Raw genomic sequence first — 57,671 nt, 5'->3', positions numbered from 1 at the left:
ATTGAGCGGCTCGATAACGGTGTCGGCCGTTCGTTGTGTTTGCGTTATGAGCTGGGCCGCATCGTGGCGGTGGATTACCAGGTTCAGCGGGCCAAGGGGTATGAGCCTTACGAATGGGTGACGGAGCAGAGCGTTGTTTCCTACGCCTATGACGACGTGGGACGACTCGTTTGCGCGACCAATGCGGTAGGCGAAAGCGAGGTTTATCGGTACGACGAGCAGCACGTCATTCTGGAGCGTGGACTGGCCGGTGGCGCGAGTTTCTTTTGGGAATGGGAACGCTCCGGTAAGGCGGCGCGCTGTGTTCGGCACTGGACCAGTTTTTCGCAGATGGATACGCGGTATGTCTGGGGTGATGACGGCCGTGTTGTCGTGCATAACGCCGACGGCAGTCAGGAAGTGTATGTCCACGATGACCGCGCACGGTTGGTGCAGCGTGTTGATCCGGACGGCGCCCAGCATTTTAAATCCTACGACGCGAAAGGCCGGCTGACGGTCGAGCAGGATCCGCTGGGCGCGGTGACGGCGTATCAGTACGACGATGCCGGACGCTTGGTGGCGTTATTTCCGGGGGATGATGAACCGACGTCCTACGAGCATGACAATGGTTTCGTACGGGTTGTGCGGCGTGGGGAGGCCGTCTGGAAGTACGAGCGCAATGACCAAGGCGATGTCATTCGCAAGACCGACCCTGACGGTACTTCCACAGACTACAGCTACAACAAATACGGCCAACTGACGGGAGTTTGGTATCCGGATCACAGCTGTCATCGCCTGGTGTGGAATGAACGCGGTCAGCTCATTGAGGAGCAACTGCCCAATAGCGGCGTGCGTCGCTATCGCTACGACGATCTGGGCCGCCAGATTGCCCGCGAGGATGAACAGGACGCGCTGACCCAATACCAATGGGACAGCGTCGGCCGGTTGATTCGCATCGTGCTGCCAGGCGGTGCAACGCGAGAATACAGCTACAACCCCTACGGAAAAATCACCGCCGAACGCGACGAACTCGGCCACATCACCCGCTACGAATACGCCGATGGCCTGCACCTGATCAGCCGCCGCATCAATGCTGACGGTACTCAGGTCAAGTACCGCTACGACAACGCTCGACTGCTGCTGACCGACATCGAAAACGAAATCGGCGAAACCTACCGGCTGGATTACCACACCAACGGCCTGATCCAGCAGGAGATCGGCTTCGACGGTCAACGCACGTCATATACCTACGACCTCAACGGCAACCTGCAGGAAAAAACCGAACACGGTGATGACGGTCGTCAGCTAGTTACCGTTTACCAGCGCGACTATGCCGGACGCCTTGTAAGAAAAACCCTCCCCGACGGCAACAAGGTCGATTACGCCTACGACCGCCAAGGCAACCTCCTCAGCGTCGACGACGGCCACTGGGCGCTGGCCTACGAATACGACACTCAAAACCGCCTCACCGCCGAACATCAAGGCTGGGGCACCTTGCGCTATGGCTACGACGCCTGCGGTCAGTTGCAACACCTGCGCCTGCCAGACAACAACCGACTGGTGTTCAACCACGCCAAAGGTGGTCATTTGGCGACAGTTGAGTTGAATGGCGAAACGCTGACCTCGCACCTCTTCAAAGCCGGCCAGGAGCACCAACGCCAACAAGGCCAACTCCTCAGCCACTACCACTACGACGACCAGCACCGCCTGCACGCCCACACCGTCACGCAACAGGAAAATTACTTCTACCAACGCCACTACGACTACGACCCATCCGGCAACCTCACCCGCCTCAACGACACCCGCAAAGGCGAACACCACTACCGCTACGACCCGCTCAACCGCCTCACCCACGCCAACCACTCGCAAGACCTGCAGGAACGCTTCGCCCATACCCCCGCCGGCAACCTGCTGATGCAAGACCGCCCCGGACCCGACATCGTGGCCGGCAACCGCCTGATGATTCAGGGCGACCGACACTACGACTACGACGCCTTCGGCAACCTGATCCGCGAACGGCGTGGCAAAGGGCATCAACTCGTTACCGAGTACCGCTACGACTGCCAGCACCGGTTGATTGGCCTCACCCAGCCCAACGGCCAAACCGCCAGCTACCGTTATGACCCGTTTGGGCGGCGCATCAGCAAAACCGTGGACGGCATCACCACCGAGTTCTTTTGGCAGGGCGACAAACTCATCGCCGAACACCATGCGGATCGTCATCGCAGCTATCTCTACGAACCCAATAGTTTTAGGCCGTTGGTGCTGCTGGAAGGCTTTGGTCCACAGGAAACAAAACCCTACCACTACCAACTCGACCACCTCGGCACGCCCCAAGAACTCACCGCTCCAGACGGCGAAATCGTCTGGTCCGCCCACTACCGCGCCTACGGTCAAATCAATCGTCTAGATAAAAGCAAAATCGACAACCCGCTGCGCTTCCAGGGCCAATACTTCGACCAAGAAAGCGGACTGCACTACAACCGCCATCGCTACTACAATCCGGATATTGGTCGTTACCTGACGCCTGATCCCGTGAAGCTGGCAGGTGGGGTCAACGCCTACCAGTATGTGCCCAACCCTACGGGGTGGGTGGATCCTTTGGGGCTCAGCGCAGATTGCCCCGGGTCAAAAAGAAAAGATCCCGCTTGCGCCACGCCAACTCAACCGGATATTCCTAATGTTTCTCGCAAGGGGGCTTTCAGGCAAGCTAAAAGAGATGCCCATATACCGATGAATCAGAGCCCAGACGTGATGACCCACCCGAAAACCGGGCGGACGACACAGTACAAAAAAGAGAACATGACCGACCTGAATGATAAAAAAATACTGAGTACTACCGGTCACCCTATTGAGACGAGGGTATATCAATTTACAAGAGAAGATGGCTCACAAGTTCTTATTCAAGATCACTCTGCCGGGCATAAATACGGAAGACCGGACGGGCTTGGAGATCAAGTAACACATTTTAATTTACGACCTATTGAACAACCTCGCAACGGTAAAGTCATCGGTGCAGAAGCACACTACTTTTTCAGGAGGAAACATGAAACACTGGAATGAACTAGACAAAAATATATTCTTTGAAAAAATCTTTACCCAGCCTGTCAAGATAGGAGAAATTACGCTGTTTTCTTTGCAAATAGACAATGATCGGCCGAATTTGGGTATTGGGTTCGACATACCTGAATTCCCAGACGTCCTACCGGAAAAATGGAAAAACAAAGGTTACAACGTTTGCAGACTTGGCATTGACTGCTATGGCATTAGCGACCTAAAAATACTAAACATACCCATCCGAGACACTTTTATTTTAAGAATAACAAAGGAAAATGATCAGCTCTACTTCCAAGCCACCAACAAAAGCTCTTTAATCGAGTTCAAGGCTCAGAGCATCTCAATTTGCGACCCTAACCTTTACATCAGAGGCAAAGATGAAGACTTCTAAAACAACAGAACACAGTAACAAAAAATAGGGATACGCCAGGAATGAAAAAATGAAACACTGGAATGAATTGGACGGAAGTATATTTTTCAGCAAAATCTTCAGCACACCTATCGAAATTGGAAAAGTAGCTCTTTTTTCTTTAAGAATAGAAAATGATCAACCTTGTATTGGCATGGGTTTCGATATACTCGAATTTCCAGACAACCTACCAGAAAAATGGAAAAACAAAGGATTCAACACATGTAGAATAGGCATAACATGCAATGAAATCAAAGAGTTGCAAATTCGAAATATTCCTGCGCACGAAGTATTTATTGTAAAAACCAAAAAGACAGTAATTATTTTACATTTGAAGCCATAAGTAACAGCGCATCTATAAACTTTAAAGCTAATTTCATTTCACTTAGCGGCCCTAGTGTGTACATCAATGGACCTGACGACTACTACTTTAAGTAATCAACATATTCACAACTCAGTAAATACACACCGGAAAGGACACCAAACGAACGAGCCATCTTAAAACAGACGAAATATTCAAAATTTTAGACATCAACGCCAAAAATCCTTAATCAAACAAGATCCAAAGTAAGCACTTATGAATGATCAATTATAAACGTGTTACTTAGGGATAAAGGCGGTTTGCCATAAATTGCTGCCTATAGCCCCCATAGCCAACCCCAATTCGCCGCATCACCCTCTCCCACCTAAACTCCTTCCAAGTTGTTTCAACGGACAGAGGATTCACCATCATGGGCAAACGTCACCCCAATCTCCCCGCCTGGCAATGGCGTAACTACCCCCAGAACCACCAGCACCCGACCAACCTGGCGTTACACCTGATTGCCGTGCCGCTGTTCATCGTCGGTTTTCTGCTGATCGTGTCGGGCGTATTCAGCCTGAGTGTGGCCAGTTTTGCCGTAGGCATCGTCGGTATCCTGGCCGGCCTGGCGTTGCAGCGTCACGGTCATAGCCTGGAAGCCGAGGCCAGTGAGCCATTCAGTGATCGTAAGGATGCGGTGCAGCGTCTGGTGGTCGAGCAGTTCGTGACGTTCCCGCGCTTTGTGGCGAGCGGTGGCTGGTGGCGCGCCTGGCGGCAGCGCCATCGGCACTGAGGTTCAGGCGAAGACCACCACGGTCTGGCGACTGAGGGCGATCAACTCGCCGGTCGGGCTCCACAGCGCGGCGGCGGCATGGCCGTAGCCATCGCGGGCGTGTTCGATATTGACGTAGTACTGGCACCAATCGAGGGTGGTCAGATCTTGTAGCGGCTGGATGAATTCGATGGTCCAGGTCAGCGTGCTGCCTGGCGCGGGTTTCTTAAGGTGCGGGAGCAAGGCCGGAGGCCAGGCGTCGACCAGGGCGAGGATATGCGCTTCGGTCAGCGGTTCTTCCTTTACGTCCCCGCGCAGGCGAACCCAGCCGCCCATGTCGCGGGATTGGGTGCCCGTGAACGGTAGGCCGCCGACACTCCAGCGCATCGCCAAATGCCGCATGAATTCGGGGGTGACGCCCTTGATATAAGGCAGTTCCTGGCACTGGTCCCAGTGCTTGAACACCGGCGGCGCTTCGCTGACCACATCGATTTCCGATTCGCGAGACGCACCGAAACTGGCCTGTACCAGCGTCGCCGTTTCACCATCTTGCACCACGCGACCGAGCAATTGGCTGACGGCCTTGCCTTCGCGCAACACTTCCACGTGATAACTGGCCGGTACATCAGCCGCCACCGGCCCCACAAACGTGATGGCCAGCGAGCGCAGTGGGCGATCCGCCGGCACCTGGGCGCGCAGGGCTTCGTACTGTAACGCGGCGACCAAACCACCAAAAGTCGCGCGACCTTGGCCCCATTCAGCGGGAATGGTGACGTCCAACGGGTTACTACGGACGGCGTCGAGCAAATCACTGAAGCGCATGGCGACCTCACGTCAAAAATTACAGAGAGGGGATCTTAACGACCGAGCGGGAGAGGCACAGCGCTCATTCCGGCCAAAAGCCGGACCGACTTAGAAACAATCGGCGCTGAGTTTATCCAACACGCGATCCGCCTGCCCTTCCGCTTTGGCCATGGTTTTATGCCATACCGCCACACAGGGCTGCAGATCCGCTTGATGTTGAGCCTGGGCCAGCCACTGCCAGCAGTCGTGCCAATCGCCCAGGGCGGCCTGGGCTTTCTTCAGGTGCGACATGGCGTCGGCGGGCAACCTGTCCAACCCGGGATAGGCCTCGGCGGCGTAGCGCACGCGCTTGATCAGCAAGCGCAGGCGATGGCGATCATGCTCGGGGTCCTTGAGGGCCGCATCGAGTGCCTGCCATTGCTTGGCCAGACGTTTCTCGATGCGCGAACGCAGGCCCTTGAGGAGTTTTTGATGTTGGGATGCGCGGATGAAACGCGGGAAGGCATCCAGAATAAGCAGCAACTGCGCCACTTCAGCACTTTTCGCCACTTGGCGATAAGCATCGGGTTGCAAGCGCAAGCGCCGATCCGCCGCCGCGTAATGACCATGCTGGTGCAGATAGGCCGCCAACACTTCGCGATCGCGCAGCGGCGTGGTCAATTGGCCGACCGCGCGGGCGGCCATTTCAAGCTGTTCGACGCCCGGCAACCCACGCAAGGGCCGTAACAGGCTGCGCAGGCGCCGCACCGTGGTGCGCAGATCATGCAACGCTTCATCGTCGGTGACGGCAGCAAGGCGAGCCTGGCAGCTCAGTAACCCTACTTCCAGGCCAATGACCTGAGCGACTAACTGATCGACCAACGCTGACATTCTGCCCTCACTTTCCGATGAAAAATCCTACTCGCTGCTACGCTTCAACGTCCGGCGCGCGATTCACGGATATAGAACCGCGCCTTCTCAGCCTTGTTGGAGCAACCTTCAAAGGCTTCAAACTGCTGCTGGGTCTTGGCGCCCGTCAATAGAGATAAGGCCTTGGAGTAACTGACGGTGCCGGCAAACCCTTCAGCCTTGGCCAAGTCGAGTTCTTTCCAGGCAGCGTCCAATTGCGAGCCGCAGCTGTCGCGGTAGGCAGTTTTCCCGGCACAACCGGCCAAGGCCAGCATGATCACAGGCACACACATCCAGGCTTTCATCGATGACACCTCAAAAATAGAAAAACAGTCGTAGCGTGTAGACGTTACCTACAACAAAAAGTGCCTTGTCCTTAGCCTGAAATCGGTAGTACCTATTGCCAGAGCATACCCGAGCCTCGTCGTTTTTCTGGAAAAATATTGCACAGCTGGGCGAAGATTGAAGACGCCCCCTCAATAGGTGCATTGTGGGCGTCTGCCGATAAAGGACATGGACCATGAAGAAACGTGTTGCCTTGGTGCTGGGCTCCGGCGGGGCCCGGGGCTACGCCCATATCGGAGTGATCGAAGAGATCGAACGACGCGGCTACGACATCGCCTGTATCGCCGGCTGCTCCATGGGAGCCGTGGTCGGCGGGATCTACGCCGCCGGCAAGCTGGACGAGTACCGCAACTGGATTGAAAGCCTCGACTACCTCGATGTGCTGCGCCTGGTGGACGTGAGTTTTCGCCTGGGCGCGATTCGCGGCGAGAAAGTCTTCGGGCAAATCCGCAAGATCGTCGGCGAGATCAATATCGAAGAGCTGCGCATCCCCTACACCGCCGTGGCCACCGACCTCACCAACCAGCAGGAAATCTGGTTCCAGGAAGGCTGCCTGCATCAGGCCATGCGCGCTTCGGCGGCGATTCCCAGTCTGTTCACCCCGGTGATGCAAGGCAACCGCATGCTGGTGGATGGCGGCCTGCTCAACCCGTTGCCGATCGTGCCGGTGGTGTCGAGCCACTGCGACCTGATCATCGCGGTCAATCTCAACGCCACCAACCAGAAGCATTACCATTTGCCGGTGATCCAGCGCCCGCCCGCGTTCAAGAGCCGCTTCAACAGCCTGGCGAAGTCACTCGGCTCGCATCTGCCGTTTCGCCGCAAGCAGGCCGAGCAGTTGATGAAACTCGAACAGGAGGCCTTGCAGGCCCAGGCGGCGGAGATCAATCCGTGGCTGGAGTCGGCCGAACCCGAATCCCAGCAACCCGCCGCCGCGCCGGAAAAACCCGGCGCGCCGAAGTCGGCCACCGGGTCGTTCATCATCGATAACGTGGGGCCGGCGTCGCTGCTGGACCTGATCAACCAGAGTTTCGAGGTGATGCAAACGTCGTTGGCCCAGTACAAGATCGCCGGTTATCCGCCGGATGTGTTGATCAACGTACCGAAGCGGGTGTGCCGGTTCTTCGAGTTCTACAAGGCGCCGGAATTGATCGCCCTGGGACGCGAGATTGCCAGTGATACGTTGGATCGGTATGAGAGTGAGCAGCGTTGAAAGATGTGGCGAGGCTGATGGCGCCGGATAGTTTCAGGGCTGAACACTTAACAACCGATACCCCACCCCCGCCTCGGTCACGATAAACCGTGGCTGAGTCGGGTCATCCGCCAGCTTCTGCCGTAGGTGGCCCACCACGATGCGCAAATAGTGGCTGTCTTCGGTATGGGTCGGCCCCCAGATATCCTTGAGCAATTGCTGTTGGGTAATCACCCGCCCCGCATGCCGCGCCAGCTGCGCCAGCACCGCATATTCCTTGCGGGTCAGCGCCACCTCGGCGCCGTCCAGCAACACGCGGCGATAAGCCAGGTCCACGGTCAGCGGGCCGAAACTCAACGCGGCCTCCTGTGCCTCGCCCGCCGGCGCCTGACGCAGCAACGCGCGCACCCGAGCGAGGAACTCCTGGATGCCAAACGGTTTGGTCACATAATCGTTGGCGCCACCGTCGAGCGCTTCGACCTTTTGCCCTTCGCTGGCGCGGACCGACAGCACCAGCACCGGCACCGTCGACCATTCGCGAAACTCACGCAGCACCTGCTGGCCATCCATGTCCGGCAGGCCAAGGTCGAGCACCAGCAAGTCCGGCTTGTTCAATGCCGCCTGGGCCAGGCCTTCGTTACCGGTACCGGCCTCAATCACTTTGTAACCCTGGGAGGCCAGGCTGATGCGCAAGAATTTGCGGATCTGCGGCTCGTCATCGATGACCAAAATCGTCGCGGTCTGGCTCATGGTGTCCAATCAAAATCCGTGGAGGAAAGAGGGTAGCTCACGACTCGCGCTCCAGGCCAGGCTGTGTCGGCAATGGCAGGAACAAAGTGATACAAGTGCCGCGCCCTTCAATGCCGTCGGCCACGCTGATATGCCCACCGTGCGCGCCGACCATGCCCTGACAAATCGCCAGGCCCAGGCCGGTACCCTGCCCGCCTCGATCACCGCGCGCAGCGGTGTAGAACATATCGAATATCTTCGCGCGCTCCTCTTCGGGGATCCCTGGCCCCTCATCGGCCACGGCGAAAAACAGTTGGTTATCCAACACTCCCGCGCTCAATTGCAAACGGCCCAGAGGCGGCGAAAAGCGCGCGGCATTTTCCAGCACGTTGACCAGCGCCTGCTCGATCAACGCGGCATGTACGTACAGCAACGGCAATTCGGCCGGCACCTCGATGCTTACCTGCAGCGGCGCCAGCACCGCGCGCAAACGGCCGAGGGCGCTGCCGACGATATCGCCGGGCGACACCCAGTCCCGCGCCAGCTTCAGCGCGCCGTGCCCCAGGCGGGTCATGTCCAGCAGGTTCTGGATATAGCGGTCGAGGCGCTCGGCCTCATCGCGGGTGCCTTCGAGCAACTCACGGCGATCCTCCAGAGGGATGGCCTCCCCCAGCGCCAGCAGGCTGTCGATGCTGCCGCGCATGGAGGTCAACGGCGTGCGCAAATCATGGGACACCGAAGCGAGCAAGGCGCTGCGCAATTGTTCGGTTTCACCATGCAGGCGCGCGGATTCCAGTTCCTGAGCCAGTTGAGCGCGAGCCAGGGCCTGGGCCAGCGGCTGACTCAAGGCCGTGAGCAAGCGCCGACGTTGGCCGCTCAGTTCCAGGCCGGGTTTGGCACTGACACCGAGCAAACCCAGCGGCCCCTCTTCACCCGAAAGCGGCCACCACCACCAACGTCCGAACGGCAAAGTACCGGTGCCCTTGCCGGCGGGTTGGTCATGTTGCCACGCCCAATCGGCGGCGGCGCGTTCAGCTTCGGTGAGGGTCAGAGGGCCGCCGGTCTCGATCTTCCAGCTACCCTGGTCGTCGCGATTGACCAGGCACAGGTCCAGGTCGCTCCAGCCTTCCAGATGATGGGCCGCCGCACTGACCACCGCCTGGCGATCAGTGGCCGCCGTGAGTTTGCGCGACAGGTCGAGCAACTCACTGGTTTCTTCCTGAGTATCGCGCAACGCTTGCAACTGTCGGCGCTGGCGGGCAGCGAGGTTGCCGGTGAGCGCCGCCATCAGCAGGAAGAACAGCAGGGTCAGTACATCTTCTTCGCGCTGGATGGCGAAGGAAAAATTCGGCGGGATAAACAGAAAGTCATACGTCAGAAATGACAACGCCGCACATGCCAGGGATGGCCCCAGGCTGCTGCGTACCGCCACCAGCAGCACGGCGGCGAGAAACACCAGCGAGATATTCGGCAGCGGCAACACGCTGGACACCGCCCAAGCCACGGCGGCAGCCATGACGGTGGCGACCACCGCCAGGGCGTAATCGAACCACACCAGGCCACGCACCTGCGGCAAGCGCGGCGGTGCCGGCGTGTCATCGGTGTCGAGCACGTTGATTTCCAGGCTTCGAGCATTGCGCAGCAAGCGCGACGCCAGACCGCCACCCAACAGGCGGCGGTGCCAACGCATCCGCGACTGCCCCACCAATAACAGGCTGGCGCGACGTTCGTGGGCGTGCTGAATCAGCGTCTTGGCCACCTCCCCTGCGCGCAGTAACACCACTTCGCCACCCAGGCGCTCAGCCAGTTGCTGGGCGTTTTGCAGACGCAGCCGCGATTGCTCATCCCGCGCACGGCCGTTATCGATATGCACCAGGCTCCACGGCAAGTGCCGACGCTGCGCCACGCGACTGGCATGCCGCACAAGGCGTTCGGCCTGTGCATCGCCATCCACGCCCACCAGCAAACGGCCGCGCACCGCCGGCGCGGCCTGGCCGAGTTGGCGATAACCCTGGGCCAAGTCGTCGTCGACATGTGCCGCGGCGGTCTGCATCGCCAGCTCGCGCAGGGCCATCAGGTTGGTCTGAGTGAAAAATGCATCGATGGCGGCGCGCGCCTGTTCCGGTACATACACCTTGCCGTCGCGCAGACGCTCCAGCAGCTCGCGCGATGGCAGGTCGATCAGCAGCAGTTCGTCTGCCTCTTGCAGCACCCAGTCGGGCAGGGTTTCACGTACCTGCACGCCGGTAATGCCACGTACCTGGTCGTTCAGGCTTTCCAGGTGCTGGACGTTGACCGTGGTGAACACGTTGATACCGGCGGCGAGCAGCTCCTGGATGTCTTGCCAGCGTTTTTCATGGCGGCTGCCGGGGGCGTTGCTATGGGCCAGTTCGTCCACCAGCACCAGCTTGGGTTTGGCGGCGAGCAGGCCGTCGAGGTCCATCTCTTCGAGCATCACACCGCGGTACTCGCTGCGCAGCAACGGTTGCTGCGGCAGGCCGCTGAGCAGGGCTTCGGTCTCGGCGCGGCCGTGGGTCTCGACCACGCCAGCGATCAACTTCACGCCCTGGCGCAGCTGAGTGTGGGCTGCCTGGAGCATGGCGTAGGTCTTGCCCACCCCAGGCGCGGCGCCGAGGAAGACTTTGAGCCGGCCACGGCCGTTGCGGGGTAACTCGGCTAACAGTGCGTCGGCGCGGCCGGAGTCGCTCATGCGTGGGGTTCCTTCAATTGTTCAGGCCCAGAGAAATCCAATGTGGGAGGGGATCAGAGTTTTTCCAGGGCCATGTTCAGTGCCAAAACATTCACCACCGGCGGGCCCACCAACGGGCTTTCGATATGCTCATCCAACAGCCGCTGCAAGGTCGACACCGGCACATTCCGCGCCGCCGCCACCCGCGCCAGTTGATAGGCAATCGCCTCGGGTGGCAAGTGTGGATCAAGACCGCTGCCGGAGGTAGTCAGCGAAGCTAATGGCACCGGTCCCTGGCCGGGTACCTGCTGTTTATTCGCATCATCGAACACGCGAGTGGCCAGCGCCGGGTTGCTCGGGCCGAGGTTACTCGCGCTGCTGGAAACGGTCGCAAAGGCGCCGGCCGAAGGACGCGGGTGGAACCAGCTGTCACCGGTAAAATCCTGGGCGATCAGGCTGGAGCCGCGCACCTTGCCACTGGCATCGCGCACCAGGCTGCCATTGGCCTGATCAGGGAACGCGACCTGGGCAACGCCGGTCACCACCAACGGGTAGGCAACGCCGGTGATCAGGGTCATGAGCACCAGCAGGCTCAGGGCCGGACGGATGATATTGGACATTTCAGACTCCTCAATTCAGTGGGTTTACACCAGGTGCAACGCGGTCAGCAGCATGTCGATGGCCTTGATGCCCACGAACGGCACCAGCAGCCCACCCAAGCCGTAGATCAGCAGGTTGCGCCGCAGCAACGCCGCCGCACTGGCCGCCTGCACCCGCACACCGCGCAGCGCCAACGGAATCAACACCACAATGATCAGCGCGTTGAACACGATGGCCGAGAGGATCGCGCTCTGCGGGCTCTGCAGATGCATCACGTTGAGCACGCCCAGCTGCGGGTAGATCGAGGCAAACAGCGCCGGCAGGATCGCGAAGTATTTGGCCACGTCGTTGGCGATGGAAAAGGTGGTGAGCGCACCGCGGGTTACCAGCAATTCCTTGCCGATCTGCACCACGTCCAACAGCTTGGTCGGGTCGCTGTCGAGGTCGACCATGTTGGCGGCTTCGCGGGCGGCCTGGGTGCCGTCGTTCATGGCCATGCCGACGTCAGCCTGGGCCAGCGCCGGGGCGTCGTTGGCGCCGTCGCCGCACATCGCCACCAGTCGGCCGTCGTTCTGTTCATGGCGTATGCGTGCGAGTTTTTTCTCGGGAGTGGCTTCGGCCAGTACGTCGTCCACACCGGCTTCAGCGGCAATCGCGGCAGCGGTCAGTGGGTTATCGCCGGTGACCATCACCGTACGAATGCCCAGCTTGCGCAGCTCGGCGAAACGTTCACGAATACCGGGCTTGACCACATCCTTCAAATGAATCGCACCGAGCAATTTGCCATCGGCGCACACCAGCAACGGCGTGCCACCGCTTTGGGCGATCTTGTCGATTTCCCGCGACAGCGCAGGCAAGAGGTCACTGCGTTGCTGCCCAATGAACGCCAGCAGCGAATCCACCGCGCCTTTGCGGAATATGCGCCCTTGGTAGTCGACACCGGACAAGCGGGTTTCGGCGCTGAACGGCACGGCGGTCAGCTCATCCAGGGACGGTTCGGCCTGGGGGTGCAAGGCGCGCAGGTATTCGACAATGGATTTGCCTTCCGCAGTGTCGTCCGCCAGGGAGGCGAACAGTGCGCCTTCGGCCACCTCGCGACCGCTGACGCCAGGCGCCGCGACCACCGCCGCGCAACGACGGTTACCAAAAGTGATAGTGCCGGTCTTGTCCAGCAGCAACACATGCACGTCCCCCGCCGCTTCCACCGCGCGACCGGACTTGGCGATCACATTCAGGCGTACAAGGCGGTCCATGCCGGCAATGCCGATGGCCGAGAGCAAGCCGCCAATGGTCGTAGGAATCAGCGTCACCAGCAGTGCGACCAAAAACACTAACGGCAAACTGCCATTGGCGAAGTGGGCGAACGGCTGCAGGGTCACCACCACCAGCAGGAAGATCAGCGTCAGGCCGATCAGCAGGATATCCAGCGCAACCTCGTTGGGGGTTTTCTGGCGTTTGGCGCCTTCCACCAACGCAATCATGCGGTCCAGGGTCGACTCACCGGGGTTGGCGGTGATGCGGATCAGCAGCCAGTCCGAGACCAGGCGCGTGTTGCCGGTGACGGCCGAACGGTCGCCGCCGGACTCTCGGATTACCGGGGCGGACTCGCCGGTGATCGCCGCTTCGTTGACCGCCGCGATGCCTTCGATGACCTCACCGTCACCGGGGATCATCTCCCCAGCGGCGACGCGTACCACATCGCCTTTGCGCAGGCTGGTGGCCGGCACGACCTTGAAACTGCCATCGGCCTCCTTGCGCCGCGCGCTGAGGCCTTCGCTACCGGCCTTGAGGCTATCGGCACGGGCCTTGCCACGTCCTTCGGCCAAGGCTTCGGCGAAGTTGGCAAACAGCACGGTGAACCACAGCCACACGGCGATCTGCACGGCGACAAACGTAGGTACGCTGGTGTCGGGCACGAAGCAGAGCACGGTGGTGAGGATCGCGGTCAGCTCGACCACCAGCATCACCGGCGAGCGTTGCAGCTGGCGCGGGTCCAGCTTGACGAACGCCTGGACCAGCGCCGGGCGCCACAGGGCGGAGATCGCGGTTTTGGCAGGCGCCTGAGTGGTGATCGGGGCCGCGTTTTTTGCAGGCATATTCATGTTCATATCCCTTCCTAGAAGCCCATACTCAGGTGTTCAGCGATAGGACCCAGTGCCAGCGTCGGCAGGAACGTCAGGCCGCCCACCAGCAAAATGGTCACGGTCAACAGGGTCACGAACAGCGGTCCGTGGGTGGGGAAGCTGTTCTGGCCAATCGGCGCGCTCTTTTTCATCGCCAGGCTGCCGGCCAGGGCCAGTACCGGGAGGATGTAGCCAAAGCGGCCGATCAACATGCCCAGGCCGAGCATCAGGTTGTGGAACGGCGTATTGGCGCTGAAGCCGGCGAACGCCGAGCCGTTGTTGGCGCTGGCGGAGGTGTAGGCATACAGCAACTGACTGAAACCATGTGGGCCAGGGTTGCTGATGGCGCCAGCCGGGCCGGGCAGGCTGGCGGCAATGGCACCGAGCACAAGCACGCCTACCGGCATCACCAACAGGGTTACGACGAGCAATTGCACTTCCTTGGCCTGGAGTTTCTTGCCCAGGTATTCCGGGGTGCGACCGATCATCAGGCCGGCCAGGAACACCGCGATCAGCACGTTGAGCAGCATGCCGTACATACCGGCGCCGACGCCGCCGAAGATCACCTCGCCGACCATCATGTTGACCAGCGCCACCATGCCACTGAGCGGATTGAGGCTGTCTTGCATGCCGTTGACCGAACCGTTGGACGCCGCCGTGGTAGTCACCGACCACAGCACAGTGCCGGTGGTGCCGAAGCGCGCTTCCTTACCTTCCAGTGGCGCGGTTTGCTCCACGGCCGGGTTGTTCAGGGCAGGGTTAGGTTGGTACTCGGCCCACAGCGACGTCGCGCCGCCGATCAGGAACAGCGCCAGCATGCAGCCCAGAATGGCGCGGCTCTGGCGCAGGTCTTTGACGTAGTGGCCGAAGGTGAACACCAACGCCACCGGGATCAGGATGATCGACGCCAATTCAAACAGATTGGCCCAGGCGGTCGGGTCTTCAAAGGGGTGCGCCGAGTTGACGCCGAAGAAGCCACCGCCGTTAGTGCCGAGTTGCTTGATCGCAATCTGACTGGCCGCCGGGCCCAGCGGGATCACCTGATCCACGCCTTGCATCGTCACGGCATCGACGTAATGGGCGAAGGTTTGCGGTACACCCTGCCACACCAGGAACAGTGCCAGCACCAGGCACAACGGCAACAGCCCGTAGAGCGTGGCTCGGGTCATATCGACCCAGAAGTTACCCAGCGTCTGGGCGGATTTGCGACCGATCCCACGGCATAACGCGACCAGTACGGCAAGGCCGGTGGCCGCACTGACAAAGTTCTGTACGGTCAGGCCGGCCATCTGGCTGAGGTAACTCAGGGACGCTTCGCCGCTGTAGTTCTGCCAGTTGGTGTTGGTCATGAAACTGACTGCGGTGTTGAAGGCCAGTGTCCATTCCTGGCCCGGCAATTTCTGTGGGTTCAGTGGGAGAGATCCCTGGAATATCAGGATCGCGAACAACAGCAAAAAGCCCGCGAGGTTAAACGCGAGCAAGGCCAGCATGTATTTCTGCCAGCTTTGTTCCTGCTGCGCATCCACGCCGGACAGGCGATAACAGGCCCTTTCGACAGGCCCCAGCACCGGGCTCAGCCAGGTGCGCTGGCCTTCCATCACCTTGTAGTAGAACCGTCCCAGAAACGGCGCCGGCACCAGTACCACGGCAAAGAAGGCGATGATCAGCCAATAGTCATAACTGTGCATAGCCCGCTCCTAGTTCCGATCCGCGCGTAACAGCGCAACCAGCAGATAAATGAACAGCGCCACGGCCAATAGCAGTGACACCCCGTCCAGAACGCTCATGGAAGTCTCTCCGTTTAGCGGCGAGTGCCGCGTGTGGGGCAATTGTCCGCAGGAGTGGCGTAAAGGAACGAGAGCGAGGGGGTGGACGGGGCGTAAAGATGGCGTAAAGAGTGGGTTTATACGGGGTTTACACTGGGTATTCGGCGTCTGGACTTGCCCCCGATAGCGCCGGCTCAATCACCGCCGCACTTATCTGGTGCGACACCGGGAAATTTCAAACGCCAAACCATCCCCCAGACGACAGTTGCGCCGCTTTACGACAATGATTCCCAGGCTGGCATGCCCGCTGCAACACCTTGAATCATTCAAAACCGTTCAGGGAGCGCAGCACAATGAACACACAACTCAAGCCCACCTTGGGCACCCTGCACTTATGGGGCATTGCCGTCGGGCTGGTGATCTCCGGGGAATACTTCGGCTGGAGCTATGGCTGGGGCGTGGCCGGGACCTTGGGCTTTCTGGTGACCTCATTGATGGTCGCCGCGATGTACACCTGCTTTATCTTCAGCTTCACCGAACTGACCACCGCAATTCCCCATGCTGGCGGCCCCTTTGCCTACAGCCGCCGCGCCTTTGGTGAAAAAGGCGGCTTGATTGCCGGGTTGGCCACCTTGATCGAATTTGTCTTCGCCCCGCCCGCCATCGCCCTGGCCATCGGTGCTTACCTGAATGTGCAGTTTCCGGCGCTGGACCCGAAACACGCGGCCGTCGGCGCCTATATCGTGTTCATGGGCCTGAACATCCTTGGCGTAAAACTCGCCGCCACCTTCGAACTGGTGGTGTGTGTGCTCGCCGTGGCCGAACTACTGGTATTCATGGGCGTGGTCGCCCCGGCCTTTAGCTTCAGCAACTTCGCCCTGAATGGCTGGGCCGGCTCCGACACCTTTGGCGCCCCAGCGATTGCCGGTATGTTTGCCGCAATTCCGTTTGCCATCTGGTTCTTCCTCGCCATCGAAGGCGCGGCCATGGCGGCCGAAGAAGCGAAAGATCCTAAGCGCACCATTCCAAAGGCCTACATCAGCGGCATCCTCACCTTGGTGATCCTGGCCATGGGCGTGATGTTCTTCGCCGGCGGCGTGGGCGACTGGCGCACCCTGTCAAACATCAACGACCCATTGCCACAGGCGATGAAAACCGTGGTGGGCGACAGCTCCGGCTGGTTGCACATGCTGGTGTGGATCGGCCTGTTCGGCCTGGTGGCGAGTTTCCACGGCATCATCCTCGGCTACTCGCGGCAGTTCTTCGCCCTGGCCCGTGCCGGTTACCTGCCGTCTTTCCTCGCTAAACTGTCGCGTTTCCAGACACCCCATCGCGCCATTATCGCCGGTGGCGTGGTCGGTATCGCCGCCATCTACAGCGACGGCCTGATCAACCTGGGCGGCATGACGCTGACGGCGGCGATGATCACCATGGCGGTATTCGGCGCCATCGTCATGTACATCATGAGCATGCTCAGCCTGTTCAAACTGCGTAAAACCGAGCCACTGCTGGAACGTACCTTCCGCGCGCCGGGCTACCCGATCGTACCGGGCATTGCCCTGGTGCTGGCAGTGGTGTGCCTGGTGGCCATGGCCTGGTTCAACACACTGATCGGGCTGATTTTCCTGGGCTTCATGGTGGTGGGTTTCATCTACTTCCAGATGACTGCGCAGGACCGCGCCGATGCCCCGGCAGATGCAATGTTGACCGGGCTCTAAGATTTGCGAGGCAGAACGGCCTACACTGAACTACTCAGAAAGCCCGTTACTCAAAGCAGTCATTCCCGTGGGAAAAACCTCCCACGGCAATCTGCCTCAAGGAGAGCCTTATGCCGTGGTACGCGTGGTTGATTATGGTAGTAGCGATCGGGTCGATCGTCGGTGGGCTGATGATGCTGCGTGACAGCGCCAACAAGGTGGAACTCACCGACGAACAACGCAAACGCGTGGCCGAGCGCAACGCCCAGGCGGATGCCAAGGATGCGCAGGATCGCTAGGGTTTCTTACTCCCAGTCCGCCTTGGCAATATGCAACCCGTGCTGCCCCTTGTAGGCAGCACGCTCCGGCTGGCTCCAGCCGCTCAATAGCTCTTCCTCCAGTTTATAAATCTCAACCCCCAGCGGACGGCAGACTGTGAGCGGGTCCTGCGCATCCGGCCCCCACATCGGCAGCGACAAATCCCCGCCTGGGCACGTCGACAGCGCGCACAGCAAATCAATTTCGGCAAAGAACTCCAGGTAATCGCCCTTCTGTGCCGGGCACGCCTTCATGAAATACATGTCGTCATGATTCAGGCCGGTGCACTGAAAAATATTCAGCACGTCATGCACATCGAATTCCGTCAGGCCGTGGGGCAACACTGCACGCGTCAGGTTCGAGTGGCAATGGTGATGAAAGTCCTCACCGGTCAGCATGCGGTTCACATACGGATCGCAGCGCGTGCCAAGCAAATCGTGCAGGCGCCCGCCGTGTTCATCGATACCGTAGCTGGCCAGGCTGTCATCGGTAATGGTGACCAAAGGCCGCAAAAACGGCAGGTTCGACCACAGCCGGTCGTGGGTGCTGACATGCGCGCCCTGCAACTGACGGGTGCGCGCCGCCCATAGGCGTTCACGCGGGTCATTGGCGTTCCACACGTTAAAGTCCCCCACCTGCGGTCCCACCGGCGTGGTCACACGAAATACATGCCCAGCCGGTACCTTCCACGCCCTGCCCGTACGAATGGGTACTTCGAACTGCTCAATCAGCGTGCGTTGATCCGCTCGATCACGAATGCGCTCATAAAACGCCGTGTCAACCTGCAGCGCCGAACCTTTACTGACCTGATAAGCGGCCGGATAGTCTTTGTACATGGTGCAGATCCTCGATCAGGCAGGGGAGAACAGGGCCAACGACAGACATTCCGAATCCTCCAGGTACAGGCTCATCGCCTCCCCTGCCGCCGGTTTGTCCTGCTGGACCAACAATTGGTAAATTTCACGGTCACGCTCCAGCCAGGGCGACTGAAAACGCTGCTCATCGGGCGCTGCGCAAAACACCAGGCGCAGTTGCGCAATGACCTGGGCAAAGAACTCGTCGAACAACGGACTGCACATCAAACCCACGATGTGCTGATGGAACCGCAAGCTGTGTGTCGCCACGGTGCGCCAATCTTCGCGCTCCCGAGCAAGGGTGGTGGCATCAATGGCGTTTTGCATGCGGTCCGATTGCTCCGTCGTGAGCGGATCGCTCTGGGCAATCGCCTGCAACTCAAGGGTACGACGGACTACAAACAGGTCGCGCACCTCGTGGCGTTCCAACCGCCGCACCACCACGCCCTTGTTGCGCACGTAACGGGTCAACCCCTCGTGGCCCAAACGATGCAGCGCTTCACGAATCGTATTGCGCGAAGCGTTGTAGGCCTTGACCAGCTCGACCTCGACCAACGGCATGCCCGGCAAAAGCCGACCGCCGATGATGTCGGCACGCAACTCCAGAGCAATCTGATCGGCTAGCGACAAACTGGGAGACATGATTACCTCTCGATTGTTGAACAATCTACTCGGGAGACGTAATCACTTTTCATGCCAGGTTGGCGGTCAAGAGTTGGAAGACGAAAAGGCCGATCAGCGACCGGCCTCTTCTCACTGCCTTAGTTGAGCGCCAGCCTGTCGCGGTTCTTCTCCAACAGCGCCTTGCCGATGCCCTTCACTTCCAGCAATTCATCAACCGCCGTGAAGGGGCCATTGCTTTCACGATAAGCGACGATCGCCTTGGCCTTGGCCGCGCCGATGCCGAAGAGGTCGCGGTGCAGGGTTTGCGCGTCAGCGGCGTTGAGATTGACCTTGGCCGATTGCTCGGTCTTGGTGACTTGCGCGGTGATAGGGGCTGGCGTTTCGGGTTTGACGGACGGGGCGGCGGTGGTCGCTGCCGACAAAGTAGTGAGAAAAGCGAAGATTAGCGAGGTGAGAGAGGTGTTTTGCATTGGTGACGCTCCATGACATCGGTAAGAAAAAAGCAGCTTTTCCGAAGCTGCTTTTCAAACTTAGGTGATGTTGGAGATTCGTCAAAAATGCTTGAGTAACAGAGTGTTAAATCACGGTTCCAAACGGCGCTGCTGGTAGATCAAGTCGACGATTTCGCCGTCGGGAGAATAACCGCTGACCGTTTCACGCAGGATCTGGCGCACACGGTCGTAGTTGTCCTCCCTCACCGCGGCGAGCAATTCGCTCAGTTTGTTTTTGAGTACGTCCCAGGCCAGAGAGTCCTCGTTGGCGCTCATGATCATCGGATGCTGGGTCGCCACGACGTTGTTGCCGATCAGCAACTCCTCGTAGAGCTTTTCGCCTGGACGCAATCCGGTGAACTGAATTGCAATATCGCCGTGAGGGTTTTTATCCGTGCGCACACTCAACCCCGACAAATGAATCATTTTTTCCGCCAGTTCTATAATTTTTACCGGCTCGCCCATGTCCAGTACGAACACATCCCCACCCTGCCCCATGGAACCGGCCTGGATCACCAGTTGGGCGGCTTCGGGGATGGTCATGAAATAACGCGTGATCTTGGGGTGCGTGACGGTCAATGGGCCGCCCGCCTTGATCTGCCGGTGAAAAAGCGGAATCACGGAGCCTGAAGAACCCAATACGTTGCCAAACCTGACCATGGTGAAGCGGGTTTTGTTGACGCGTGCCACGCCGGACTTGTCGCCAAACATCACCGGAGCTTTCTCCAGGCTGAGTGCTTGCAAGGCTAACTCTGCAAGGCGTTTGGTACTCCCCATGACATTAGTCGGCCGAACAGCCTTGTCGGTGGAAATCAGCACGAAGTTCACCACACCGGCTTTCAAGGCTGCCTGGGCAGTATTCACAGTGCCAATAATATTATTCAACACGCCTTCGGCAATATTGTGTTCGACAATCGGCACATGTTTGTACGCAGCCGCATGATAAACCGTGTCGACGTGCCAGCTCTTCATGACGTCAAGCAGTTTGCTCTCGTCGCGTACGGAGCCCAGGATAGGCAATAACTTGATGGGCAGTGACTCATGGGCAATGCGGTACTCAAGTTCAGACAAGATGCTGTAAAGATTGAACTCACTGTGTTCGAACAGCAGCAGGGTCTTGGGCTTCAGGGCCAGGATCTGCCGACACAGCTCAGACCCGATCGATCCTCCCGCGCCGGTGACCATGACCGACTGGCCGACGATGCAACGCTCAAGCAGGTCTTCCTGGGCCGGTACGGCATCGCGTCCCAACAAGTCGGCAATATCGACTTCCTGGATATCGTCGACCTTGACTCGCCCACTGGCCAACTCCATGAAGTCCGGAACGCTGCGCACGTGCAGTGGAAAGCGCTCCAGGTTAGAAAGAATCTCACGCCTGCGCCCGCGCCCCGCCGAAGGAACCGCCAGCAATATCTGCTGGGCGCCCGTGGCGTCGATCATCTGCTGGATATGCTTGGGCTTGAACACCTGCAGCCCGGATATCACACGGCCGGCAATACTCCCATCGTCATCGATGAAAGCAACCGGGCGCATGATCCGCCCCATGCGCAACGCGGCGACCAGTTGATTACCCGCAGAGCCTGCTCCGTAAACGGCAACTTTCGTCAACCCATCATCACGATTGGTAAAGGGAACATGTTGCGCTGCGGCGAACCAATCTCCCATGAAGTACTGGCGCATCGCCAGACGCAACCCACCCACGGTCACCAGGCATAACCACCAGTAGTTGAAAATCACCGAGCGCGGAACAACATATTGATGATTGCTGTAAAGATAGACAACCAGACCCAGAATAAGTGAAGAAAGGCTCACCGCCTTGATGATGGTAATAAGTGCATCGTTACCAAAGTAGCGCATCACCGCACGGTACATGCCAAAGCGAATAAACAAGGGAATGGCGATCACCGGAGCGCTCAAGAACAGCCATGTATATCGCTGGATCGGTTGTTCCATCTCGGCAATGCCAAGTCGGACGACAAAGGCCATCCACAATGAAACCCACACCAACAAAATATCGACAAGCACCTGAAGGATGCGCTTGTGGCGGCGCGGGAGATTCAATAAAAAAACTCTCATCTTATCCATGCCCCTATCCGACACTTTCATGCTCCTGAAGTCAAAACCCGCCAATCGACGAAAATGGTGATATACGATGAATTGCCAGTGCTGAATATAGACTACATAGACGCGATAACTGCATCACAAAATCTCCTTTCAGAAAAATCTCATTCCTCGATGGCGTGTCTTCGGGGCGAGGCACCCGTACCCTTGCTCTAAAGGTGCCACCATCGAGCACCGCTCTACATACAATAATCACCACGGACGGAATGATACCCGCGTTGTGTCGGAAATCCTTTGAAATCATCATCACGACCCAAAAAATCAACGAGCGATAGGCGTTTAACCCTGCAAATCCGGCTATTCAGCTATTTCGTACGCAAAAATGGCATACGTATGACCAACTGCTAAGCTTGGCCCGACAGACAGCAATAGCAATCCTATCATTAGCAAGCATAGCAACAGTTCAACTAAGAGAAAGTGTAACAGAAATGGACGGCCTTCAAACCATTCATGACCCTGTGTTACCATCGCCAAGATGCACCAGCGGCTTATTCGATTTCTATCTCCAATGCTCTAAAACGCTGTATTGAAGCGTCCGATGAGCCAAATCGAACAGGTGTTCCATTCCAACCTTGGGAAAAATACTTCCTTCAAGGTTATACTCCGCCACGCTTTACCACGTGCCATTACAGTAAAGAACAATGTAGGAAAGGTCTGAAGGCATTCACCATAACAAAAATAGCCAGACTGCATGAACGGGACGATTGACCTTAATGAGAAAGATGCCACTTCGCACAAGTAAGCAGGCTCAACACGAATTAATCTTCGCGCTGGATAAAAATGACCAGCGCACTTTAGAGCCTGCGCACTACTTACTGAACCGCCCTCGCGGGCGTACACATGCGATGTTCAAAAACTGCCACCCCATGCAGGAAAATCGCTTTGGACTCAGCTGAATTGATTCGCCTGGCCCCCAACTGCCTGTTAGTGGGCTTATCGCAAATGTCGTACGCACAACCATCAGATGACACATTTGCACTATCTGATTGCGATGCTTCACCGCTCTGCCCCGGGGCTAGCGGATGCGCGGCGAACCAAAAATGACGGCACCCTAAATCCGCGGATCATGGCGTAAGCGTGCGTTGAACCTTATTTTTCAGTAGCGGTGTTGCGATGACTTTAAAAACCTTGTGTGTGTTCGGCACGCGGCCTGAAGCAATCAAAATGGCTCCATTGGCGCTGAGCCTTGCTGCGGATGAGCGCTTCGACGCAAAGGTCTGCGTGACTGGCCAACATCGGGAAATGCTTGACCAGGTGCTCAAGCTTTTCGAAATCACGCCTGATTTTGACTTGAACATCATGAAGCCCGGCCAGGATTTGACTGATGTCACGAGTGGCATTCTGCAAGGAATGAAAACAGTCTTCGCTGTATTCAAACCGGACATCGTATTGGTCCACGGCGACACCGCGACAACCTTTGCCACTACGTTGGCCGCCTACTACCATCAAATTCCCGTGGCTCACGTCGAAGCCGGCCTGCGTACTGGCAACCTCTACTCACCGTGGCCCGAGGAAGCAAACCGCAAGCTGACCGGCGCCCTTGCAACATTGCACTTCGCTCCGACGCAGACGTCCAGGCAGAACCTGCTCAGGGAAGGTGTTGCGCCTCATAGCATCCACGTCACCGGCAACACCGTCATTGACGCGTTACTGGACGTAGTCGAGCGGATCAAGAGCAGTGCGGCCCTGCAACAGCAGTTTCACCAACAGTTTTCATTTCTGGGTGAAGGCAAGCGAGTGATTCTGGTAACGGGTCATCGTCGAGAAAGTTTTGGGGGCGGCTTTGAGAAGATCTGCCAAGCCCTGATCAATACCGCCAAGGACTTCCCCGATGTCGAGATTGTGTACCCCGTTCACTTGAATCCGAATGTGCGCGAGCCGGTCAGGCGACTACTGACCGACGTCGAAAATATCCATTTGATCGAACCCCTGGATTATCTGCCCTTTGTGTACCTGATGAATCGGTCCTATCTGATTCTGAGTGATTCAGGCGGTATTCAGGAAGAAGCGCCGTCTTTGGGTAAACCTGTGCTGGTGATGCGTGACACCACCGAGCGTCCGGAGGCAGTCGAGGCGGGAACGGTAAAACTGGTCGGGACCGAGATTGAGGTCATCAGCACTCATTTGAGCGTCCTGCTGACTGATGTTGACGCCTACCGCCGGATGAGCTTCGCCCACAACCCCTACGGTGACGGAAAGGCATCCACGCGGATTCTGGAAGCGCTTTCACGAATTAAAAAGGCTAACTCATGAGTTTCGAAACTGTTTCTGTCATCGGCCTCGGCTATATCGGACTTCCAACGGCCGCAGTGTTCGCCTCACGCAAGAAAAAAGTCATCGGCGTTGACGTCAACCCGAACGCGGTGGCAACCATTAACCGCGGCGATATCCATATTATCGAACCGGATCTGGACATCGTCGTACGCGCGGCTGTCACTGAAGGCTATTTGCGGGCAACGGCAACGGCGGAGCCGGCCGATGCCTTTCTCATTGCCGTTCCTACCCCCTTCAAGGGCGACCACGAACCGGATCTTTCCTACATAGAATCTGCCAGCAAAGCCATTGCTCCGGTACTGAAAAAAGGCGACCTGGTCATTCTGGAATCAACCTCTCCAGTCGGGGCGACCGAGCAAATGTCTGCGTGGCTGGCCGAAAGCCGACCGGACCTGACATTCCCGCAAACCCATGGCACAGAATCAGACATCCGTATCGCACATTGTCCGGAGCGCGTGCTGCCGGGTCATGTATTGCGTGAACTGATTGCAAACGATCGCATCATTGGCGGGCTGACCAGTAAATGCTCAGAAGCTGCGCGGCTTCTATATAAAACCTTCGTCGAAGGTGAATGCATCATCACCGACGCACGCACTGCCGAGATGTGCAAACTCACCGAAAACAGTTTTCGCGACGTGAATATTGCCTTTGCCAACGAGCTGTCGATGATCTGCGAGAAGCTCAATATCAACGTATGGGAACTGATACGCCTGGCCAATCACCACCCCCGTGTCAATATCCTGCAGCCCGGACCTGGCGTGGGCGGTCATTGCATCGCTGTCGATCCCTGGTTCATTGTCAGCAAAACGCCGGCCGAGGCGCGCCTGATACGTACCGCGCGGGAGGTGAATGACAGCAAACCAACGTGGGTACTGGAGCAGGTTCAACTGGCCATCGGTCAATTCCTGCAGGAGAACCCTTCGAAAACGGCCAAGGAGGTTACGGTTGCCTGTCTCGGGCTGGCCTTCAAGCCGGACATTGATGACCTGCGTGAAAGCCCATCCCTGGAGATCGCCGCACAGATCGCCCATTCCCATCCCGGTACTGTGCTTGCGGTTGAACCGAACATCGGGCATTTACCCGCTCGCCTTGAAGGTCTCGCAACCCTGACCGGAATTGACCAGGCGCTCGCTTCTGCGCACGTGATTGTGCTGCTGGTCGATCACAGCGTGTTCAAGACAATCCCGGCTACACGCTTGTCATCGCTCAAAGTCATTGATACACGCGGCGTGTGGGTTTGAAAAAGGCTGAGGAACCCTGCTTGGAAATCGACGCGAGCCGTTAATATTGCGTCGGTTTCCGTGCACCGAGTGGGGCACCTTGGTCAAATGATCATGCAATTGCATTTGTCATAATGAGGGTTCAAGAGGTTCTGGCATGGTCAACCTATTGATCCAGGTGCTGACACTGATAAGTGGCCTGGTCGTTAACTTTGTGATTCCCGGCCTCTACGGGTTGGAAGCGTATGGCGCATTCATCAAGGCCAACGTACTGGTATTTTTATTTCAAAAGCTTCTGGATATCGTCAATGAGCAACTGATTGCCAGTGTGGAGGCCGAGTATATTCTCGTGACGTCATTGTTTATGGCTGTGCTGATTTTTGTACTGTTCAGCGCCGTGAACCTGATTGATCATATCGGCAACCCGCTCCTGCTTGGTGTGATGCTGTTAAGCTCGGCGTGTCTGTTATCGCTGTTCGGGCTGCGCCTGCAACGTTGGATCGTGGCCTACCTGGTGCTGTTTCTCGGGGTCTTCTTCACGCTCCTGCTAATCAGTCACCAGCAGATTTTGCCGCTGAGCATTGTCGATATATTGATCCTGACCAATTTAATTCCGTGCGCGTTTGCGATGGCGGTGCTGTTTTTCAAAGGGGCGAAACTGCCCGTCGGCAAACAGCTCTTGCACACATGCCAAGGTGTGCTGGCGTTGTTACCCAGGATGGTATCCATCACACTGGTGTTCAATCTGCTCACCAACATCCTGCCCTTCATTCTTTCCAAGAGCCTGCCCGTGCGCGATCTTGGATTGTTCAGGGTCATCGTCTCGATCATTCAATCAGCAACCAGCCTGTTCCCCGTCAACGTCAGGGCCGTTTTTGTTGCCTTCGTTTCGGGCGGGCAGCGCCAAGCGCAATACAGAATCATCACCTCGGTCGCTATCTTCTACTTCGCGCTGGTCGGGCTGGGCGGGTATGCAGGCGCATGGCTGTTCCCACAGTACTCGGCCTATCTGGTGATGCTGCCCTGCCTGCCGGTGTTGTACTGGGCGGTGGTGACAGAGCGCTACCTGGTCGCCTGCGGCCTGCACCGTAAAGTCATCGTGGCAAACCTGGTGATTGCGCCGCTGGCCATCGCGGGCATGATTGTGTTTGTTCAAAACCTGGAACAGGCGCAGGTGTTCTACGCCATAGGGTTCTCGGCCTACTTGTTGTTCCTGCATGTCGCCTGTCGTCCAGGCATCCGCTTGCCGGTGGTGTTCTGGGTCGCCTTTCTTTCGCCGCTGGCCATTTTCCTGACCTCTATCAGCCTGGTCTGGGCCGCCCTGTATATGGGCTCGCTCCTGGTCATTGCCGTGGGAGCACTCCAGCTTCGGCCCGCCGATATTCGAACGTTGAGGTTTTAACCGTGAACGCAGTAAAACTTTATCGAGTAGGCAACTGGCTGTATAGGCACCGAGTACCGTTGTTACCGGGCCTTGTTCGAAATGTGATTTTTCTTTTGTTCAACTCTTACATTCCGATCTCCGCAATCATCGGAAGAGGCACGATCTTCGCTTATGGCGCGATCGGCGTTGTACTGCACGCGAATGCAAAAGTGGGCGAAGGCTGCGTACTGGGACAAGGCATCACCATCGGTGCCGCTGAGGGCTATGTCACCAGCCAGATCAATCGCTGCCCGGTAATCGGTGACAACTGCTACATAGGAGCAGGCGCAAAAATCATTGGCGACATCACCATCGGTAACAACTGTCAAATTGGGGCTTCGGCGGTCGTCTTGAAAGACGTCCCTGATAACTCAATCGTTGTGGGGATACCTGCCCGAGTGATTGGGCAAACAGCAGATGACTACAAAGCGATACGCCCTTGATCACACTACGGAGCGCCAGGGTGATTAACCATCGATGCGTCAAAAATACCATGGCGATCACGGCGGCGGCGCTCGTTGCTATTTTATTCATGCACGGTTCTGGCGTGCTTTTCTACACGGCCATGATCGGCAGCGCTTTACTGGTATTAACGGCCATAAGGTCACCCTGGTTGGGTTTGCTGGCGCTATTCCCATTGGCGTTTGCGCTAAGACCTGCGCCGCCGTCCGCAGGTGCACAGGAAATAGCATTTGCCGCCCTGATAGGGGTGATATTTCTCAGTACACTATTCAAATTGCTTCGTGCTCAGGGTGTCAGGCCAACCCTGCGCCTGTTCGCCGCGCCAATCCTGGTAGGCGCGGGCTTTCTGGTGCTCAACCTTGCAGTAGCGATGTATCACCCTGTTCCCCTGGCCGACTGGATCAGGGGGGTCGTGCCCTTTGTGTTCATCTACGCATTGATCCCGATCTGCGCCCTCCTCGGCCGTGAGGAAAGCGATATCCATTGGCTGGGCGCATCGGTGGGAAGCCTGATTTTACTAACCGCCGGCTACATCGTTCTTTATTACTTTTATCACGGCATCTGGCAGCCATACTGGGTCCTTCCGGCCGATGGGGAAATGGTCAGGATTTCCCAAGAAGAAGCACTTCACAACGCCCAGGCACTGGGACCGATGCGTGGTCGCATCACCATGATGGTGGCGCAAGCAACCGACGCGATACTGCCACTGGGAATGGTGGTCGGTTATGTAGTCTGCACACTGACACCTGACCGAAGGGTAGCTTTGATCGGCAGTTTTATGTCGCTGCTGTGCATGGCCGCCGTGCTGATCACATTTACACGAAGCATGCTGATCAGTGCGCTCCTCGTTATTGGCCTGTTCGCGCTCTATACGTTTTTCGCGCATAAACGCCTACGGCTGAAAGTGGCATCAAGTATCGGCATTCAAACCCTGTTTGGCCTCGCATTCATTTTCGCCACCGGTATGCAGGATATATGGCTCGGACGCTTGAACTCACTGGCACAGACCGCATTACCTATCGCAACGTCATCCATTGAGTCCATTGGAGCGAAAAATACGCAACCAGAGGAACTGACAGCCATACTCCTCGAGCCCAAGCCCCCCGAGGAGAAGAAGGACTTCAACGTCTCTTCTCGCGTCGAGGAATATAAAATCGCCTGGGATATGTTCCTGAATCATCCTGTGCTGGGCAACGGTATCGGGGTCAAACACGAGATGCACTGGGAGAGGCCCAACGGTGATTCATTCACCGAATCAGTGGGCTATATCCATAACTGGCCACTGTACATGCTGATGGTCGGCGGCGTAGTCGGGCTGCTGATATATGCCGCCGTACTGGCCCCTCCGGTGCTATACCGATTGACCACCCTGAAAGCCGCCCCCATCTACCTCGCCGTGATTCGCACGGCGGTCATGACTCTGGCGATCTATGGTTTGTTTTTCGCGGTCTTTCGCCTGATTTCTTTCAACCTGCTGCTCGCAGCAGCCTGGGGAGTGATGCTGGCGCACAAACATTCAACCCAGGTGATGAATATCGCCTCGCCTGACGGACATAACGCCACGCCGGGAACGGTCGTCAAAGACATTCAGGAGACCTCGGTATAATGTGCGGCCTCAGCTTTTTTGCAGTTAAACACGATGTTCCCGAGACCCAGGCGCAAATGGAAAAAAGCCTGGCCGTGACCCGGCATCGAGGTCCGGACGCGTCCGGCACTTATTTCGCCAGTGTCGCGGACTATCAGGTTGGCCTTGGGCACAACAGGCTGAGTATCCTGGACCTGTCTCCAACCGGCAGCCAGCCGATGTTTGCCGGGAATGGCGTGAGCATCGTGTTCAATGGCGAAGTGTTCAATCACCATGTGTTACGCCGGCAGCTGGTGGAAAAAGGCTACCTCTTCAAGGGCACCTCCGACACCGAAGTCATCCTGCAATTGTATGTAGAACACCAGGAACAGGCCTTCGCGCTGCTGGAGGGCATGTTCACGTTCGTCCTATTGGATGAATCGCGCAAAAAAACGTTTCTTGTAAGGGACGTCGTTGGAATCAAGCCGGTGTATTGCTATTCCAATGCCAACGGCCTCTACGCCTGCTCAGAAATTCGCGGCCTGAAATGCTTTTCGCAAGTGACTGCCGAAATAGATCAGGATGATGTCTTCGAATTCTTCAATAACGGCTTTCTCTACGAACCCAACACGGGCTACAAGGCCATCAAAAAGTTGATGCCCGGCTGTTACTTGGCGTTCGACCTGACAACCGGCGACATAACGACTCAGCGCTACCAGACCGCGACGAACTTCAAGACAGGGCAAACCCTCGCCGAAGATGTGCGTTCTGCGGTGACGCGCCAATTGGAAGCGGACGTTCCGGTCGGCGTATTTTTCAGTGGTGGCGCAGACTCCAGCATCCTGGCCAGTTTCACCGGTGACGCTGATTTGTTTTTTGCAAAGTACGACGCAACGGACGACTCCATTGTAGATATGAAGTTTTCCGCCAATATCGCCGAACACCTTGGCAAAAAGCTGGTGATCACAGAGATTCTTGACTCAAACATCGACCCGTTCGAATCGATCGATTTCGTCGCTGCGAACACCGAAGAACTGGTGTCCGACTACACGTTCTGGGCGACCTATCGCTTGTCCACCGAAGCCAGGAAAAGCGGGTACACCGTCATGCTCAGTGGCATGGGCGGCGATGAAGCATTTGCCGGTTACCCACGCTACACCGTATTGAAGCACCACACATTGATTCGGTTGCTGTACCCCCTGTTGAGCGCACTGCTGAAACTCAAATTATTTCCAAAACGACTCGACAAGAAGTTCGAGCGGCTGGTCTCCTACGCTCAGGAAAGCTATTGGCCTTTGGCATACTCACGCATGCTGGGGTACTTCTCCCGCCAGGAGTTGAAGGGTTTTTTCCATGACTACGCCGGGCGCGAGCAACAATACAAGCAACGCTTGGCCAACGTATTGAACCGCTACACCGGAGACCCCGAGGACAAAGTCAAATGCGCACAGCACTTTGACCAGACAGGCTTCTTGAGCCATAACCTGAGTGTTTCGGACAAGGCGAGCATGTTGGCCAGTATCGAACTGCGCGTCCCACTGTTGGACGAACGCGTGGTGGCCAGCGGCCTTGCCAGCTCAAGTGCAGACTTGCTCAAGGGCGGCGCACCAAAGGCCCCACTCAAGAACCTGCTCAAAAGCCTGCTACCTGCCGCATTGGTTGAGCGTCCCAAAACGGGTTTCAATCCACCTCTTGACGGCATTATTCGTCGGATAGGCCCACAACGCCTGCTCGCCGAGTTCGAGCGCATCTACACCTACGTTGCCCGCGAGGAAGTGGAAAAATTGGTGAGCAATCACTTCTCAGGCAGCGCAAACAATACCTACAAACTCTGGCAGGTGTTGTACTTCGAGCGCTGGCTGAAAATAAATTTTCCATAACTATCGCCAGACCATACTCACGACTACACCTTTTAAGTGGTCTTCATAAGCAGGGCGTTGATGCAACGAATAACCAAGCTCTACCACACTGTCAAAATGTTGCGATTGAAGCAGATCTTTTATCGTCTTTATTATCGCTTCGCCAACGTCCGGCCGTTTTGCGCACAGGGTTTTACCCGACGCCCAGGTGTTCACCTGGAGAATGCTGCGCGCTGGAGTGCCTCGCGCTTCAATGCGGATGAGCAGTTTGAATTCATGGGGCTGACCGCGCCGATCGATTGGCACGATGAGACGCGGCCAAAAATCTGGCAATACAACCTGCACTACCTGGATCATTTGGCATCATCCGACCAAACCCGCACCGACTTCGACAAACGCCTGGTAAACAGTTGGATTGCAGACAATCCCCCCTTCAGTGGGTGCGGCTGGGAACCGTATACGCTGTCTTTGCGTATCGTGAACCTGATCAAGTGGCTGCAACAACAACCGAACCTGGAACCCCACTGGCTGGACAGCCTGGCGACCCAGGCCCATGCCCTGTCCGAACAGGTCGAATACCACATTCTCGCCAACCATCTGTTCGTGAATGGCAAGGCACTGGTATTTGCCGGGAGCTTTCTGCATGGTCGGCAGGCGGATGGCTGGCTCGCCAAGGGCCTGAAGATTCTTGATGAGGAAATAGAAGAACAGTTTCTCGCGGATGGTGCGCACTTCGAACTCTCCCCCATGTACCACGCATCCCTTCTTTGGGATATGTGCGACTTGCTGAACCTGGCCACTCACTCCGAACTGCCGGAACTGACCACTCGCCAAGATAAATGGAGACGCTTGATCGAGCGTGGCATGGCCTGGTTGCGCAGCCTCCAGCATCCTGATGGTGGCATTCCATTTTTCAATGACTGCGCATTCGGTATAGCGCCGACGCTGCTTGATATAGAGGCGTACGCGGTTGAATTGGGGTGCCGTGCGCAGGACGAAATGTCCGACACCTCGGCGATTGTCGTTGAGCACCAGGCGGCTAGTGGCTATGTGGCGATCAACTTTGGCAATCAGTGCAAGGCGCTATTGAACCTCGCCCAGGTTGCGCCTGACTATCAGCCCGGTCACACCCACGCCGACACCCTGAGTTTCGAACTCAGCCTGTTTGGCCAGCGGGTTTTCGTCAACTCCGGGACATCGCAATACGGAGAAGGCGCCGAACGCCATCGTCAGCGCAGCACGGCAGCGCACAATACAATAGAAGTGAACGGTGAAAGCTCATCGCAAGTGTGGGCCGGTTTCCGGGTCGCGCGACGCGCACGTACTACCGTGGGCAAGATCGAACAGACGGCCGATACCGTACGCATCAGCAGCAGCCATGACGGCTACCTGCGGCTCGCTGGGAAAAACGTGCATACCCGTGAGTGGCTCGCAACGTCCGGCCAATTACAGGTCATGGATTCTGTTTCAGGTGCATTCGATAGAGCTGTATCGAGGCTGTTTTTACACCCCGATGTCAGCGCTGTGCAACACGGCAACACGATAAGCATCACCTTGCCCGGTGGTCAGGTCGCTGTCGCGACATTAGAGGGCGCGACCCGGATCCATGTGGCGCCTTCTACATGGCATCCGGAATTCGGCAAGTCTGTCCCCAACCAGTGCATCGTCGCAGACATCTCGACAGACAGACTGACCACCTGCATAACCTGGTGAGGCGTACATGAAACTTTTAATCTTGAGCTTTTATTATCAGCCTGATTTATCAGCCGGCTCATTCCGCACGACAGCATTGGTGGGAGCGCTTCTGGAGCAACTACCCGAAAACGCCCATATTGAACTGATTACCACATTGCCCAATCGCTACAGCTCCTTCAGCACTCAGGCTGCGGAGCTGGAGGAACATCCCAGGCTGACCATCCGCCGGATTGCCCTGCCCCCCCACAAAAGCGGGATGGTCGATCAAGCCAAAGCCTTTCTGGTGTACGCCAACGCGGTGCGCAAGATTGTGCGAAACCAACGCTACGACCTTATCTACGCGACGTCTTCGCGACTGATGACCGCTGCGCTGGGAGCGTTGATGGCACGCACTAAGCGGACGCCGCTCTACCTGGATATACGCGATATCTTTGTCGATACGATCAAGGACGTACTGTCCAAAAACAAGGTCTGGCTACTTAAACCGGCATTGTCGCTGATCGAACGTTTTACCATTCACTCGGCGCAAAAGGTCAATCTGGTCTCTGAAGGCTTTCTGCCTTACTTCAAATTACGCTACCCCGATCAACGCTACTCGACCTATACAAATGGCATTGATGACGAGTTCCTCAATGCGCAACCGGTCGCTGAAGAGAAGTCTTCAAATCAGATTCTGGACGTGGTCTACGCAGGGAATATTGGCGAAGGCCAGGGGCTGCACAACATCATTCCCCAGCTCGCCAAACAGCTTGAGGGGAAACTGCAGTTCAGGGTGATCGGTGATGGCGGTCGAATCGAGCTATTAAAGGAAGCCCTTGCCACTCAAGGTTGTACCAATGTTGAGCTGCAAAAGCCGGTCAAGCGCGAGCAATTGATCGAGGCTTATCAGGCGGCGGATGTGCTTTTTCTGCATTTGAATGACCACGATGCGTTCCGCAAAGTCTTGCCATCAAAAGTGTTTGAATATGCCGCACTGGGCAAGCCGATCTGGGCGGGCATTTCGGGTTACGCCGCCAGTTTCGTATCTGAACATATTGAGAACGCCGCCGTGTTTGCACCCTGCGATGCTGCTGCCGGTATGCAGGCTTTCGAGACACTGAATGTCATGACGTGCCCGCGCCACGCCTTCGTCGAGCGTTTTGGACGCGACCGAATCATGCGCGAAATGTCGAAAGACATTCTTTCACTTACAGGAACGCCTTGATTATGCAAATCCTTCTGACGGGAGCGAGCGGCTTTATCGGTAGTGGATTAATCGCACCACTGCTTGAACGGCATCACTCGATTACCGCCGCTGTACGCGGACTCAAGGCCGAACTCGATCCGTGCATCAAGCAGAGCCTTGTCAGCGGGCTATCCGCCGAACAGGATTGGCAAGCGTTGCTCAAGGACCAGGATGCGGTGATTCATCTGGCGGCCCGGGTCCATGTCATGAGTGACGCATCCACCGATCCACTTGCCGAATATCGGCGAGTCAATGTCGAAGGCACCCTCAACCTGGCCCGCCAAGCCGCCGCTTGCGGGGTAAAGCGCTTTATCTTTATCAGTTCGATCAAGGTCAATGGCGAAAGCACGGTGGCGGGCGCGCCGTACACAGCCGAGAGTCCGACAGCCCCTACCGATCCCTACGGCGTCTCCAAAAAGGAGGCCGAGCATGGCCTGCGAGCGTTAGCGTGCGAAACCGGCATGGAAGTGGTGATCATCCGCCCCGTACTGGTTTACGGGCCCGGCGTTCAAGCGAACTTTCTGAGCATGATGCGCTGGTTGCACAAAGGTCTGCCCTTGCCCTTGGGGGCCGTGGACAATCGACGCAGCCTGGTTGCTCTGGAGAATCTGGTTGATTTGATTGTGACGTGCACCGAGCATCCCGCGGCGGCCAATCAAACCTTCCTGGTCAGTGATGGAGAAGACCTTTCGACCACGGCGCTCTTGCGTCGAATGGCGATGGCGCTGGGCAAGCCCGCACGTTTGTTGCCTGTACCGAGTTGGTTGTTGCAAGCCGGCGCCACTGCGCTGGGGCGCCGGGCGCTGGCTCAACGGCTATGTGGGTCCCTGCAGGTCGACATAGGCAAAACCCGCGAACTGTTGGGCTGGACGCCACCGAGCAGCGTTGATCAGGCATTGCATAAGACAGGTAAACATTTCTTGGAAACGCAAATTAAATGAATATGTGGTGGCTGTTACCGACGGTGGCGATTGTCGCTCTCCTTTTGACGGGGGCTTTACGCCATTACGCACTGGCTCGAAGCCTGATCGACATCCCGAATGCGCGCAGTTCGCACGTGGTACCCACGCCCAGAGGTGGTGGCGTCTCGATCGTCGTCAGCTTTCTGTTAGCGTTGCTGCTGACCGCCAGCCTGGGCCTGATTGCCTGGCCGCTCACATGGGCATTATTCGGCGCTGGGGCTGGCATCGCGGTGTTGGGATTTCTGGATGACCATGGCCACATCAGCGCACGCTGGCGCCTGCTAGGGCATTTTATAGCGGCGGCATGGGCACTCTTCTGGATCGGAGGGCTGCCACCGCTGACAGTGATGGGATTCGCCGTCGACCTGGGCTGGATCGGCCATGTGCTGGCAGCGGTCTACCTGGTATGGCTGCTGAATCTGTATAACTTTATGGATGGCATTGATGGAATAGCCAGCGTCGAGGCTATTTGCGTGTGCCTTGGCAGTGCCTTGATCTACTGGCTTACAGGGCATGAACTGATCGCGCTGACGCCTTTATTGTTGGCGTTCGCGGTGGCTGGTTTCCTGTATTGGAACTTCCCTAAAGCACGCATTTTCATGGGTGATGCGGGCAGCGGATTCCTGGGCGTCACGCTGGGGGTGTTATCGCTGCAGGCGGCCTGGGTTGCACCGCAGCTCCTGTGGAGTTGGCTGATCCTGCTCGGCGTGTTTATCACTGACGCCACATGGACCTTGCTGCGCCGGCTGCTGAGAGGCGACAGGGTGTACGAAGCCCATCGCAGCCACGCTTACCAGTTCGCTTCCCGCCTGTTCGGCAAACACCCGCCGGTTACCCTGGCGGTCGTGGCAATCAACGTTGGCTGGCTGTTGCCTGTTGCGCTTCTGGTAGGCACCGGCACGATCGACGGCTTGCTGGGCCTGCTGCTGGCCTATCTACCGCTGATAGTACTGGCCGTAAAGTTCAAGGCAGGAGAAAAAGAACCAGGCTGACCGCATCAAAGGGGGCGGCGATCGCCTCCTTTCCGGTCGAGATCAAACCAGTCTCTTGCGGCGAGCTCTGGCTATCCAGGCCACCAGTGGACCTATGATCATCCCGATCAGCAATGCGAACACGACGAACACGGAGACCGGCAACTGCGGTGCTGCCCAGCCAAGGAACTGCAGGGAAACCGACTGCTGATTTTCAAGCACAAATGCCAAGATGCCCAGCAGGAGCACCAACACTAGCAAGAGTGCACTAATGCGCTTCAAGCTACTCATGACTCACTCCCTTCACGAGTATCAAACCTCGTCTTCATCCTCATTGACCCGATCCCGCAGCTCTTTGCCCGGTTTGAAATGCGGAACGAACTTCCCGTCGAGGCTGACCGATTGACCGGTCTTCGGGTTACGGCCGACACGCGGAGCGCGGTAGTGCAGGGAGAAACTACCAAACCCACGGATCTCAATCCGATCGCCAGTAGCCAAACACTGCGACATCTGTTCAAGCATGGTCTTGATAGCCAGCTCAACATCCTTGGATGAGAGTAGCCCTTGATGGGTGACAATTCGTTCGATCAACTCCGACTTCGTCATATTTTTCCCTTCTTTTTCAAGCAGCTAGGAAAAGCGCTTCGAAGGTTTTAGCATGACTCGGTGAATTTGAACAGCCCATATATCAACTTATCTGATAGTTGAATAAACGCCCACATTGAATGTGCGACCGCCTCAGTTGCAGATCACCAGCATGGTACGGGTGACCGCTCCGGCGGGGTTCCAGCCGAACAGATAGTCGCCCTCCTCGTCCTTGGCATCACTGGAGCGGGTGATGACCTTATAACCCTGCATCTTGCATTCACGGGCGGCGCGCTTCTCGCACTTCTCCCAGGTATTGCCCAGGCCCGAGCAATCGATCTGAATACCACTGACGCCACGCTTGGCGTGGGTCTTGGCGCTGGTGGCGGAGCAGCCTGCAATCAATGCCAATACGAGTACTACCATCAGCCTGTTCATTCAAATCCTTACTGAAGCCGCAACATGGAAAGAGTCTTTCTTAAAACTATAACCAGTTCCGACATCACGCTGTACGCCTTGGTTCTAACTTGTTGATTCAGCAAATTTCACCCAAAAAAAAGGGCGACCGAAGTCGCCCTTTTTTACAGCTTTACAGAACTTAGTTCTGCTTAGCCATTGCCTGGCGCAGCAGTGCCGCCATGGTGGTGTCAGCAGCAGCTTCCGGAGCAGCTTCTTTCAAGCTCTGGATAGCTTCTTTCTCTTCCACTTCGTCCTTGGACTTGATGGAGAGTTGGATCACGCGGCTCTTGCGGTCAACGCTGATGATCTTGGCTTCTACTTCCTGGCCTTCTTTCAGAACGTTACGTGCGTCTTCAACGCGGTCACGGCTGATTTCGGAGGCTTTCAGAGTTGCTTCGATATCGTCGGCCAGAACGATGATGGCGCCTTTGGCGTCAACTTCTTTCACAGTGCCTTTAACGATGGCGCCTTTGTCGTTCTCTTGAACGTACTCGGAGAACGGATCGCTTTCCAGTTGCTTGATGCCCAGGGAGATGCGCTCACGCTCTGGGTCAACCGACAGGATAACGGTGTCCAGCTCGTCGCCCTTCTTGAAACGACGAACAGCTTCTTCGCCCACTTCGTTCCAGGAGATGTCGGACAGGTGAACCAGACCGTCGATGCCGCCGTCCAGACCAATGAAGATACCGAAATCGGTGATCGACTTGATGGTGCCGGAGATTTTATCGCCCTTGTTGAACTGGCCAGAGAAATCTTCCCATGGGTTAGATTTGCACTGCTTGATGCCCAGGGAGATACGACGACGCTCTTCGTCGATGTCCAGAACCATAACTTCCACTTCGTCGCCGACTTGTACGACTTTCGAAGGGTGGATGTTCTTGTTGGTCCAGTCCATTTCGGAAACGTGTACCAGGCCTTCCACGCCTTCTTCCAGCTCAGCGAAGCAGCCGTAGTCGGTCAGGTTGGTTACACGCGCGGTAACGCGAGTGCTTTCTGGGTAACGGGCTTTGATAGCAACCCATGGATCTTCACCCAGTTGCTTCAGGCCCAGGGAAACACGGTTGCGCTCGCGATCGTATTTCAGAACCTTGACATCGATCTCGTCGCCAACGTTGACGATTTCGGAAGGATGCTTGATACGCTTCCAAGCCATGTCGGTAATGTGCAGCAGGCCATCGACGCCACCCAGATCGACGAATGCGCCGTAATCGGTGAGGTTTTTGACGATACCTTTGACTTGTTGGCCTTCCTGCAGGGATTCCAGCAGAGCTTCACGCTCGGCGGAGTTCTCTGCTTCCAGCACGCTGCGACGGGAAACGACAACGTTGTTGCGCTTCTGGTCGAGCTTGATGACTTTGAATTCGAGTTCCTTGCCTTCCAGGTGCGTGGTGTCGCGCACTGGACGAACGTCGACCAAAGAACCTGGCAGGAACGCACGGATGCCGTTAACGTCGACAGTGAAGCCGCCTTTAACCTTACCGTTGATAACGCCCTTGACCACTTCTTCAGCTGCGAAGGCTGCTTCGAGAACAATCCAGCATTCAGCGCGCTTGGCTTTTTCACGGGACAGCTTGGTTTCACCGAAACCGTCTTCAACCGAGTCCAGAGCAACGTGAACTTCGTCACCGACATTGATTGTCAGATCGCCAGCATCGTTGTAGAACTGTTCCAGCGGGATCAGAGCTTCAGACTTCAGACCAGCGTGAACGGTTACCCAGCGAGCTTGGTAATCGATATCAACGATAACACCGGTGATGATGGAGCCTGCCTGAAGGTTCAGGGTTTTTAGGCTTTCTTCAAAGAGTTCCGCAAAGCTTTCGCTCATTTTAATTCCTGTTGATAAGGGCGAAGAATACGCCCATCTCCACACCCCAGACGGTGTGGGTCAGTTTCAGTTAAAAGAAGCCACCGCAGGACTATGACTGGTCCCCTGCGGCCTTCTTGATCACCCGGCGATATCGCGAATGGCGATTTCACTCAAGATGCGTTCCAGCACCTGCTCGATGGACAACTCCGTGGAATCCAGCTGTATGGCATCAGCCGCCGGCTTGAGCGGGGCTACTGCACGCTGGGTATCACGCTCATCGCGTGCACGGATCTCATCTAGCAGACTCGACAGACTAACACCATCGACTTTGCCCTTCAACTGCAAGTAACGCCGGCGGGCCCGTTCCTCGGCGCTGGCGGTGAGGAAAATCTTCAGCGGCGCCTCGGGAAACACCACCGTGCCCATGTCGCGACCATCGGCCACCAGGCCTGGCGGCTCCTGGAAAGCCCGCTGGCGCTGCAGCAAGGCATCACGCACGGCCGGCAACGCGGCAACCTGGGATGCCCAGGAACCGACCTGTTCGTTGCGCAGGTCATCCGTCACATCATCGCCTTCCAGGATGATGCGCTGCGGATGGCCTTCCGTCGCCCCGACGAACTGCACATCGAGGTGCGCCGCCAGCAGCTTCAGGGATTCTTCGTTGGTCAGGTCGACGCCATGGTTGCGTGCGGCAAATGCCAGCAGGCGGTACAGCGCGCCGGAATCCAGCAGGCACCAGCCCAGGCGCTTGGCCAGGATGCCGGCGATCGTGCCTTTGCCCGAGCCGCTTGGCCCGTCGATGGTAATCACCGGTGCTTTGATATTCACAATTGAGCCTCTTGGGCAACACGGATGCCGACATGGGCACACAGTGTAAGAAAGTTCGGAAAAGACGTAGCAACATTGGCGCAGTCATGGATACGAATCGGCGCCGTTGCCCGCAGGGAAGCGACGCTGAACGCCATGGCAATGCGGTGATCGCCATGGGCATGCACATCGCCGCCGCCTATCGGGCCACCGTCAATGATAATCCCATCAGGGGTCGGTTCACACTTCACCCCCAGTGCCAGCAGACCGTCGGCCATCACCTGGATTCGGTCGGACTCCTTCACGCGCAACTCTTCAGCGCCACGCAAAACGGTCCGCCCTTCGGCACAGGCCGCCGCCACAAACAGCACCGGAAACTCGTCGATCGCCAACGGCACCAGCGCTTCGGGAATCTCGATACCCTTCAGCCCGGCCGCACGCACACGCAGGTCGGCAACCGGCTCGCCACCCACTTCGCGCTGGTTTTCCAAGGTGATATCGGCGCCCATCAAGCGCAGGATATCGATCACACCGGTTCGGGTCGGATTGATCCCCACATGCTCCAGCAACAACTCGGAGCCCTCGGCAATCGAAGCGGCCACCAGGAAGAACGCCGACGAGGAAATATCCCCCGGCACTTCAATGTGGGTGGCCGTCAGCACATGGCCCGATTCCACTGACGCGGTGGCCCCATTAATCGCCACCGGACAACCAAAGCCGCGCAACATGCGCTCGGTATGGTCGCGGGTCGGCGCGGGCTCCGTCACCGCTGTAGTGCCTTTGGCATACAACCCGGCCAGCAACAGGCAGGACTTGACCTGGGCACTCGCCATCGGCAACGCGTAGGTCATGCCTGTGAGCGACTGGCCACCGCGAATGGTCAGCGGCGGGCGCCCTTCCGGACCTGTCTCGATCACCGCCCCCATTTCCCGCAAAGGCTTGGCCACACGATTCATCGGGCGCTTGGACAGCGACGCATCGCCCGTCAACACGCTGTCGAAATTCTGCGCCGCCAGCAACCCGGACAGCAGGCGCATGGACGTGCCGGAGTTACCCAGGTAAATCGGCCCCGGCGCCGCCTTCAAACCATGCAACCCCACGCCATGAATGGTCACGCGCCCATGGTGCGGGCCTTCAATGACCACACCCATGTCGCGAAACGCCTGCAAGGTGGCCAGGGCATCCTCACCCTCAAGGAAACCTTCGACTTCAGTCACCCCTTCAGCCAACGACCCCAGCATGATCGACCGATGGGAGATCGACTTGTCACCCGGTACCCGGATACGCCCGCTCAAGACACCGCCCGGGTTGGCGACGAAGATCAGGTCATCGGTGTCCACAGCGGTTTCCATGTAGGCCCGGCGCGCCAGGATCTTGCTGAAGTGTTCGCGCGCCACCCGCGCACGAGTGAACACGCCCAACAATTGGTGGCCATCCCCCGCATCGACCGCGTCACGCAAGGCATCGAGGTCGCTGCGGAAGGTGTCCAGGGTGCGCAACACCGCTTCGCGATTGGCGAGGAAGATGTCATGCCACATCACCGGGTCGCTGCCGGCAATCCGCGTAAAGTCGCGAAAGCCACCCGCTGCGTAACGGAAAATCTCAAGGTTCTCGTTGCGCTTGGCCAGCGAATCCACCAGACCGAACGCCAGCAAATGCGGCAGATGACTGGTGGCCGCCAGCACTTCATCGTGACGCTCGACCTGCATATGCTCGACATCCGCACCCAGCTCGCGCCAGAGACGGTCCACCACCGCCAACGCCGCCGGATCGGTTTGCACCAGCGGCGTGAGGATTACTTTATGCCGACGGAACAGCTGCGCATTGGACGCCTCCACTCCGCTCTGCTCGGAGCCGGCAATCGGATGGCCCGGCACGAAGCGCGCCGGCATGCCACCAAAAGCCAACTGCGCCGCGCGCACCACATTGCCCTTGGCACTGCCGACGTCCGTGAGAATCGCGTTGCCCAAATCCATGCCGGCCAACATCGCCAACAGCTTTTCCATGGCCAGGATCGGCACGGCAAGCTGGATCACGTCGGCGCCCTGGCACGCGAATGCCAGGTCCGCTTCACAGCGATCCACCACCCCCAGTTCAACGGCCAGTTTGCGCGATTGCGGGTCCAGGTCCACACCGACCACTTCGCCGCACAACCCGCTTTCGCGCAGACCTTTGGCGAAGGAGCCGCCGATCAACCCCAGTCCGACCACCACCAGGCGACCGATCATAGGCACAGCAGGTTGCAATGCAGTGACATCACCCACGAGCCAGAACCTTGGCCAGCGCCTCCAGGAAGCGGCTGTTTTCAGCCGGCAGGCCGATGGTGATACGCAGGTGGTTCGGCATGCCGTAGTTGGCCACCGGACGCACGATCACGCCTTCACGCAGCAAGCCCTGGAATACCGGGGCAGCCACCTGGCCGAGATCGACGCTGATGAAGTTGCCCTTGGACGGGATCCAGCCCAGGCCCAAATCACGGAAACCGTCCTGCAACTGCAGCATGCCGCTTTCGTTGATGCGTCGACCTTCTTGCAGATACTCGGCATCTTTGAGCGCCGCGCACGCCGCCGCCAGGGCCAGGCTGTTGACGTTGAACGGTTGGCGCACGCGGTTCAGCACGTCGGCGACCACTGCCGTGGACAGGCCATAACCGACCCGCAGCGACGCCAAGCCATAGGCTTTGGAGAAGGTGCGCGATACCAGCAGGTTCGGGTAGGCCGCCAGGAAGTCCAGCCCATCCGGCAAGTCGCTGCCTTCAGCGTATTCGATGTAAGCCTCGTCCAGCACCACCAGCACATGCTCCGGCACGTCTTGCAGGAATTCATTCAACGCCTGTGCATCGAACCAGGTACCGGTCGGGTTGTTCGGGTTGGCGATAAACACCACACGCGTATTGGCATCGATGGCCGCCAGCATCGCGGGCAGGTCATGGCCCCAGTCTTTGGCAGGAATGACACGGGCTTGCGCGCCAACGGCCTGGGTGACGATCGGATAGACCGCAAACGCGTGCTCGCTGAACACCGCATTCAGGCCCGGCGCCAGGTAAGCACGGCCGACCAGTTCAAGGATGTCGTTGGAGCCGTTGCCCAATGTCACCTGGTTCAGCTCGACACGGCACTTTTGCGCCAGCAGCGATTTGAGGGCAAAGCCGTTGCCATCCGGGTAGCGGGTCAGCTCGGCCAGCTCTTCACGGATGGCCGCCAACACCTTGGGGCTCGGGCCAAGCGGGTTCTCGTTGCTCGCCAACTTGACGATCTTCGAAGGATCCAGGTTCAGCTCACGCGCCAGCTCGTCCACAGGCTTGCCCGGGACGTAAGGCGACAGTTGTTGCACGCCCGGCTGCGCCAGGGCGAGGAAGTTGCCACTCATGTTAACGCCTCACAAAACCGCTTTCGGGTAAGAGCCCAGCACCTTGAGCGCCACGGCTTCCTGACTGATCTTTTCCAGTACACCTTTAACCAGTGGGTCGCGGTGGTGGCCGATGAAGTCGATAAAGAACACGTAGGTCCATTTACCACTGCGCGAAGGCCGCGTCTCGATGCGTGTCAGGTCGATCCCGTTGTCGTGGAACGGCACCAGCAACTCATGCAGTGCGCCGGGCTTGTTGCTCATGGAGACAATGATCGAGGTCTTGTCGTCGCCGGTCGGCGGCACTTCCTGGCTGCCGATCATCAGGAAACGCGTGGAGTTGTCCGGGCGATCCTCGATTTTCTCGGCCAGGCGCGTCAGCCCGTAGAGGCCCGCCGCCATATCCCCGGCAATGGCTGCCGAATTCCACTCACCCTTGACCCGCTTGGCCGCTTCGGCGTTGCTGGACACCGCCACGCGCTCGACATTCGGGTAATGGGCGTCCAGCCACTTGCGACACTGGGCCAGGGACTGGGCGTGGGAATAGATACGGCTGATGCTGTCGGTCTTGGTGTTTTCGCCCACCAGCAGGTGGTGGTGGATGCGCAGCTCGACTTCGCCGCAGATCACCATGTCGTGCTCCAGGAAGCTGTCCAGCGTGTGGTTGACCGCGCCTTCAGTGGAGTTTTCCACCGGCACCACGCCAAAATTCACTGCACCGGCCGCGACTTCACGGAACACTTCGTCGATGGCCGCCATCGGTTTGCTGATCACTGCGTGACCGAAGTGCTTCATGGCCGCCGCCTGGGTGAACGTGCCCTCGGGACCGAGGTACGCGACCTTGAGCGGCTGCTCCAGGGCCAGGCACGACGACATGATTTCACGGAACAACCGCGCCATCTCTTCGTTGCCCAACGGCCCCTTGTTGCGTTCCATCACGCGCTTGAGCACCTGGGCTTCACGCTCGGGACGGTAGAACACCGGCACTTCGCCTTCAGCCAGGGACGCCATCTTCACCCGCGCCACTTCCTGGGCGCATCGCGCACGCTCACTGATCAGCTCCAGGACTTTCTCGTCCAGGCTGTCAATGCGCACGCGCAGGGCCTTGAGCTCTTGTTCAGACATTAGCCGTGTTCCTTTTCGAACTCTGCCATGTAGGCAACCAACGCGTTGATCGCGTGGATGTCGACAGCGTTATAGATGGAGGCGCGCATGCCACCCACCGAGCGGTGGCCCTTGAGGTTCAGCAGGCCACGCTCGTCGGCACCCGCCAGGAACGGCTTGTCCAGGCGGTCATCAGCCAGGCGGAACGGCACGTTCATCCACGAGCGGTCGGTGAGGTTGATCGGGTTGCTGTACAGGCCGCTGGCGTCGATGAAATCGTACAGGGTGCGTTTCTTCACCTCGTTGAGCTTGCCCATGGCCGCCACGCCGCCCTGCTCCTTGAGCCACTCGAACACCAGGCCGGAGAGGTACCAGGCGAACGCCGGCGGGGTGTTGTACATCGAGCCGTTATCGGCCGCGACCTTGTAGTTGAGCATGGTCGGACACAGCGAGCGGGCGCGGCCCAGCAGGTCTTCGCGGATAATGTTGACCAGGATCCCGCTCGGGCCAATGTTCTTCTGCGCACCGGCGTAGATCATGCCGTAGCGCGACACATCGATCGGGCGCGAGAGGATGTCCGAAGACATGTCGCATACCAGCGGTACGTCGCCGACTTCCGGCACCCAGTCGAATTCCAGGCCGCCGATGGTTTCGTTCGCAACGTAGTGCACGTAGGCCGCGCCCTTCGACAGCTTCCATTCGTTCTGACCGGGAATGGCGAAGTAGTCGTAGGGTTTGGCGGTACCGGCCACATTGACATGCCCGTAACGCGAGGCCTCCTCAATGGCTTTCTGACCCCAGATACCGGTGTCGATGTAGTCGGCGGTGCCGTCTTCCGGCAGCAGGTTCAGCGGTATTTGCGCGAACTGCTGGCTGGCGCCGCCCTGCAGGAACAGCACTTTGTAGTTCGATGGGATGTCCAGCAAGTCGCGCAGATCCTGCTCGGCCTTGGTGGCAATGGACACGAACTCATCGCTGCGATGGCTCATTTCCATCACGGAGAGGCCTTTTCCATGCCAGTCGAGGAGTTCACCCTGCGCGCGCTGCAGGACTGCTTCAGGAAGCGCCGCGGGACCGGCACAGAAGTTATAGGCTCTCTTGCTCACATCCAATCTCACTCTGATCTGGTGGGGTGGTGCAATAAACGGGTATTCAATACTTTCACAAGGGACAAACAACAAGGGGGCGAATCTTCATCCGCCCCCTGCGTGTCCGCTTATTCCTGCGGTTCTTCTTCGTCTGCGGCTGCGTCGAGGGTTGGCTCGTCGACGTTGTCATCGCCTGCTGCGACCACCTCGCCGTCAAATTCCTCGCCCTCCAGCTCTTCACCCTCGACTTCCGACGGTTCCTGCACACGCTCCAGGCCGACCAGTTTTTCGTCCTTGGCCAGCTTGATCAGCGTCACGCCCTGGGTGTTACGGCCCAGGCTCGACACTTCGGCCACACGGGTACGTACCAGCGTGCCCTGGTCGGAAATCAGCATGATTTCCTCGCCGTCGAGCACCTGGACCGCGCCGACCAGACGGCCGTTGCGATCGTTGCTGACCATGGCAATAACACCCTGACCACCACGTTTGTACTCCGGGAACTCACTGATGGCGGTGCGTTTTCCATAACCACGCTCGGAAGCAGTGAGGATCTGGCTGCCTTCTTCCGGAATCAGCATCGAAATCAGCTTCTGACCTTCCGGCAGGCGCATGCCGCGCACACCGCGGGCGGTACGGCCCATGGCGCGAACGTCGGACTCTTTGAAACGCGTGACCTTGCCGCCGTCGGAGAACAGCATGACTTCACGCTCGCCATCGGTGATGGCGGCGGAGATCAGTACGTCGCCTTCATCCAGCTCCAGGGCGATCAGGCCCACGCTGCGCTGACGGCTGAAGGACTCCAACGGCGTCTTCTTCACGGTGCCTTTGGCGGTGGCCATGAAGATGAAGTGACCTTCGGTGTATTCCTCGACCGGCAGCATGGTGGTGATGTATTCATCACTGTCCAGCGGCAGCAGGTTGACCAGCGGACGACCACGGGCGGCACGCGACGCTTCGGGAATTTCGTAGGTTTTCAGCCAGTACACCTTGCCCTTGCTGGAAAACAGCAGCAGCGTGGTGTGGCTGTTGGCGACCAGCAGGTGCGCGATGTAGTCCTCATCCTTCACGCCGGTAGCCGATTTACCTTTACCGCCACGACGCTGGGCCTGGTACGCAGCCAATGGCTGGGTCTTGGCGTAGCCACCGTGGGAAATGGTCACCACACGCTCTTCCTCCGGGATCATGTCACCCAGGGTCAGGTCGAGGCGCGCATCGAGGATTTCGGTACGGCGCACGTCGCCATATTCGGCGCGGATCACTTCCAGTTCTTCGCGGATCACTTCCATCAGGCGCACGGCGCTGTTGAGGATGCGGATCAACTCGCCGATCTGGTTGAGGATCTCCTGGTACTCGGCCAGCAGCTTCTCGTGTTCCAGCCCGGTCAGGCGGTGCAGGCGCAGTTCCAGGATGGCCTGGGCCTGTTCCGGCGACAGGAAGTACTTGCCTTCGCGCAGACCGTATTGCGGGTCCAGGGTCTCCGGACGGCACGAGTCGGCACCGGCACGTTCAACCATGGCCACCACGGCGCTCGATTCCCAAGGCGTGCTGATCAACGCTTCCTTGGCTTCCGACGGGGTTGGCGAGGCCTTGATCAGGGCGATCACCGGGTCGATGTTCGACAGCGCAACCGCCTGGCCTTCCAGGATATGGCCGCGCTCGCGGGCCTTGCGCAGTTCGAACACGGTACGACGGGTGACCACTTCGCGACGGTGACGCACGAAGGCTTCCAGCAGATCCTTGAGGTTCAGGATGCGCGGACGGCCGTCGATCAGCGCAACGACGTTGATACCAAATACGCTTTGCAACTGGGTCTGGGCGTAGAGGTTGTTGAGGATCACCTCCGGTACTTCGCCGCGACGCAGTTCGATCACCACACGCATACCGTCTTTGTCGGACTCGTCGCGCAGCTCGGTGATGCCTTCGAGCTTCTTCTCTTTAACCAGCTCGGCGATCTTCTCGATCAGACGCGCCTTGTTCAACTGGTATGGGAGTTCGGTAATGACGATCTGTTGACGACCACCGACCTTGTCGATGTCTTCGATGATCGAGCGGGCGCGCATGTAAATACGGCCGCGGCCGGTGCGGTAGGCTTCGATGATGCCGGCGCGACCGTTGATGATCGCGGCGGTCGGGAAGTCCGGACCGGGGATGTATTGCATCAGCTCGTCGACGGTCAGCTCGGGGTTGTCGATGAGGGCCAGGCAACCGTCGATGACTTCACCGAGGTTGTGCGGCGGGATGTTGGTGGCCATGCCCACGGCGATACCGCTGGAGCCGTTGACCAGCAGGTTGGGAATACGGGTCGGCATGACCGCCGGGATCATTTCGGTGCCGTCGTAGTTCGGCACCCAGTCCACGGTTTCTTTATGCAGGTCGGCCAGCAGCTCGTGCGCCAGCTTGGTCATGCGCACTTCGGTGTATCGCATCGCCGCGGCGTTGTCGCCGTCGACCGAACCGAAGTTGCCCTGGCCGTCTACCAGCAGGTAGCGCAGGGAAAACGGCTGGGCCATCCGAACGATGGTGTCGTACACCGCAGTGTCGCCGTGAGGGTGATACTTACCGATCACGTCACCAACAACACGGGCAGATTTCTTGTACGGCTTGTTCCAGTCGTTACCCAGCTCGCTCATCGCGAACAGCACACGCCGGTGCACGGGCTTCAAGCCATCGCGCGCATCAGGCAGTGCCCGACCGACAATTACGCTCATCGCGTAGTCGAGGTAGGACTGTTTCAGCTCGTCTTCGATATTGACCGGGAGGATTTCTTTGGCCAGTTCGCCCATGAGAAGCCTGATTCCTTTTTCGGGTGAAACCTCGTCACATCCATATAGGACGAACGAAGCTCGCCGCTGCCGGCAGAGTGCCTGGCAACGACTTACGACAAATCAACGAGTTATGACACGGATCTGCACGTTATGGGCCACCCCTCGGGGCAGCCCTGGAAACCGCCGGATGTTATCACAATCGCCGCCACGCACCTATCCCCCTGATGCGCATGGAGACTAGTAATTTGACGGATGACAGGCTTGAGGGGGACGAGAGGGGCTCAGAGGTGGGGTGATGCTTTTTTTTGAGGGCGGATCCACAAGGTTTATTGACTTTGAGGACCAATCGGGGGCAAGCCCCTCCCACATTTTGACTGTGCTCGCAATTCAAACGTGGGAGGGGCTTGCCCCCGATAGCAATTTCACAGACACCACAGCCCCTTAATGCAGACGCCTACGGCACATCAACTTGGCCAGTTTGGCCGCGTCCGGCCGCTCTACCACACCTTTTTCAGTGACGATGACATCAATCAGATCGGCCGGTGTCACATCAAACACCGGATTGAACGCCTGCACGTCCAACCGTTGCCCATTCACCTCAAGCAACTCGCCCACATCACGCTGCTCCAGAGCGACCTCTTCACCGGTGGCCATCATCAGATCCAGGCTCGAACTCGGCGCCACCACCATAAAGCGTACACCGTGGTGCATGGCGCAAACCGCCAGCTGATAGGTCCCGATCTTGCTGATCACATCGCCATTGGCCGCAATGCAGTCAGCGCCCACGATGACCCAGGTCACGCCCTTGGTCTTGAGGATATGCGCACCGGCCGAGTCGGCATTCGCCATGACCGGGATGCCGGCGCCCGCCAACTCCCAGGCTGTCAGCCGCGAACCCTGCAACCAGGGGCGGGTCTCATTGACATACACCTGCTCGACCAGGCCCTCCAGGAACGCGGCGCGAATCACCCCCAGGGCTGTCCCGACACCGCCAGTGGCCAACGCGCCGGTATTGCCGTGGGTGAGAATCGCCTGGGCGTTGCCCTGATGCTTGCGAATTCGCTCAACGCCCAACTGGGCCATGACGAGATTGGCTTCGCGGTCGCTTTCATGAATCGCCATAGCTTCGGCTTCCAGCGCCACCAGCGGGTCGGCGTGCTTCTTGAGGCGGTCCAGGCGATCACGCATGCGCGCAAGTGCCCAGAACAGATGCGATGCGGTCGGACGGCTATTGGCCAGCAGTGCGTAGTCTTCTTCCCATGCGGCCTGCCAGTCACCGCCCTGGGCGATGCGCACACGCGCCGCCAGCACCAGACCATAAGCCGCGCTGATGCCGATGGCCGACGCACCACGCACCACCATCGTACGAATGGCCGCGGCCACTGCTTCGACTGTCGCACACGCTACCCAGCTTTCACGGGACGGCAAGGCGCGCTGATCGAGCAGGTGCAGCGTGCCGTCGCGCCAATCGATGGCCTTCACGTTCTCCAAAGCCAACAGTCGATCGCGCATCCCTTACTCCGCACTCATGAACAAAAGCCGCCGATTATAGCGATCCGCCAGCCAGGACGCTCGGGTATACTTCGCCCTTCTTTTATAGCTGCCCAGGAAGAGCCCGCGATGACCGCCACTGCCGCCCCGCTCGACTTGCTGTTGCTGCCGACCTGGCTGGTACCGATCGAACCCGCCGGCGTGGTGCTCAAGGAGCATGGCCTGGGCATTCGCGATGGGTGCATTGCGTTTATCGGGCCACGCGCGGCGGCCTTGAAGCTGGCGGCCACCGAGGTGCGCGAGCTGCCGGGCATGCTGCTCAGCCCTGGCCTGATCAACGCGCACGGCCATGCAGCAATGAGCCTGTTTCGCGGCCTGGCCGACGACCTGCCGCTGATGACCTGGCTGGAAAAGCACATCTGGCCCGCCGAAGCCAAATGGGTCGATGAAGCCTTCGTGCGTGATGGCACAGACCTGGCCATCGCCGAACAGCTCAAGGGTGGCATCACCTGCTTCAGCGACATGTACTTTTACCCCAAGGTCGCCAGTGACTGCGTGCACAACAGCGGCATGCGCGCGCAGATCGCGATTCCGATCCTCGACTTCCCGATTCCCGGCGCCAGCAGCGCCGATGAAGCCATTCGCCAGGGCATCGAGCTGTTCGGCGACCTCAAGCACCATCCGCGCATCAAGATCACCTTCGGCCCCCACGCGCCCTACACCGTGTGCGACGACAACCTGGAAAAAATCCGCGTGATCGCCGAAGAGCTGGACGCCGCGATCCACATGCATGTGCACGAAACCGCCTTCGAGGTACAGCAAGCCGTCGAAAAGACCGGCGAACGCCCACTCGCCCGCCTGGGTCGCCTCGGGCTGCTGGGTCCGCGCTTCCAAGCCGTTCATATGACCCAAATCAGCGAGGATGACCTGGCTTTGCTGATAGAAAGCAACACCAGTGTCGTCCATTGCCCGGAGTCGAACCTGAAACTGGCCAGCGGCTTCTGCCCGGTAGAGCGTCTGTGGCAGGCGGGCGTCAATGTGGCCATCGGCACCGACGGCGCCGCCAGCAACAATGACCTGGACCTGCTGGGCGAAACCCGCACCGCCGCGATGCTGGCCAAGGCCGTCGCCGGCTCGGCCACCGCCCTGGATGCCCACCGTGCCCTGCGCATGGCCACGCTCAACGGTGCACGGGCCATGGGCCTGGAAAGCCAGATCGGCTCACTGGAAGTGGGCAAGGCTGCGGATATCGTCGCGTTTGATTTGTCGGGGCTGGCGCAACAACCGATCTACGATCCGGTCTCACAGCTTATCTACGCCACCGGACGCGACTGCGTGAAACACCTTTGGGTCGCCGGCAAGCAGTTGCTCGACGACCGGCGACTGACCCGCATGGATGAACAACAGTTGACCGCCACGGCCATCGCCTGGGGCCAACGCATCAGCGGGCACAGCGAATAACGTCGGCGTTGAACTCACGTTCAACACCGACCAACCGATTATCAGATTCAGAGGATTCACCATGAGCAACGTCGACCACGCTGAAATCGCCAAATTTGAAGCCCTGGCTCACCGCTGGTGGGACCGTGAAAGCGAGTTCAAGCCCCTGCACGACATCAACCCGCTGCGGGTCAACTGGATTGACGAACGTGTCAACCTGGCCGGCAAGAAGGTGTTGGATGTGGGTTGCGGCGGCGGCATCCTGAGCGAAGCCATGGCCCAGCGCGGCGCCACGGTAATGGGCATCGACATGGGCGAAGCACCGCTGGCCGTGGCCCAACTGCACCAGTTGGAGTCCGGCGTGAGCGTGGAATACCGCCAGATCACCGCCGAAGCCCTGGCCGAGGAAATGCCCGAGCAGTTCGACGTGGTCACCTGCCTTGAGATGCTGGAGCACGTGCCGGACCCGTCCTCGGTGATCCGCGCATGCTTTCGCATGGTCAAGCCGGGCGGCCAGGTGTTCTTCTCCACCATCAACCGCAACCCCAAGGCATACCTGTTCGCGATCATCGGCGCCGAATACATCATGAAGCTGCTGCCGCGCGGCACCCATGACTTCAAGAAATTCATCCGCCCCTCCGAACTGGGCGCGTGGAGCCGCCAGGCCGGCCTGACCGTCAAGGACATCATCGGCCTGACCTACAACCCGCTGACCAAGCACTACAAGCTGGCCAGCGACGTCGACGTCAACTACATGATCCAGACCCTGCGCGAGGAGTAAGCCTGTGAAGTTGCGAGCGGTTCTCTTCGACATGGACGGTACCTTGCTGGACACCGCGCCGGACTTTATCGCCATCTGCCAGGCCATGCGCGCCGACCGTGGCCTGGCGCCGATCAACCCCGAGCACATCCGCGATGAAATTTCCGGTGGCGCACGGGCGATGGTCGCCGTGACCTTCTCGATGGACCCGGAGTCGCCAGGCTTTGAAGAACTGCGCCTGGAGTTCCTGGAGCGCTATCTCAAAGGCTGCGCGGTTCACAGCCGATTGTTCGACGGCATGGCCGAGTTGTTGGAAGACATCGAGAAAGCCAACCTGATCTGGGGCGTGGTCACCAACAAGCCACTGCGCTTCGCCGAACCGATCATGCAGCAACTGGGCCTGGCCGAGCGTTCGGCCGTGCTGATCTGCCCGGACCACGTTAAAAACAGCAAGCCGGACCCGGAGCCGATGATCCTCGCGTGCAAAATGCTCGACCTCGACCCGGCCAGCGTGCTGTTCGTGGGCGATGACCTGCGCGATATCGAGTCCGGCCGCGATGCCGGCACCCGCACAGCGGCGGTCACCTATGGGTATATCCACCCGGACGACAACCCGCGCCACTGGGGCGCGGATGTGGTGGTGGATCACCCGCTGGAATTGCGCAAGGTGCTGGATAACGCGTTGTGCGGTTGCTGATGGCTCACCGATCCAACTGACCGATGAAGCCCCCTCCCACATTGGATCTTCAGTGTTTTCAAATTCGAGGTTATTTATGTTTGATTACTCCGCCCCCCCAGATCTGCTCAAAGGCCGAGTCATCCTGGTGACCGGCGCCGGTCGCGGGATCGGCGCGGCGGCGGCGAAAACCTATGCCGCCCATGGCGCCACCGTGCTGTTGCTGGGCAAGACCGAAGCCAACCTGGCCCAGGTGTATGACGAGATCGAAGCAGCCGGCCACCCGCAACCAGTGGTGATTCCGTTCAACCTGGAGACCGCCCTGCCCCATCAATACGATGAGTTGGCGGCGATGATCGAAAAGGCGTTCGGCCACCTTGACGGCCTGCTGCACAATGCCTCGATCATCGGCCCACGCACGCCCATCGAGCAGCTGTCCGGCGAGAACTTCATGCGGGTGATGCACATCAACGTCAACGCGATGTTCATGCTCACCAGCACCCTGCTGCCGCTGCTCAAGCTGTCACAGGATGCGTCGGTGGTGTTCACTTCCAGCAGCGTCGGGCGCAAGGGGCGGGCGTATTGGGGGGCTTACGGCGTATCGAAGTTCGCCACTGAAGGCTTGATGCAAACCCTGGCCGACGAGCTTGAAGATGTGGCGGCAGTACGCGCCAACAGCATCAACCCAGGCGGCACCCGCACCAGCATGCGGGCCCAGGCGTATCCGGGGGAGAATCCGATGGAAAGACCGGCACCGGAAGAAATCATGCCGGTGTACCTGTACCTGATGGGGCCGGGCAGTGCCGGCGTGAATGGGCAGGCGTTTGATGCGCAGTAAACCCTGACACAACCGAAACAAAATGTGGGAGCAAGTCGAATCGTCGCACCGCCCCTCCCACATTTGTATTGCAGTGTTCTCTGGAACTTAGTTTTTCACCACGTCCTCAAGGGTGAAACGGCCGAGCGGATTTTGCAGGAAATTGCTCACATTCTTGCGTGAGATGTTGATGTACGGGCTGTAGTACAGATCGATCCAGTTCACGTCCTGCTTGGCCAGTTTCTGCAGCTCCACATACATCTGCTCACGCTTGACCGGGTCGGCTTCGATGCGCGCCGCCGCCACCAGCTCCTTGACCTTATCGTTCTTGTAGCGGGTCATGTAGTTCTGGTTGGTGTCGTGGCCCAGCACGAAGGTAGTCTTCTGGTCCGGGTCGAGAATGTCGTTAGTCCAGTACATCACCGAAATGTCGTACTCGCCGTCCACCAGCATTTGCCAGCTTTGGGTCGGGTCGACTTTCTGCAGGTTGGCGGTGACACCAACCTTGGCCAATTGGTCCTTGATGATCACCGCGATCTGCTCGTCGGCTTCGTTGCCGGCGTTGACCACGTAGTTCAGCTTCAAGCCATCGGCACCGGCAGCGGCCAGCAGTTTCTTGGCTTCGGCCGGGTCATATGGACGCTGCAGGTTGTCCGCGTAGTGATACAGCGAGCCTTTTGGAATGTAGGAATAGGCCACAGTGCCCTGACCGTAAGTGGCGGTCTTGACCAGCGATTGTTTATCGATGGCCATGTCCAGCGCCTGGCGCACTTGCGGTTTGGCCAGCAGGCCGTGCGCGTGGTTGATCAGCAGGTGATCTTCACGGGTGGATGGGTCGGCATGGATCACCACGTTCTTGTCTTTCTTCAGTTCCTCAACCCGCGAGAACGGCACGAAGATCGCCGTGTCGAGTTCGTTGTTCTGCACCATGCGCATGCGCGTGTTGTCGTCGGTCACCGAGACCCATTCCACGCCGTCGAGGCTGACCTTCTTGGCTTGCCAGAAGTTCGGGTTCTTCTTGAGGATCACCCGATCCCCCTTGCGCCACTCGTCCACGGTAAACGCGCCGGAGGTCACCGGGTTTTCCGAATAGGCGTCTTCGCCCATTTTGGTCATGGCTTTTTCCGACAGGATCGACACCGTTGGCGAAGCCAGTTGCGAGAGAAACGCGACCGCGGGGGTCTTGAGGGTCACGACCAAAGTCTTCGCGTCGGCGGCCTTGGCGGTATTGATCAGGTTGAACGGATCGGCCCACAACGAGGCTTTGTTATCGCGAATGCGCAACAGGCTGAACGCCGCATCATCGGCGGTGATCGGCGAGCCGTCGGAGAACTTCGCCTCACGCAGTTTGAAGGTGTAGGTCAGGCCATCCTTGGAGATCTCCCAACTCTCAGCCAGGCCCGGTTCCATCTTGGTGCCCAGGTTGTCCACGCGCACCAGGGTGTCGTAGACGTTGGCGAACACCCAGGTGTCGCGGTTTTGTGCACTTTTGATCGGGTCGAACGTGGTGCTGTCTTCACGGCAGCCGATGGTCAGTACACCGGCAGCCTGGGCCAGGCCGGCGGTCAGCGACCACGCGGTAAGCGTGGCGGCGGCGAGCAACTTCAAGTGGCGCGATTGCATGTCATAACTCCTTGTTCATGAATGGCAGGGAAGGGTCAAAGCAAAGGTTCTTCAAGCACGCAACTGTACCGATGCTCGTGCAGCAAATGGGTCGGCGGCAACACCACGGAACACATGGCGCGCGCATACCGACAACGCGGGTGAAAGGCGCAGCCTGTGGGTAAGTTCAGTGGGCTCGCAGGCTCGCCCAACAGCGGCTGCGCAGGCAACGGCAGATGCGGATCGATCTGCGGAATCGCCTGGATCAATGCCGCCGTGTAGGGGTGGCGCGGTGCGGTAAACACCGCTTCCACCGGCCCTTCCTCGACGATCTTGCCCAGGTACATCACGGCCACGCGGTCACACAGGCGCCGCACGATGGCCAGGTCATGGGCGATAAACAGGATCGCCAGGTTCATGCGCTGTTGCAGTTCCAGCAACAAGTTGATGATCTGGCCCTGGATCGACACATCCAGCGCCGCCACGCATTCATCGGCGATGATCAGGCGCGGCTCTACCGCCAACGCCCGGGCAATGCCGACACGCTGGCACTGGCCGCCACTGAGTGAGCCGGGTTTGCGACCGGCCAACTCGGGACGCAGGCCCACCAGGTCCAGCAGTTCGTTGACGCGGGCGGGAATGTGTTCCGAGGCCACTTTGCGCTGCACGCGCAAGACCTCGGCAATGGTTTCGCCAATCGTATGGCGCGGGTTCAGCGCGGCGTAGGGGTCCTGAAAGATCATTGCCGTTTCAGAGCGCAGGCGCGTGATGTCGATCGCACTGCCCTGGGCCATGTCGATGCCATCGAACAGCACCTGCCCGGCGCTGATGGGGTTCAGGTGCAGAATCGCGCGGCCCAGGGTGCTCTTGCCGCTGCCCGACTCGCCCACCAGGCCGAGGGTTTCGCCGGCGGCCAGGTTCAGCGACACCCCGTTCACCGCCCTCACCCACTGCTTGTTCAGGCCCAACAGGCCAGTGCCGGACGCAGCAAAGCGCACCTCCAGGTCCTTGATCTGCAACAGGCTCACGGGCGATCTCCCAACGGATAGTGGCACGCCACCCGCGTGCCTTCGGGCAAGCGCTCGGTGCACAAGGCGCCGACTTGCGGGCAACGCGGGTTGAACCGACAGCCTTCGGGCAACGCGTCGAGCAACGGCGGCTGGCCGACAATGGTGCGCAGCAAGGCATGGCCGCTGCTGTGGGCCGGCTGGCAGTCGATCAGGCCGGCGGTGTACGGGTGTTGCGGATGGGCCAGCACGTCGTACTTGCTGCCGTGTTCACACAGGCGACCGGCGTACATCACGGCAATGGAGTCGCAGGTTTGCGCCACCACCCCCAGGTCATGGGTGATCATGATGATCGACAGGCCACGCTGATCGCGCAGGTCCAGCAACAGCCGCAAAATCTGCGCCTGCACGGTCACGTCCAGGGCCGTGGTCGGCTCGTCGGCGATCAGCACCTTGGGGTTGCAGCCCAGCGCCACCGCGATCATCGCGCGCTGGCGCATGCCGCCGGAAAACTCGTGGGGATAATTGTCGACGCGCGCCTTCGGATCGGGAATGCCCACCTGGCGCAGCACATCGATGGCCTGCAAACGCGCGTGTTTTTTCGAAGCGCCCTGGTGCAGGCGGATGCCCTCGGCGATCTGCTCACCGATGCGCATCAGCGGGTCGAGGTGGCTGCTGGGGTTCTGGAAAATCATGCCCAGTTGCCCGCCGCGCACCGCACGCATGCCGGCATCGTCCAATTGCAGAAGATCCTGGCCGGCCAGGCGCACCGCAGCGCCTTGCACCCGCAGGTTGGGCGACGGCAGCAGACGCATCAGGCCACGACACGCCATGGTCTTGCCCGAACCGCTCTCGCCCACCAGGCCAAGGATTTCGCCTTCGGCCAGGTCAAACGACACGCGGTCGACCAGGGTCACCTCACGCCCGGCATTGTTGGCGATCACACTCAGGTCACGCACGTGCAGCAGGCTCATGAACGATCCCCCAATACGTGCGCCACGCCGTCCGCCAACAGGCTGAAGCCCATGGCCAGGGTCACGATGGCCAAGCCGGGAAACGTGCAGAGCCACCAGGCCGTGGTAATGAACGCCTGGCCTTCGGCGACCATGGTGCCCCACTCGGCCGTCGGCGGTTGTACGCCCAGGCCCAGGTAGCTCACAGCCGCGCCGTTGAGCAGCACCAGCACGGCGTCGGACATGGAAAACACAATCGAGCCGAACATCGCGTTCGGCAGCAAATGCCGGAACAGAATGCGCCCATGGCCAAAGCCCAGGCTCTTGGCGGCCAGGGCGAAGTCGCTCTCCTTGAGCACCAGGATTTGCGAGCGAATCAACCGCGCATACGAGACCCAACCCACCAGCGCCATGGCGATATAGAAGCTCTGCAACCCCGGACCGAGGATGGCCATGATCGCCAGCATCAGCACCAGGAATGGGAACGCCAGCACCACATCGATCACACGCATGCAGACACTGTCGAAACGCCCGCCGATGTAGCCGGACACCGCGCCCACGAACGTCCCGATCATGAACGGGAAGATCACCCCGAGCACCGCCAGTTGCAAATCGATGCGCGCGCCCCAGATCACCCGCGAAAGAATGTCGCGGCCGTAGTTATCGGTGCCGAATGGATGGGCCAGGCTGGGGCCCAGCAGACTGATATCGGTGTTTTGCGCAATCGGGTCATAAGGCGCTATCCACGGCGCAAACAGCGCAAGGCCCAACCACCCCAGCAGGATCAACAGCCCCCACGCCGCCGTGAGCCGGCCATTGCGAAAACCAAAACGCAGGCGCAAGCGCCACGGGGCAATCACTGGGCGGCTGGTCATTGCATCTTCACCCGTGGGTCGAGGGCTACGGTCACCACGTCCGCGATGAAGTTGACCGCCACCGTCGCGCAGGCCAGCACCATGGCCACGCCCTGCACCACCATGTAATCGCGGGTAAAGATGCCGCGCACCAGCAATTGGCCGATGCCGGGAATGGCGAACAGGCTCTCGATCACTACCGTGCCGCTGATCAGCCAGCCGATATTCACCGCCAGCAAGTTGACCGTCGGCACCAGGGCGTTGGGCAACACATGCCGGCGAAACACCGCCGCCTCAGACAGGCCGCGCGCCCGCGCAGCGGTGACGTGATCGGCCTGCAATTGCATCAACATACTGGCGCGCAGGTTGCGCACCAGCACCGCCGACAGCGCCAGGGCGATGGTCAGGCACGGCAATACCATATGGTGCGCCTTGTCCAACCCGCTCCGCCCGTAGCCGGACACCGGGAACAGGCCCCATTGCACGCTGAACAACAAAATCAGCATCAAGCCCAGCCAGAACGCCGGCATGCCCAGCCCGACGGTGGTGAACACGCGAATCAGGTTATCCGTCCAGCCGCCTTTATTGCGCGCCGCCAGCGTCGCCAGTGGCACCGCGATCAGCAGGGCCAGCACGACGCTGCCGAGCACCAGCACCAGGGTCGGTTCGATGCGAGTCACAATCAGCTTCAGCG

The 57,671-nt window shown here is 58.7% G+C and carries 50 protein-coding genes (2 of these 50 cut by a window edge); 21 read left to right on the top strand and 29 right to left on the bottom strand.

Annotation, left to right across the window (positions count from 1 at the left end; translation table 11 throughout):
* The 4 genes from PSH66_RS08875 to PSH66_RS08860 form a co-directional block, all read left to right on the top strand.
* Window positions 1-3,042, top strand: the 3' portion of a protein-coding gene (locus PSH66_RS08875; RefSeq protein WP_305428833.1) for an RHS repeat-associated core domain-containing protein. 1,686 nt of this gene lie to the left of the window's left edge; the window shows 3,042 of its 4,728 coding nt (coding positions 1,687-4,728); the start codon falls outside the window, past its left edge; it ends in the stop codon at window positions 3,040-3,042.
* Complete coding sequence (locus tag PSH66_RS08870; protein ID WP_078823745.1) at window positions 3,026-3,427, top strand: Imm50 family immunity protein; 402 nt, start codon at window positions 3,026-3,028, stop codon at window positions 3,425-3,427. Before PSH66_RS08875 ends, PSH66_RS08870 begins: the two co-directional genes overlap by 17 nt.
* A gap of 49 nt (window positions 3,428-3,476) precedes the next feature.
* Entirely contained in the window at window positions 3,477-3,788 is a 312-nt protein-coding gene (locus PSH66_RS08865; protein ID WP_305428831.1) for an Imm50 family immunity protein, read from the top strand.
* Window positions 3,789-4,176: 388 nt separating this feature from the next.
* Window positions 4,177-4,539 carry an Mpo1-like protein gene (locus tag PSH66_RS08860; protein WP_305428829.1) on the top strand — a complete coding sequence of 121 codons (363 nt, stop codon included), beginning with the start codon at window positions 4,177-4,179 and terminating at the stop codon, window positions 4,537-4,539.
* A 3-nt stretch (window positions 4,540-4,542) separates the two neighbouring features.
* On the opposite strand, the gene PSH66_RS08855 is transcribed toward PSH66_RS08860, so the two are convergent.
* The 3 genes from PSH66_RS08855 to PSH66_RS08845 form a co-directional block, all read right to left on the bottom strand.
* Window positions 4,543-5,340 (bottom strand): acyl-CoA thioesterase II, encoded by a 798-nt coding sequence (locus tag PSH66_RS08855; RefSeq protein WP_305428828.1) that lies wholly within the window; start codon window positions 5,338-5,340, stop codon window positions 4,543-4,545.
* A gap of 90 nt (window positions 5,341-5,430) precedes the next feature.
* The gene (locus tag PSH66_RS08850) at window positions 5,431-6,192 is read right to left on the bottom strand and encodes a CHAD domain-containing protein (RefSeq protein ID WP_305428827.1); all 762 of its coding nucleotides are present in this window, start codon (window positions 6,190-6,192) and stop codon (window positions 5,431-5,433) included.
* Window positions 6,193-6,236: 44 nt separating this feature from the next.
* Window positions 6,237-6,515, bottom strand: coding sequence for a hypothetical protein (locus PSH66_RS08845; protein WP_003172685.1), 279 nt, complete (start codon window positions 6,513-6,515; stop codon window positions 6,237-6,239).
* A gap of 215 nt (window positions 6,516-6,730) precedes the next feature.
* Between PSH66_RS08845 and PSH66_RS08840 the strand changes: the two genes are divergently transcribed.
* Window positions 6,731-7,768, top strand: coding sequence for a patatin-like phospholipase family protein (locus tag PSH66_RS08840; protein WP_003172684.1), 1,038 nt, complete (start codon window positions 6,731-6,733; stop codon window positions 7,766-7,768).
* 33 nt (window positions 7,769-7,801) lie between these two features.
* Here the strand turns inward: PSH66_RS08840 and PSH66_RS08835 are convergent, their stop codons facing one another.
* From PSH66_RS08835 to kdpF, 6 genes are read right to left on the bottom strand one after another with little or no spacing between them, the layout of a single operon-like run.
* Window positions 7,802-8,497 carry a response regulator gene (locus PSH66_RS08835; RefSeq protein ID WP_042944374.1) on the bottom strand — a complete coding sequence of 232 codons (696 nt, stop codon included), beginning with the start codon at window positions 8,495-8,497 and terminating at the stop codon, window positions 7,802-7,804.
* 37 nt (window positions 8,498-8,534) lie between these two features.
* Window positions 8,535-11,186, bottom strand: coding sequence for a sensor histidine kinase KdpD (locus PSH66_RS08830; RefSeq protein WP_305428825.1), 2,652 nt, complete (start codon window positions 11,184-11,186; stop codon window positions 8,535-8,537).
* A gap of 53 nt (window positions 11,187-11,239) precedes the next feature.
* Entirely contained in the window at window positions 11,240-11,785 is a 546-nt protein-coding gene (kdpC, locus tag PSH66_RS08825) for a potassium-transporting ATPase subunit KdpC (RefSeq protein ID WP_003172681.1), read from the bottom strand.
* Between the two features lie 24 nt (window positions 11,786-11,809).
* Window positions 11,810-13,867: a potassium-transporting ATPase subunit KdpB gene (kdpB, locus tag PSH66_RS08820; protein WP_370694827.1), complete on the bottom strand. Its 2,058-nt coding sequence runs from the start codon at window positions 13,865-13,867 to the stop codon at window positions 11,810-11,812.
* Window positions 13,868-13,881: 14 nt separating this feature from the next.
* Complete coding sequence (kdpA, locus tag PSH66_RS08815) at window positions 13,882-15,576, bottom strand: potassium-transporting ATPase subunit KdpA (RefSeq protein WP_141064939.1); 1,695 nt, start codon at window positions 15,574-15,576, stop codon at window positions 13,882-13,884.
* Window positions 15,577-15,585: 9 nt separating this feature from the next.
* Entirely contained in the window at window positions 15,586-15,675 is a 90-nt protein-coding gene (gene kdpF, locus PSH66_RS08810) for a K(+)-transporting ATPase subunit F (RefSeq protein WP_003218754.1), read from the bottom strand.
* Window positions 15,676-16,007: 332 nt separating this feature from the next.
* Here kdpF and eat point away from each other — a divergent pair, with 332 nt between their 5' ends.
* On the top strand, window positions 16,008-17,372 hold the full coding sequence (gene eat, locus PSH66_RS08805) for an ethanolamine permease (protein WP_003172676.1): 1,365 nt from the start codon (window positions 16,008-16,010) through the stop codon (window positions 17,370-17,372).
* Between the two features lie 110 nt (window positions 17,373-17,482).
* Window positions 17,483-17,650, top strand: coding sequence for a DUF2897 family protein (locus PSH66_RS08800; protein ID WP_003172675.1), 168 nt, complete (start codon window positions 17,483-17,485; stop codon window positions 17,648-17,650).
* A 6-nt stretch (window positions 17,651-17,656) separates the two neighbouring features.
* Here the strand turns inward: PSH66_RS08800 and PSH66_RS08795 are convergent, their stop codons facing one another.
* From PSH66_RS08795 to PSH66_RS08780, 4 genes are all read right to left on the bottom strand, one after another.
* Window positions 17,657-18,505 (bottom strand): DUF1989 domain-containing protein, encoded by an 849-nt coding sequence (locus tag PSH66_RS08795; protein WP_003172673.1) that lies wholly within the window; start codon window positions 18,503-18,505, stop codon window positions 17,657-17,659.
* 15 nt (window positions 18,506-18,520) lie between these two features.
* On the bottom strand, window positions 18,521-19,165 hold the full coding sequence (locus PSH66_RS08790; RefSeq protein WP_305428821.1) for a GntR family transcriptional regulator: 645 nt from the start codon (window positions 19,163-19,165) through the stop codon (window positions 18,521-18,523).
* A gap of 119 nt (window positions 19,166-19,284) precedes the next feature.
* Window positions 19,285-19,617 carry a ComEA family DNA-binding protein gene (locus tag PSH66_RS08785; RefSeq protein WP_003172671.1) on the bottom strand — a complete coding sequence of 111 codons (333 nt, stop codon included), beginning with the start codon at window positions 19,615-19,617 and terminating at the stop codon, window positions 19,285-19,287.
* Window positions 19,618-19,728: 111 nt separating this feature from the next.
* Window positions 19,729-21,723, bottom strand: coding sequence for a nucleoside-diphosphate sugar epimerase/dehydratase (locus tag PSH66_RS08780; protein WP_305428820.1), 1,995 nt, complete (start codon window positions 21,721-21,723; stop codon window positions 19,729-19,731).
* Between the two features lie 1,149 nt (window positions 21,724-22,872).
* On the opposite strand from PSH66_RS08780, the gene wecB reads away from it, so the two are divergent.
* From wecB to PSH66_RS08730, 10 genes are all read left to right on the top strand, one after another.
* Window positions 22,873-24,012, top strand: a complete 1,140-nt coding sequence (gene wecB, locus PSH66_RS08775) for a non-hydrolyzing UDP-N-acetylglucosamine 2-epimerase (protein ID WP_003172669.1) — start codon at window positions 22,873-22,875, stop codon at window positions 24,010-24,012.
* Window positions 24,009-25,274, top strand: a complete 1,266-nt coding sequence (gene wecC, locus PSH66_RS08770; protein ID WP_141064940.1) for a UDP-N-acetyl-D-mannosamine dehydrogenase — start codon at window positions 24,009-24,011, stop codon at window positions 25,272-25,274. Before wecB ends, wecC begins: the two co-directional genes overlap by 4 nt.
* Before the next feature lie 136 nt (window positions 25,275-25,410).
* The gene (locus tag PSH66_RS08765) at window positions 25,411-26,655 is read left to right on the top strand and encodes a hypothetical protein (protein WP_003172666.1); all 1,245 of its coding nucleotides are present in this window, start codon (window positions 25,411-25,413) and stop codon (window positions 26,653-26,655) included.
* A 2-nt stretch (window positions 26,656-26,657) separates the two neighbouring features.
* Entirely contained in the window at window positions 26,658-27,119 is a 462-nt protein-coding gene (locus PSH66_RS08760; protein WP_305428819.1) for a serine O-acetyltransferase, read from the top strand.
* Between the two features lie 20 nt (window positions 27,120-27,139).
* Window positions 27,140-28,744 carry an O-antigen ligase gene (locus PSH66_RS08755; RefSeq protein ID WP_305428818.1) on the top strand — a complete coding sequence of 535 codons (1,605 nt, stop codon included), beginning with the start codon at window positions 27,140-27,142 and terminating at the stop codon, window positions 28,742-28,744.
* The gene (gene asnB, locus PSH66_RS08750; protein ID WP_305428816.1) at window positions 28,744-30,582 is read left to right on the top strand and encodes an asparagine synthase (glutamine-hydrolyzing); all 1,839 of its coding nucleotides are present in this window, start codon (window positions 28,744-28,746) and stop codon (window positions 30,580-30,582) included. Before PSH66_RS08755 ends, asnB begins: the two co-directional genes overlap by 1 nt.
* A gap of 60 nt (window positions 30,583-30,642) precedes the next feature.
* Window positions 30,643-32,274 (top strand): heparinase II/III family protein, encoded by a 1,632-nt coding sequence (locus tag PSH66_RS08745; protein ID WP_042944369.1) that lies wholly within the window; start codon window positions 30,643-30,645, stop codon window positions 32,272-32,274.
* Window positions 32,275-32,281: 7 nt separating this feature from the next.
* A complete protein-coding gene (locus PSH66_RS08740; RefSeq protein WP_305428814.1) occupies window positions 32,282-33,460 on the top strand; it encodes a glycosyltransferase family 4 protein in 1,179 nt (392 codons plus the stop codon).
* Between the two features lie 2 nt (window positions 33,461-33,462).
* The gene (locus PSH66_RS08735) at window positions 33,463-34,422 is read left to right on the top strand and encodes an SDR family oxidoreductase (RefSeq protein ID WP_141064945.1); all 960 of its coding nucleotides are present in this window, start codon (window positions 33,463-33,465) and stop codon (window positions 34,420-34,422) included.
* A complete protein-coding gene (locus PSH66_RS08730) occupies window positions 34,419-35,435 on the top strand; it encodes a glycosyltransferase family 4 protein (protein WP_305428813.1) in 1,017 nt (338 codons plus the stop codon). The genes PSH66_RS08735 and PSH66_RS08730 overlap by 4 nt, the downstream gene beginning before the upstream one ends.
* A 42-nt stretch (window positions 35,436-35,477) precedes the next feature.
* Here PSH66_RS08730 and PSH66_RS08725 read toward each other — a convergent pair whose 3' ends face one another.
* From PSH66_RS08725 to mtnA, 11 genes are all read right to left on the bottom strand, one after another.
* Window positions 35,478-35,705, bottom strand: coding sequence for a LapA family protein (locus tag PSH66_RS08725; RefSeq protein WP_305428812.1), 228 nt, complete (start codon window positions 35,703-35,705; stop codon window positions 35,478-35,480).
* Window positions 35,706-35,726: 21 nt separating this feature from the next.
* Window positions 35,727-36,020 (bottom strand): integration host factor subunit beta, encoded by a 294-nt coding sequence (gene ihfB, locus PSH66_RS08720; RefSeq protein ID WP_003172657.1) that lies wholly within the window; start codon window positions 36,018-36,020, stop codon window positions 35,727-35,729.
* Window positions 36,021-36,152: 132 nt separating this feature from the next.
* On the bottom strand, window positions 36,153-36,437 hold the full coding sequence (locus PSH66_RS08715) for a hypothetical protein (protein ID WP_003172656.1): 285 nt from the start codon (window positions 36,435-36,437) through the stop codon (window positions 36,153-36,155).
* A gap of 160 nt (window positions 36,438-36,597) precedes the next feature.
* Window positions 36,598-38,283 (bottom strand): 30S ribosomal protein S1, encoded by a 1,686-nt coding sequence (gene rpsA / locus PSH66_RS08710; protein ID WP_003189774.1) that lies wholly within the window; start codon window positions 38,281-38,283, stop codon window positions 36,598-36,600.
* A gap of 120 nt (window positions 38,284-38,403) precedes the next feature.
* Complete coding sequence (gene cmk / locus PSH66_RS08705) at window positions 38,404-39,093, bottom strand: (d)CMP kinase (protein ID WP_003172653.1); 690 nt, start codon at window positions 39,091-39,093, stop codon at window positions 38,404-38,406.
* Complete coding sequence (locus tag PSH66_RS08700; protein WP_305429593.1) at window positions 39,090-41,300, bottom strand: bifunctional prephenate dehydrogenase/3-phosphoshikimate 1-carboxyvinyltransferase; 2,211 nt, start codon at window positions 41,298-41,300, stop codon at window positions 39,090-39,092. Before PSH66_RS08700 ends, cmk begins: the two co-directional genes overlap by 4 nt.
* Window positions 41,301-41,328: 28 nt before the next feature.
* Window positions 41,329-42,441, bottom strand: a complete 1,113-nt coding sequence (hisC, locus tag PSH66_RS08695; RefSeq protein ID WP_305428808.1) for a histidinol-phosphate transaminase — start codon at window positions 42,439-42,441, stop codon at window positions 41,329-41,331.
* 9 nt (window positions 42,442-42,450) lie between these two features.
* Window positions 42,451-43,545 carry a prephenate dehydratase gene (pheA, locus tag PSH66_RS08690; protein ID WP_003172650.1) on the bottom strand — a complete coding sequence of 365 codons (1,095 nt, stop codon included), beginning with the start codon at window positions 43,543-43,545 and terminating at the stop codon, window positions 42,451-42,453.
* Complete coding sequence (gene serC, locus PSH66_RS08685; RefSeq protein WP_078732182.1) at window positions 43,545-44,630, bottom strand: 3-phosphoserine/phosphohydroxythreonine transaminase; 1,086 nt, start codon at window positions 44,628-44,630, stop codon at window positions 43,545-43,547. The genes pheA and serC overlap by 1 nt, the downstream gene beginning before the upstream one ends.
* 110 nt (window positions 44,631-44,740) lie before the next feature.
* On the bottom strand, window positions 44,741-47,395 hold the full coding sequence (gene gyrA, locus PSH66_RS08680) for a DNA gyrase subunit A (RefSeq protein WP_003172648.1): 2,655 nt from the start codon (window positions 47,393-47,395) through the stop codon (window positions 44,741-44,743).
* Window positions 47,396-47,818: 423 nt separating this feature from the next.
* Window positions 47,819-48,889, bottom strand: coding sequence for an S-methyl-5-thioribose-1-phosphate isomerase (gene mtnA / locus PSH66_RS08675; RefSeq protein WP_003172647.1), 1,071 nt, complete (start codon window positions 48,887-48,889; stop codon window positions 47,819-47,821).
* A gap of 108 nt (window positions 48,890-48,997) precedes the next feature.
* Here mtnA and PSH66_RS08670 point away from each other — a divergent pair, with 108 nt between their 5' ends.
* The 4 genes from PSH66_RS08670 to PSH66_RS08655 all read left to right on the top strand — a co-directional run bounded on the left by PSH66_RS08670 (window position 48,998) and on the right by PSH66_RS08655 (window position 52,582).
* A complete protein-coding gene (locus PSH66_RS08670; protein WP_003172646.1) occupies window positions 48,998-50,329 on the top strand; it encodes a TRZ/ATZ family hydrolase in 1,332 nt (443 codons plus the stop codon).
* 61 nt (window positions 50,330-50,390) lie between these two features.
* The gene (gene ubiG / locus PSH66_RS08665; protein WP_003172645.1) at window positions 50,391-51,089 is read left to right on the top strand and encodes a bifunctional 2-polyprenyl-6-hydroxyphenol methylase/3-demethylubiquinol 3-O-methyltransferase UbiG; all 699 of its coding nucleotides are present in this window, start codon (window positions 50,391-50,393) and stop codon (window positions 51,087-51,089) included.
* 4 nt (window positions 51,090-51,093) lie between these two features.
* Window positions 51,094-51,765 (top strand): N-acetylmuramic acid 6-phosphate phosphatase MupP, encoded by a 672-nt coding sequence (gene mupP / locus PSH66_RS08660; protein ID WP_003172644.1) that lies wholly within the window; start codon window positions 51,094-51,096, stop codon window positions 51,763-51,765.
* A gap of 76 nt (window positions 51,766-51,841) precedes the next feature.
* Window positions 51,842-52,582 (top strand): YciK family oxidoreductase, encoded by a 741-nt coding sequence (locus PSH66_RS08655; protein WP_078732177.1) that lies wholly within the window; start codon window positions 51,842-51,844, stop codon window positions 52,580-52,582.
* An 87-nt stretch (window positions 52,583-52,669) separates the two neighbouring features.
* Here PSH66_RS08655 and PSH66_RS08650 read toward each other — a convergent pair whose 3' ends face one another.
* The 5 genes in view from PSH66_RS08650 to PSH66_RS08630 are tightly spaced (at most 35 nt apart) and all read right to left on the bottom strand, a layout consistent with a single transcriptional unit that may run on beyond the window.
* Window positions 52,670-54,184 carry an ABC transporter substrate-binding protein gene (locus PSH66_RS08650; RefSeq protein WP_305428803.1) on the bottom strand — a complete coding sequence of 505 codons (1,515 nt, stop codon included), beginning with the start codon at window positions 54,182-54,184 and terminating at the stop codon, window positions 52,670-52,672.
* A gap of 35 nt (window positions 54,185-54,219) precedes the next feature.
* The gene (locus tag PSH66_RS08645) at window positions 54,220-55,191 is read right to left on the bottom strand and encodes an ABC transporter ATP-binding protein (RefSeq protein ID WP_305428801.1); all 972 of its coding nucleotides are present in this window, start codon (window positions 55,189-55,191) and stop codon (window positions 54,220-54,222) included.
* A complete protein-coding gene (locus PSH66_RS08640) occupies window positions 55,188-56,144 on the bottom strand; it encodes an ABC transporter ATP-binding protein (RefSeq protein ID WP_003172640.1) in 957 nt (318 codons plus the stop codon). Before PSH66_RS08640 ends, PSH66_RS08645 begins: the two co-directional genes overlap by 4 nt.
* The gene (locus PSH66_RS08635) at window positions 56,141-56,998 is read right to left on the bottom strand and encodes an ABC transporter permease (RefSeq protein WP_003172639.1); all 858 of its coding nucleotides are present in this window, start codon (window positions 56,996-56,998) and stop codon (window positions 56,141-56,143) included. The genes PSH66_RS08640 and PSH66_RS08635 overlap by 4 nt, the downstream gene beginning before the upstream one ends.
* A protein-coding gene (locus PSH66_RS08630) for an ABC transporter permease (RefSeq protein WP_078823711.1) crosses the window boundary here: on the bottom strand, window positions 56,995-57,671 show its 3' portion. It continues 271 nt past the right edge of the window; 677 of the gene's 948 nt are visible here — the last part of the coding sequence; its start codon lies beyond the right edge, outside the window; the stop codon is at window positions 56,995-56,997. Before PSH66_RS08630 ends, PSH66_RS08635 begins: the two co-directional genes overlap by 4 nt.

The sequence above is a fragment of the Pseudomonas sp. FP597 genome, from assembly GCF_030687435.1.
GTDB classification, from domain to species: Bacteria; Pseudomonadota; Gammaproteobacteria; order Pseudomonadales; family Pseudomonadaceae; genus Aquipseudomonas; species Aquipseudomonas lactucae.
Note: the sequence above shows the minus strand (reverse complement) of the source record. Positions and strands in the feature narration are given on the sequence as shown.

Coding starts and splice junctions, on each gene's coding strand:
- PSH66_RS08870 (WP_078823745.1), top strand. CDS start 3,026: ATGAAACACTGGAATGAACTAGACAAAAATATATTCTTTGAAAAAATC.
- PSH66_RS08865 (WP_305428831.1), top strand. CDS start 3,477: ATGAAACACTGGAATGAATTGGACGGAAGTATATTTTTCAGCAAAATC.
- PSH66_RS08860 (WP_305428829.1), top strand. CDS start 4,177: ATGGGCAAACGTCACCCCAATCTCCCCGCCTGGCAATGGCGTAACTAC.
- PSH66_RS08855 (WP_305428828.1), bottom strand. CDS start 5,340: ATGCGCTTCAGTGATTTGCTCGACGCCGTCCGTAGTAACCCGTTGGAC.
- PSH66_RS08850 (WP_305428827.1), bottom strand. CDS start 6,192: ATGTCAGCGTTGGTCGATCAGTTAGTCGCTCAGGTCATTGGCCTGGAA.
- PSH66_RS08845 (WP_003172685.1), bottom strand. CDS start 6,515: ATGAAAGCCTGGATGTGTGTGCCTGTGATCATGCTGGCCTTGGCCGGT.
- PSH66_RS08840 (WP_003172684.1), top strand. CDS start 6,731: ATGAAGAAACGTGTTGCCTTGGTGCTGGGCTCCGGCGGGGCCCGGGGC.
- PSH66_RS08835 (WP_042944374.1), bottom strand. CDS start 8,497: ATGAGCCAGACCGCGACGATTTTGGTCATCGATGACGAGCCGCAGATC.
- PSH66_RS08830 (WP_305428825.1), bottom strand. CDS start 11,186: ATGAGCGACTCCGGCCGCGCCGACGCACTGTTAGCCGAGTTACCCCGC.
- kdpC (WP_003172681.1), bottom strand. CDS start 11,785: ATGTCCAATATCATCCGTCCGGCCCTGAGCCTGCTGGTGCTCATGACC.
- kdpB (WP_370694827.1), bottom strand. CDS start 13,867: ATGAATATGCCTGCAAAAAACGCGGCCCCGATCACCACTCAGGCGCCT.
- kdpA (WP_141064939.1), bottom strand. CDS start 15,576: ATGCACAGTTATGACTATTGGCTGATCATCGCCTTCTTTGCCGTGGTA.
- kdpF (WP_003218754.1), bottom strand. CDS start 15,675: ATGAGCGTTCTGGACGGGGTGTCACTGCTATTGGCCGTGGCGCTGTTC.
- eat (WP_003172676.1), top strand. CDS start 16,008: ATGAACACACAACTCAAGCCCACCTTGGGCACCCTGCACTTATGGGGC.
- PSH66_RS08800 (WP_003172675.1), top strand. CDS start 17,483: ATGCCGTGGTACGCGTGGTTGATTATGGTAGTAGCGATCGGGTCGATC.
- PSH66_RS08795 (WP_003172673.1), bottom strand. CDS start 18,505: ATGTACAAAGACTATCCGGCCGCTTATCAGGTCAGTAAAGGTTCGGCG.
- PSH66_RS08790 (WP_305428821.1), bottom strand. CDS start 19,165: ATGTCTCCCAGTTTGTCGCTAGCCGATCAGATTGCTCTGGAGTTGCGT.
- PSH66_RS08785 (WP_003172671.1), bottom strand. CDS start 19,617: ATGCAAAACACCTCTCTCACCTCGCTAATCTTCGCTTTTCTCACTACT.
- PSH66_RS08780 (WP_305428820.1), bottom strand. CDS start 21,723: ATGGATAAGATGAGAGTTTTTTTATTGAATCTCCCGCGCCGCCACAAG.
- wecB (WP_003172669.1), top strand. CDS start 22,873: ATGACTTTAAAAACCTTGTGTGTGTTCGGCACGCGGCCTGAAGCAATC.
- wecC (WP_141064940.1), top strand. CDS start 24,009: ATGAGTTTCGAAACTGTTTCTGTCATCGGCCTCGGCTATATCGGACTT.
- PSH66_RS08765 (WP_003172666.1), top strand. CDS start 25,411: ATGGTCAACCTATTGATCCAGGTGCTGACACTGATAAGTGGCCTGGTC.
- asnB (WP_305428816.1), top strand. CDS start 28,744: ATGTGCGGCCTCAGCTTTTTTGCAGTTAAACACGATGTTCCCGAGACC.
- PSH66_RS08745 (WP_042944369.1), top strand. CDS start 30,643: ATGCAACGAATAACCAAGCTCTACCACACTGTCAAAATGTTGCGATTG.
- PSH66_RS08740 (WP_305428814.1), top strand. CDS start 32,282: ATGAAACTTTTAATCTTGAGCTTTTATTATCAGCCTGATTTATCAGCC.
- PSH66_RS08735 (WP_141064945.1), top strand. CDS start 33,463: ATGCAAATCCTTCTGACGGGAGCGAGCGGCTTTATCGGTAGTGGATTA.
- PSH66_RS08730 (WP_305428813.1), top strand. CDS start 34,419: ATGAATATGTGGTGGCTGTTACCGACGGTGGCGATTGTCGCTCTCCTT.
- PSH66_RS08725 (WP_305428812.1), bottom strand. CDS start 35,705: ATGAGTAGCTTGAAGCGCATTAGTGCACTCTTGCTAGTGTTGGTGCTC.
- ihfB (WP_003172657.1), bottom strand. CDS start 36,020: ATGACGAAGTCGGAGTTGATCGAACGAATTGTCACCCATCAAGGGCTA.
- PSH66_RS08715 (WP_003172656.1), bottom strand. CDS start 36,437: ATGAACAGGCTGATGGTAGTACTCGTATTGGCATTGATTGCAGGCTGC.
- rpsA (WP_003189774.1), bottom strand. CDS start 38,283: ATGAGCGAAAGCTTTGCGGAACTCTTTGAAGAAAGCCTAAAAACCCTG.
- PSH66_RS08700 (WP_305429593.1), bottom strand. CDS start 41,300: ATGATCGGTCGCCTGGTGGTGGTCGGACTGGGGTTGATCGGCGGCTCC.
- hisC (WP_305428808.1), bottom strand. CDS start 42,441: ATGAGTGGCAACTTCCTCGCCCTGGCGCAGCCGGGCGTGCAACAACTG.
- pheA (WP_003172650.1), bottom strand. CDS start 43,545: ATGTCTGAACAAGAGCTCAAGGCCCTGCGCGTGCGCATTGACAGCCTG.
- gyrA (WP_003172648.1), bottom strand. CDS start 47,395: ATGGGCGAACTGGCCAAAGAAATCCTCCCGGTCAATATCGAAGACGAG.
- mtnA (WP_003172647.1), bottom strand. CDS start 48,889: ATGCGCGATCGACTGTTGGCTTTGGAGAACGTGAAGGCCATCGATTGG.
- PSH66_RS08670 (WP_003172646.1), top strand. CDS start 48,998: ATGACCGCCACTGCCGCCCCGCTCGACTTGCTGTTGCTGCCGACCTGG.
- ubiG (WP_003172645.1), top strand. CDS start 50,391: ATGAGCAACGTCGACCACGCTGAAATCGCCAAATTTGAAGCCCTGGCT.
- PSH66_RS08655 (WP_078732177.1), top strand. CDS start 51,842: ATGTTTGATTACTCCGCCCCCCCAGATCTGCTCAAAGGCCGAGTCATC.
- PSH66_RS08650 (WP_305428803.1), bottom strand. CDS start 54,184: ATGCAATCGCGCCACTTGAAGTTGCTCGCCGCCGCCACGCTTACCGCG.
- PSH66_RS08640 (WP_003172640.1), bottom strand. CDS start 56,144: ATGAGCCTGCTGCACGTGCGTGACCTGAGTGTGATCGCCAACAATGCC.
- PSH66_RS08635 (WP_003172639.1), bottom strand. CDS start 56,998: ATGACCAGCCGCCCAGTGATTGCCCCGTGGCGCTTGCGCCTGCGTTTT.